Here is a 52,312-nt window from a genome sequence, read left to right as displayed (position 1 = left end):
ACCACTGCGTCTTGCTCGACAATCCAAAAACAATTGAGAGGCTAGGACTTTTGTCCCAGCCTCAGAATCATTTCACCTATTTTTTAACTAAAATAGGTGAAATGATTCTGCAGAAATATGATTTTTAAGTTTTACTCCGCAGACACCCTCTGTATCTTAATTTAGTCATGGAACTTCCTGGATTGCTGAAATCATCCACTGGATAATTTCACCTAACGTCCGTCCTCAAGGTCGTCAAGAATCTCTTGCCATTTTTCCTCATGCATGCCTTGGCAGATATGTTTGGATCGAGTCTCATGTATCTCTTGGTCCATTGGGGAAGTTGATCTTATAAAATTTTAGGAAAGGCTCTGTCAGGTGTTGACAGGCCTTTTTTTGAGTGCTATAGTAAAATCGTAAACGCCTACACGGAGAGGCGGAGCAGATAAAAAGCGGGCAGTCAGATGCCCTATAAAACGAGGAGGAAAGACAAATGGCAGGATCAGTGATACAGGGAGATAACTACCGAATCTCCGTATTAACGGAATCTTTGGTTCGCTTAGAATACTCAGAGGATGGTGTTTTTGAAGATGGTCAGACGCAAGTTGTGCAAAATCGTGATTTTGGACCTGTTGCTTATGAGGTCGTAGAGACAGAAGAGGTCCTCGATCTGCATACGGAGCATCTCCACCTTCATTTTGAAAAGGGACCTTTTACACCGGATCGGCTTTTTATCGAGCTCAAGGGTCAGTATGCAGTCTATGGTAGCCGGTGGCACTATGGAGATCAGCCTGAGACCTTGAAAGGGACCAGTCGGACGCTTGACGAGGTCGATGGAGCTATGGAGTTGGAAGATGGGATCTTGAGCAAGGCCGGTTATGCTCTTTTGGACGATTCCAGTTCCTACTTGTATGATGTCGAAAGCGGATATAGAGCACGGCCATGTCCAGAAGTGGATCTGTATTTCTTCGGTTATGGGCGCGATTATCTAGGGGCCTTGAAAGATTTTTACCATCTGACGGGACAACCACCCCTCTTGCCACGTTATGCTCTGGGAAACTGGTGGAGTCGGTATTGGCCTTATACCAGTCAGGAGTACACAGATTTAATGGATCGTTTCAAAGCTGAAGGGGTGCCTTTGGCTGTCAGTGTGATCGATATGGACTGGCATAAGACAGCGATTCCTGCTCGCTTTGGAAGTGGTTGGACGGGCTATAGTTGGAACCGGGACTTGATTCCTGATCCAGCTGCCTTCTTACATGGTCTTCATGAGCGTGGTTTAAAGGTGACCTTAAATGTCCATCCAGCAGATGGCATTCGCGCCTTCGAAGATGCTTACCCTATGGTCGCAAAACGCTTGGGATTAGATGCGGAAAAAGAAGAAGCGGCTAGCTTTGACTTTTACAGTCCAGCCTTTCGCGAAGCTTATTTCGAAGATGTCCACCATCCCTTGGAAAATCAAGGAGTCGACTTTTGGTGGATTGATTGGCAACAGGGAAGTCATGGCAAGATGGATCCCCTTTGGTTGTTAAATCACTATCATTATCTAGACAATTGCCGAAAAGGCCAAGCTGGTCTCATCTTATCGCGTTATGGGGGTCCTGGCAGCCACCGGTATCCGATCGGTTTTTCAGGGGATACCATTGTGACTTGGGAATCCCTAGCCTTTCAACCCTATTTTACCAGCACAGCTTCAAATATCGGTTATACGTGGTGGAGTCACGATATTGGTGGCCATATGCGGGGTTACTATGATGAAGATTTGGCTCTTCGCTGGTTGCAATTTGGGGTCTTTAGTCCGATCAATCGTCTCCATAGTTCTTGTAATGCCTTTAACAGCAAGGAACCGTGGTTTTACTCGCCTGAGACCTGTCGCTGGATGAAGCAGTATTTGCGCCTGCGTCACAGCTTACTGCCTTATCTTTACACCATGAATGTGGCGACGCATGAAGAAGGACTGCCTTTGGTTCAGCCTCTCTATTACCATTACCCAAACGAAGAAGAGGCTTATGAGGCTAAAAATCAATATTTCTTTGGTAGTGAACTCATGGTGGCCCCAATTACAGAGGCTCTGGATCCTGTCTATCATAGTGCTTCTGTGAGTGTTTGGTTCCCAGACGGAGTTTGGTATGATTTCTTCCATGATTGGAAGTACGAAGGAAAAGGCAAGCTTACAGTCTTTAGAGCTAGCCAGGATATTCCGGTCTTTGCGCGTGCAGGAGCCATCATCCCTATGGATGCACAACCGCAGACAGGGGTAGAGCTCCCAGAAATGCTGGACTGGCATCTTTTCCCAGGTGACAATCGTTCCTTCGTACTCGTTGAAGGAGAAGGAGATAACAGGGTTGAAACCCGCCTAACTGTCAATTGGGATGAAAGAAAGATTAGGCTGGATGTAACAGGTGATCGAACGCTGCTTCCTGAAAAGAGACAGCACCGGTTCTTCCTCCATACCTTTGAGACAGCCCCTATCTTAGTGGACAATCACAGTCAGGAGATTGCGATGGGTGAGCTGCAATCGCGTCCTACCGCAAAAGAAGATCGGATGTTTGAGCTCTTGAAATCTGCCAACATGGCCTACGATAGAAAGAATGAATTATTTGCGGCTTGTTCAACAGCCAAGGATTGGAAACAGTTGATGAAGATCATTACGCCTTTAGAGGAAGGTTTGCGTCAACGTCTCTTTGAAGTGATTTATTCCAGTGAAGAGAATGAAGACTTGTAAATTCTTGCAATTTCACCCCTATTATTGTAAGATGAAAGTGATTTCACAATCATAAAGGAGAAGAAAAAAATGGAACAAAAATGGTGGCATAATGCCGTAATTTACCAAGTTTATCCAAAGAGTTTCAAGGATAGTAATGGCGATGGCATCGGGGATCTCAAGGGGATCACGAGCAAGCTAGACTACTTGGAAAAATTAGGGATTACAGCGATCTGGCTCTCACCAGTCTACAAGAGTCCCATGGATGATAACGGCTATGACATCTCGGATTACGAGGATATTGCCTCCATCTTTGGGACTATGGAAGATATGGAAGAATTGATCGCAGAAGGCCATAAACGCAAGATCAAAATCATTATGGACTTGGTAGTCAACCATACCTCTGATGAGCATGCTTGGTTTATCGAGGCACGTGAAAACCCAGATAGTCCAAAGCGGGATTTCTATATTTGGCGCGATGAGCCAAATGGCATTATTTCTGCTTTTAGTGGCTCTGCTTGGGAATTTGATGAAGCATCAGGCCAATACTACCTGCATAACTTCAGTAAGAAGCAACCAGACCTCAACTGGGAAAACGAGGAGCTTCGTCATCAGATCTATGACATGATGAATTTCTGGATTGACAAGGGAATTGGTGGCTTCCGTATGGATGTCATCGATATGATCGGTAAGATCCCAGATCAGGAAATCATCAGCAATGGTCCTATGCTCCATCCTTATTTGAAGGAAATGAATCAAGCTACCTTTGGTGATAAGGATCTGCTCACCGTGGGAGAAACTTGGGGGGCGACTCCAGAGATTGCTAAGCAATATTCCAATCCAAAAAATCAAGAATTGTCCATGGTCTTCCAATTTGAACACATTGGTCTTCAATACCAACCGGGTCAACCAAAATGGCACTACGCTAAAGAATTAGATGTGCCAAAATTGAAAGAAATTTTCACCAAGTGGCAGACGGAATTAGGAAAAGATGAAGGCTGGAATTCCCTCTTTTGGAACAACCACGATCTCCCACGGATTGTGTCAACTTGGGGGGATGATGGCGACTATCGTGTCAAATCCGCCAAGGCTTTGGCTATTCTGCTTCACTTGATGAAGGGAACTCCGTATATCTATCAAGGGGAAGAAATCGGGATGACCAATTATCCATTTAAGACCCTCGAGGATGTAGAAGATATCGAGTCAATCAACTATGCCCATGAAGCCTTAGAAAAAGGAGTGCCACTCGAAGTGATCATGGATCAGATCCGCCATATTGGTCGGGACAATGCACGGACACCGATGCAGTGGAATGATGAAGCAGAAGCTGGCTTTACGACAGGTCAACCATGGCTTGCGGTCAACCCAAACTACAAAGAGATCAATGTTGAGGCTGCTCTAGCAGATCCAGACTCCATTTTCTATATCTACCAAGCTCTGGTGGCCTTGCGAAAAGAGCATCCTTGGCTTGTGACGGCTGATTATGAATTGGTGGACGCAGTAGACAAAGTTTTTGCCTACAAGCGGGTAGAAGGAGTGCAAGCCTACCTCGTCGTTGTCAATCTCTCAAGTCAAGAGCAAGACTTACCACTTGTCAATGGAGTTGAAGAGGTTCTCATTGCCAATACCAAGGTGGAGCAAGTCCTCGAATCGGGCAAGTTAGCCCCTTGGGATGCCTTCTGTGTCAAATTAGCCTAATGAAGCAAATGAAAAAATTAAGGAACGAACTTCCTTATAAAAGCAGGTCTTTCTCAATAGAGAAGGCCTGTCAGATTGGGAACGACGTCATCTAAAAAACTTTCCTTAGGTGAGTTACGGACGTCAGCGAACTTCTACGAAGTTCCAAGACTAATTATTGAGCCTTAGGTCTCAATAATTCCGAGTGCTAGAAACACTATTGTTTCTAGCACTTTTCTCACGGCGGAAAGTTTCAGTAGATGATAGAATAATTCTAACTAATAAATTTTTATAGAATTTATTAGATTTATTAGATTTGTAAACAAGAGCAGTTTGTTTATGCTCCCACGGGTCTTTCTTGGTAGAGGAGGCCTGTTTTGCTTTTTAGGGGCTGTTCTTCTAGCAGAATCTGCTCAAAAATGGTTCGGTGATACATGGGCTATAGGAAATATTTATAGGCAGTCCTAGTTTTTACTTTTGATCACTGGTCCCAAGGCCTATTAAATCTTTGTTATAGTTTTTGCCTATATCAAAATTCGTGTAAAAGCAATTATACAAGACGGCTATCTTCTGATATGATAGAGTCAATTAGAATTTTTGGAGGACACAACATGTCAACTACAATTATCGGTTTCCCACGTTTGGGTGAATTCCGTGAATTAAAATTTACAACTGAAAAATACTTTAGAAAAGAAATCTCAGCAGACGAGCTCTTGGCAGCTGCCAAAGACTTGCGTGCGAAACACTGGAACATTGTCAAAGAGCAAGGCATCTCAGAAATTCCTTCAAATGACTTCTCACATTACGACAATTTCCTTGATGCGGCCTTCCTTTTCAACGTCGTGCCTGCATCTGTTCAAAACTTGGATTTGACAGACCTTGAACAATACTTTGCTTTGGCGCGTGGTTACCAAGGTGAAAAAGGGGATGTGCGTGCCCTTCCGATGAAAAAATGGTTCAATACGAACTACCATTACATTGTTCCTAAATTTGAAAAAACAACAGAAGTGAAATTGGCTGGTCACAAGATTTTTGATGAGTACCAAGAAGCTAAAGACTTGGGCCTTAACACTCGTCCAGTAGTCGTTGGACCCTTCACATTCCTTCAATTATCTGACTTTGAAGATGGAGTGAAAGCAGAAGACTTCGTCGACAGCCTGGCTGCTGCTTACCAAGAAGTCTTTGCAAAATTGGCAGAGCTTGGTGCGACTCGTATCCAACTCGATGAGCCAGCTCTTGTCAAAGATTTGTCAGCTGAAGAAAAAGCCCTCTTCTTGAACCTCTACAACAAACTCTTGGCGGACAAGAAAGGCCTTGAGGTCTTGATTCAAACCTACTTTGGTGATGTTCGTGATGTCTACAATGACCTTGTAAACTTGCCAGTAGATGGTATTGGTCTTGACTTTGTTGAAGGAAAGAAAACACTTGAATTGGTGAAAGGTGGCTTCCCAGCTGATAAGACCCTTTATGCTGGTATTGTGAATGGGAAAAACATCTGGCGCAACAACTATGAAAAGAGCTTAGAAATCTTGGATCAAGTTCCAGCTGAAAAGGTTGTCTTGACTACTTCTTGCTCCCTTCTTCATGTGCCATTTACAACTGCTAATGAAGAATTTGAACCAGCTATTTTGGACCACTTCGCCTTTGCGGTTGAAAAATTGGGTGAATTGCGTGACTTGGATGCCATCCGCAATGGTCAAGGTGCAGAAGCTCTTGCTGCCAACAAAGAACTCTTCGCAACCGAACGTGTCGGAGCAAATGCTGAACTTCATGCTCGTATCGCAGCGTTGACAGAAGCAGACTACACTCGTTTGCCAGCTTTCGCAGAACGCGAAGAAATCCAAAAAGAATCCTTCAAACTTCCAGCTCTTCCAACAACTACCATTGGTTCATTCCCTCAAACGAAAGAAGTTCGTGCTAAACGTTTGGCCTTCCGTAAGGGTGAATTGACTCAAGAAGAATACGATGCCTTCCTTGCTGAAACAATTGATGAATGGATCAAATGGCAAGAAGAAGTTGGATTTGATGTGCTGGTACACGGTGAATTTGAACGGAACGACATGGTTGAGTACTTCGGTCAAAACTTGTCAGGTTACCTCTTCTCTAAAAACGGTTGGGTACAATCATACGGTATGCGTGGGGTGAAACCACCAATCATCTGGGGTGATGTCACTCGTCTCAACCCAATCACTGTGAAATGGTCTAGCTACGCACAAAGTCGTACGGATAAACCTGTTAAAGGGATGTTGACTGGACCTGTTACCATCCTTAACTGGTCATTCCCACGTGAAGATATCTCTATCAAGGATTCTACTCTTCAAATCGCTCTTGCGATTAAGGATGAAGTTCTTGACCTTGAAGCTGCAGGCGTGAAAATCATCCAAATCGACGAGGCTGCTCTTCGTGAAAAATTGCCACTCCGTCGCAGCGACTGGTATGAAGACTATCTTGATTGGGCGATTCCAGCCTTCCGCTTGGTACACTCAACTGTAGCGCCAGATACACAAATCCACACGCACATGTGTTACTCAGAATTTACAGATATCATCCCAGCTATCGACAACTTGGATGCGGACGTTATCTCATTTGAAGCTAGCCGTTCAAACCTTGAAATCTTGGATGAGTTGAAAGCCAAAAACTTCCAAACAGAAGTTGGACCTGGGGTATACGATATTCACTCACCACGTGTCCCACAAGACGGTGAAATTGATCACACTATCGAAGCGATCTTGGCGAAAGTACCAAGTGGCAAAGTTTGGATCAACCCTGACTGTGGTTTGAAGACTCGCGGAATTAAAGAAACAAAAGAAAGCTTGATCAAACTAGTTAATGCTGCTAAAGAAGCGCGTGAACACTTGTAAGAAAATGTTTCGAGGACCTTCTATCATCGTGTAGAGGGTTTTCGAATCATCCCTTATCCTAGAAACAGTGGCTCAGAGTTCTTGATCAACGAAACAAAAGAAAAGGATAGAATATGTCACAACACACACCGTCTCTGTCATTTGAAGTTTTTCCTCCAAATCCTGAAGTAGGCAATGCCAAACTCTTACGTGCTTTGGCAAATATGCAGGAGCTAGCCCCTCACTTTATCAGTGTGACCGCTAGCAATAACAAATACAATATCAAAGAGACGACGGTTGCTTTAGCCAATCATATTCAGAATGAATTGTCTATTCCGACCATTGCCCACTTACCGGCTATCTATCTCAGTAAGGAAAAGGTAGCAGATACCCTTCATGAGTTAGATCAAGTAGGAGTTCACCGGATCTTGGCCCTTCGTGGAGATATTATTCCTGGTGTGGAACCTTTAAAAGACTTTTGTTATGCAACGGACTTGATTGAATTTATTAAAACAGAAGCTCCTCACTTTGATGTGATTGGTGCTTGTTACCCAGAAGGTCACCCAGATTCTCCAAATCAAATTTCAGATATTCAAAATCTGAAAAAGAAAGTGGATGCTGGATGTTCGAGCCTAGTGACTCAACTTTTCTTTGACAATGAGCGTTTCTATGACTTTCAAGATAAGTGTACTTTAGCTGGGATCAATGTTCCTATTCATGCAGGAGTGATGCCGATTCTTAACAGAAACCAGGCCCTTCGTCTCCTCAAAACTTGTGAAAATGTTCATATCCCGCGGAAGTTTAAAGCCATTCTAGACAAGTATGAGCATGATCCAGAATCTCTTCGCGCAGCTGGCTTAGCTTATGCAGTCGATCAAATCGTTGATTTGGTTACTCAAGATGTGGCAGGTGTCCATCTTTACACCATGAACAATGAAGATGTCGCTTACCACGTCTACCAAGCAACAAAGGCTTTATTTGCTCATCAACCGAATTTTGAAGTGAATTAATCAACACTTTTAGTAGGAAGTGTAGAGATTGAGAAAGAATAGTTCTCAGTCTCTTTTTATTCGGGTCAATCACTTGCTAAAAACCAACTTTTTTTTTATAGTATTAATATGAAGTTTTTGGAGGCGCTTGCAATGAAAAAAGAGCTCAAGCTGAAATTATTTGGACCCCCTAAGGTTGTTTTTAATCAGAAAGATATTCGTTTTTCTTTTTCGAAGATGGAGGCCTTATTTTATTACTTAGCAGTTATGGGCCAGGTCAACCGTGATGAAATCGCCGGTATTCTTTGGGGAGATAAGGAAAACCAAGTAGCCCGCAAAAACTTACGGAATACGGTTTACCAAGCCAATAAAATCTTTGAGGGAGATATCATTGTCTCTCCAAGCCGGAGCAGTTTGGCTCTTAATCCTCATTTGAGTTTTTCTTTGGATGTCCAGCTCTTTGAAAGAGATCCACTAAGTGCCTTGGATCTTTATCGGGGAGACTTTTTAGAGGGCTTCTATGTCAAGGATGATGAAGACTTTGATCAGTGGGCTTCTCGCAAACGGGATGCTTTTAGGAAGCTCTACATCGAAAGCTGCTATCAAAAAATTAAAAAGGTTGGTTTCGGAGATCCTAGTATAGAACTCTTGCTCCATCATTTGGTAGAGCTGGATGAATTTGAAGAGAAAAACTACCAGCTCTTGATGGAGTATTATAGTTTCCATCACCAACTAGGAAAATTTTTCGAGACCTATTATAAACTTGTCGATTTATTGGATCGCGAGCTCAGTGTGCGTCCCAGTCGAGCGATTGAGGAACTTTATCACTCCGTTTTGGAAGCCAAACGAACTCATAAACTGACGAATCGCTTGAATATCCGTGAACTTTCCTTTTTTGGCCGGAAACAAGAACTCTCACAACTCGAGGAATACCTTTCCTTAGTCGAGACGGGTGAAGCAGTAGGTCCTTTTCTCGTGATAGGGCAATCTGGAACAGGTAAGAAACGTCTGTTACGACAGTTGGTCTTGATGTCCAATCGCAGTTTTAACTTTATCAAGGTTGAAGGAAAAGCTACTAGTCAACGCTACGAAGGAAGTATTTGGAATGATCTCAAACAAGCTCTAGAGAAACTGGGAGATGAGATGGGGATTCCATTTCTGGAAGGGGAGGATGATCTCATTTCAGTGTGGAATCAGCTTCAAGGCCTTAGCAAAGAAAAACCGCTCCTGATTCTTCTTGAAAATGCCCAGTGGATCGATGCAGTGTCTCTAGAAAAAGTGAAACAACTAGAAGAGCGAAGAAATCAGGAGAAATGGCAACTAATTTTCACAGCGGAAGAGCCCCTACCAGATTTCTTTGTCAACTTCTTGGGGGGCTTGAAGGTAGAGAAACGCTTGTCTCAACTAGAGTTGACCAATTTTGAACCAAGTGAAAGTCGTGCTCTCTTGAAAGGGGAACTGGGAGCAATAGAGCCGGCCGTGATGGAGCAGATGGTCGAATGGAGTGAGGGCAGTCCGTTCTTCCTGTCCAGCTATATCGAAGAGTGGAAAGAAAATGAAAATTTAGAGCCCTTGCCGGATATCATCCAAGCTTATCTTTCTCAGGAACTTGGGGATATGAGCAGTGAGGAAGAGGCCCTTCTTTACTACTTATCTTGTTTTCATAAGCCAATCTCTCTGTCCATCCTGGCGGAATTGACGGCTACAGAGCTTCCTGTTTTGATAGAATTAGTCGAGCCATTATCTGAAAGAGCGATCATCTCAATCGTAGAAGAAGGGGAGGATCTCTTGGTTCAATTTTGCAAGCAATTGGTAGCCATGTACTTTTACCATCTCCTCTCGCCAGCTAGACGACGCCTCTTCCACCAACAAATTGCGCAAAAATTGGAAGAAACCTTAGAAGATTCGACGGACCTTCTCTTTTATAAGGAAATTGCCTATCAATACAAACAATCGCAAAATCCCTTGCGCTCCTTATCGTTTGAGTTGACCTACTTAGAAGAAATCCTTCAGCTGGAGCATGAACTGTTTCCGATTTATTCCAAGGCAGATGAGGGGTTCCTATCAGATGGTACAAATAGCTATTTGGACATTTTGGAAGAGCTATCCCGCCTACGCCAAGAATTAGATAACCTATTTTCAAGGCACCAAAGAGATAGAGAATACAAGTATTTGCAACTGCGTTACTTGTACCTAGAAGGTCGCTATTTTATTCGAAGTGGGGAGTATCAAAAGGGGATTCATGATATCCAAAAAGTCATCTCCTATGCGCGGGAACTCAAACAGTCAGACTTCCTCTTAGAGGGTTATCGGCAAATCATTTATTATTGCATTCAAACTGAAAATATCTCTGAGATGGCCTATTATACAGATTTGGCTCTGGAAGATGCCATCCAAGCCAACAATCATGAGGTCATCGCGATCCAGTTGCGCTTGAAAGGCTTGTATCATCTGATGGTTGGGGATGAGGAGCAGGCGACCCGGCATCTGTATCGCTCCATTGATTGCTTTAGTTTGACCAATAGTATGCAGACCAAGTATGCCATTCAAATTGCGGCTTCTTTGGCCTACCTCGCTGAAATAGAGCAAATTAGGGGCCATTTCCAAGTAGCCGTCACCCACTTAGAAGAGGTCTTGCGTTTGGTGGGAGATCAAGCGGTTGATTCTGTCCGTGTCGTATTTGATATTGATTTGGGCATCGCCTATTATTGGAAGGGAGATTTGGTTCAAGCACGCCTCTGTTTTGACAGAGCCCAGAAGATTTTATCCAGTGTTCGTTTCCCTTGGAAGGAAGAATTGCTCGAATTTTATCAATCCTTAATCGCCTGCCAGCAAGGGGATCAAGAGAAACTTGCGGATTATTTGGCTCGAAAAGAAAGGACGATGAATCCATCTGCTAATTCACGGGATAAGGGGATGGTTCATTATCTATTAGCTTTCTTATCTAATCAAAAGGAGAAGGGAGAAGAGCTCGATCCTGCCCTGAGTACCTTCTTGAAAGAAGAGAAAAATTACTATAAAAAAGTGGCAGAGCAACACTTGAATCCCTACAGAGATCGTCAGTTTCTTAAGAAATTAAAAGACATGTAGGGTGCCTAAAAATAGGGAAAGGATAAGTGGTCAGGCCTCCTTTCGGATCTTTGTCGGAAAGGCTACTGCGTCTGATAATGAAGAAAAAGCATAGAAACACCCTAGCAATGAGTGTTTCTATGCTTTTTTCGTGACTCGAAATGTTCTTAGTTCAGTTTTTGTTGCGCCAATATTTGGGTTAAGTAAAAGATAAAGGTCGCAGCAAGATTTGAAGTGTGGTTATCAATGTCATGAGGAGGAGAAACTTCTACGACATCAAATCCGATTAGCTTACCACTAGCGGCAATGTGTTGGAGAAGCATGAGGGCTAGTTTGGGATCGACTCCAAGTGATTGGATGGCACTAACACCAGGGGCAGAACCGACCGCAAAGCAATCCATATCAATAGAAAGATAGACCGCGGTTTGGTTTTCTAAAAATTGATCGATTCGATCCAGAATGGCTTGGTGACTCATCTGGAAGAGATCTTGGCCAGTTAAGAAATCAATGCTTGGTGTTTTAGCGACATAATTAAAGAGGAAGAGGTTGTTATTGTGCTCTTGGATCCCAAGGATGAGGTAAGGGAAGTCCTGACCTTTTTCTTTAGCATGATCAGCCATTTGACGAAAACCCGTTCCAGAATTGGGCCCGGTTTGGTCGTAAGGACGCAGATCAAAGTGGGCATCCAGATTGATCACAGCCAGTTGTTCATCCTTTTTCAAGCTCGATTGGATCCCTAGGTAGTGGCCGTAAGCAGTTCCGTGACCGCCTCCTAGGACGATGGGTTGGATTCCTAATTGGTACATGCGCTGGATCGCTTGTGAGAGACTTTCTTGGAGTTCTTCTAGCGAATGGTTGGGCCCGTCGATATTTCCCACATCATACACTGTTACATTGGTTCCCCAGTGCCATGGAAGTTTGGCGATTTGAGAACGGATGGCTGTAGGACCCTCGACTGCTCCTACGCGCCCATTGTTGATATAGACTCCTTTGTCGCTCTTAAAGCCGATGATCCCAAAGGTCATCCCCTCAAATGGAGTGAGGGTCTCATCATTTAGGTCTAAAAATTTAGTAACCATTCCCCATTTGGCAGTGTAGGGATTGTCCTCGATGCTACCTTGGTAGTAGCTATAGGTCATTGGATAGTAGTTTGTGAGCAAGGTCGTTGCCTCCCTTATATTTTTTGAAAGCATGCAGAGGCTGAGAAAATCGCCAGCCTCTGTTTTTGTTATATCTTTACTGTATCAGTATTGAATGCTTAAGTCAACTACTTTTTCGATAGTTGCTAAGAATTCTTCACTTTCGACAACAGCAGATGCCTTATTGAGTTCTTCAAAGATTTCGATGTCTTTGTCAAATTCAATGAAGGAAACCTTGTTGCGGATCAGGTCATAGGCAGGTTTTGTACCTTTACCAAGTTCATGATTTTCTGGTTTGAGATCCAAGGCTTGGCAGGCTGCCATGATTTCAGTAGCAACGATGCGACGGGAGTTCTTAAGAATTTCAGCCGCTTTACGAGCTGCTGTTGTTCCCATGCTGACGAAGTCTTCTTGGTTTTCACAAGATGGGATAGAATCGACGCTAGCTGGGTGAGACAAGATTTTGTTTTCAGATGCAAGGGATGCACACGCATACTGGGTAATCATGAAGCCTGAGTTGAGTCCAGGGTGTTTAACCAAGAAGGATGGTAATTTACTAAGCTGGCTGTTGACCAAGCGTTCCACCCGACGTTCAGATACGTTTCCGATTTCAGAAAGGGCGATCCCTAGGAAGTCAAATGGTTGTGCCATTGGTTCTCCGTGGAAGTTCCCGCCGGAGATGACGTGGCCTTCTTTAGTAATAATTGGATTATCTGTCACAGAGTTGATTTCGATTTCAACTTTTTCTTTTACATAAGCAATAGAATCCTTGCTAGCTCCATGGATTTGAGGGATACAACGGAGTGTGTAAGGGTCTTGGACCCGTTGTTGGGTTGCTACCGTTGTGTTCTTGCTTCCTTCAAGGAGGTTGCGGATATTGCGAGCGGTTGCCAATTGTCCACTTTGAGGACGGATGGTATGAAGGTCTTCTTCAAATGGACTGGTAATCCCATTGTGGACTTCCATTGAGAGAGCACCGGCAATGTCAGACAGTTTAAGCAATTGAATACCGTCGTAGGTTGCAAGAGCTCCGATACCGGTTAGAACGGTTGTACCATTGATTAAGGCAAGCCCTTCTTTGGCAGCCAATTGGATCTTTTCAATACCAGCTTGGTCGAGAGCTTCTTGACCGCTTAAGAGTTGACCCTTGTAGTAGGCCTGTCCAAGTCCCAACATTGGTAAAACCATGTGAGATAGAGGGGCTAAGTCTCCAGAAGCTCCGAGAGAGCCTTTTTCTGGAATATAAGGAGTCACCCCTTTATTGAGCAATTCCAACAGTTTTTCAACAGTTGACAGACGAATGCCAGAATAGCCTTTCAAGAGCGAGTTGATACGGATCAGCATGATGGCACGAACGGCATCTTCAGGAAGTGGATCACCGAAACCAGATGAGTGTGTTCGGATCAAGTTTTCTTGCAGTTGAACAGTATCTTCTGGAGAGATGCTGACATTACAGAGGGAACCAAAGCCAGTGGTCACACCATAGACAACTCGTTTTTCACGGACGATATCATCGACAATTTTACGGGATGCGATGACAGCTTCTTTTGCTTGTTCGTCAAGCTCACATTGGGCACCATGGCGAGCTACAGCGATGACGTCTTCGAGTGTTAAGCTATTGCCGTCTAAATGAATCAATTGAGTCATATAAAACCTCCGATTATGAGTAGTTGTTCTGTAGAAGTAGGTTTTTGTACTTCAATTTGAATACCAAACATGGGCCCATTGTCTATTGATCTTAAGAAGTTTGAGAAGAGTCTTAGAGAAAAGGGCTCAGGTTTGATATTCGTGAAAGCATAGATGGGCTGGGGAATAGAACCTAAGTCTACTCCCGCCAGAGGTCCCATCTAGTGTATTAAGAAAATGAGTGAAGAATGCTTTATGATTTACCTAGTTTATCTCCGTGGAAAACGAAATAGAGTCCACTAGCGATCACTAGACCGATAGCTCCCCATACGAAGTTCATTAGATTGTCCCCTGCAATCATCAAGATACTGATCACAACAGCTAGAACAGGGATAACAGGACCAAATGGCACTCGGAAGGTAACCTTTTTGTCTGGGTACATTTTTCTGAGTTTGATGGCTGCCAAAGCAGTTGGAATGTATTGGAAGAAACGGAAGACTACGCTGAAGGTTGCTAATGATTCGAAAGAGCCAGATAACAAGAGTAAGAAAGCGAAGATAGCAGAAATGATAATGGCAATGACAGGAGCGTTCTTAGAGTTTGTTTTTCCAAGACCCTCTGGCAAGAGTTTTTCAGTTGCTAATGCGGCACCAAAACGAGGGACCATGATGGATTCACCAATGTTTAGACCGGCAATTGAAATGAGGGCTCCGTAAGAAACGAGTGGAGCTCCGATAGGGCCAATCATTTCGACAAATGCGTCTTGTACTGGTGCACCGGTTTGCATAATGCGACCACCAAGCATGGCGATTGTTCCAGCGATGATCAACATGTAGAGAACAGATACAATACTGATAGAACCTAGAATAGCGCGGGGAACGTTCTTTTCAGGGTTGCGCATTTCCCCTGCAACGATAGACATGGTTTCAAATCCGATGAAACCGTAGAAGATGTAGACGGCTGTACTAGAAATAGAACTGAAGAGACTTGTTCCACTTTCCAATTGAAGGAAAGGTGTGAAGTTGCCCTTGCTTACCCCGCCAGAAATGAAGAAGATGGCAAAGAGCGAGAAGAGGACAATTGGAATTAATTTTGCAACAGTAGCTGTCAGAGTGAACATCTTAGAGGTTTTCAGACCGGCGATGTTCATCAGACTCAAGAGAATCAGCATACCGATACTGATCGGAAGGTTGTAGCCTTCAAATGCTGGGAAGGTAATGATGAAGATCTTAGCAAAGCCGGCTAACATGGCAGCCCAGGCGATAACTGTAACGGCCCAACCGAGAATCCCAACGTTAAAGCCAACGAAGTCTCCGAAAGCGGCTTTTGAGTATTGCATGGCTCCACCGTTTTTATCGAAGTAGCCAGCCGTTTCAGCCAGACAGGCTGATAGTAGCATGACGAGAACGGCTACTCCGAACATGACAGCTAGAGAGGCTGGTCCGAGGCCAGAATATATTTTTTGAGGGAGGAGGAAGATACCAGATCCGATTACGGCGTTGATACCGTATAGAGTGGCACCACTAAAGCTGAATTTCGCTTTTTCTTGTTCCTCAATCGACTGTTTATGTGCTCCGTTCATAATGTTTCTCCTTTGTGAACATTATTGTAGTCCAGTCCAGATAGCAACCGGTTGCTCCCCAGACTGATGGGGTAAAAACGTGATTGTCATCTCTTGAAGAGGAGATGCTTGTTCGATCACCAGGAGCTCGTGAGTTTGGAGGATTTGAGAATGATTCGTTCCCCATTTTAGTGTTAGCGGACAGAGAGCATAGATCAATTGATAGCGACTCTGACTCGTGACACTTTCATTTGGGGATATAGCACTCATATGCCCCTGATAAGAAGGTTTGTAGATCAAATTAAAGTCTTGACAAGTCCCTTGGCTAGATACAGGATCTCCCCCATCAAAGAAGTAGCTTTGAAAGGGGTTCAAAACCACTTCTTTCTGTTGATGGTTGAGTCGAATGGAGGCATTCAAGGGCATCAAGATTCGGTGGTAGCCAGTGAGATCGGTAAAGTTACTTTTTTCAACCTCTACCGTTGCAGTGGAGAGGCGGAAGTCAAAAGTCCGATCTGGATAACTTCCTCCCTCTGGGGAGAGAAAGAGTTGGGTGGTTTGGCCACCGGACCAGGTAGAAATTTGATAATCTGCGGGGGTAAGATGAAGGATAGTCACCATAGGACGCCTTCTTTCTTAAAAGAGACCAGTGATATTGCCGTGGGCGTCGATATCAATCTTTTCACTGGCAGGTACTTTTGGTAGGCCAGGCATGGTCATGATGGTACCCGTGAGAGCTACAATGAAGCCAGCTCCGGCAGCTACCTTGAGATTGCTGATGTTAACAGTAAAATCTTTTGGTGCTCCCATTTTCTTGGCATCATCTGAGAAGGAGTATTGCGTTTTGGCCATACAGATTGGGTAGTTTGAGAAGCCAAGAGCTTCCAATTCTTTAAGTTCGCGTTTGGCAGCTGGTGTCAAGCTAATGCCTTTACCACCATAAACTTTTGTGACAATCTTAGTCAATTTCGTTTCAATGCTGTCTTCTTGGTCATAGACATAAGAGAAGTGGTTTTCTTCTTGAGCTAGTTGAATGACTTTTTCAGCCAAGTCACGGCCGCCAGCGCCACCATGTGCCCAGACATCCGAAATGACAACATCTACATTGCGTTTCTTACAAGATTCATAGACAGCTTCTAGCTCTGCCTCTGTATCCAGTGGGAATTTGTTGATGGCAACGACCACAGGTAGGCCATAGACTTCTTGGATGTTGGCCAAGTGTTTGTCTAGGTTTGGCAGACCATCGATAACAGCTTGGACATTTTCAGTAGCCAAGTCCGCTTTGGCAACTCCACCATGCATCTTGAGGGCTCGGATAGTTGCGACGAGGACTACGGCAGAAGGTTTAAGTCCTGCTATACGGCACTTGATGTCAATGAATTTTTCAGCACCTAAGTCTGCTCCGAAACCAGCTTCCGTCACAACATAGTCTGCATATTTGAGAGCTAGTTTAGTAGCCAGCACACTGTTACAGCCATGAGCAATATTGGCAAAAGGTCCGCCGTGGATAATAGCAGGAGTATGTTCCAAGGTTTGTACCAAGTTTGGATGGATGGCATCTTTGAGGACGGCTGCCATAGCACCTCCAGCCTTGAGGTCTTTAGCTGTGACTGGTTGTCCTTGGTAGTTGAACCCAATAATGATGCGATCGAGGCGTTCTTTGAGGTCAAGGATATTTTCTGAGAGACAGAGAATAGCCATGATTTCAGAAGCCACTGTGATGTCAAAGCCATCTTCACGAGGAACCCCGTTTGTTTTTCCTTGAAGGCCATCGACAATATGGCGGAGTTGACGGTCGTTCATGTCGACCACCCGTTTCCAGGTAATCCGACGAGAATCGATGCCCAACTCATTTCCATGGTGAATGTGGTTGTCAATCAAAGCTGCAAGCAGGTTATTGGCAATCCCAATGGCATGGAAGTCTCCGGTAAAGTGAAGGTTGATATCTTCCATTGGAACCACTTGGGCGTATCCACCACCGGCAGCTCCACCCTTGATCCCAAAGACAGGGCCAAGAGAAGGTTCGCGCAGAGCAATGACGGCTTTTTCACCAATAGCTGAGAGGGCATCGACTAAGCCGACAGAGGTGGTTGTCTTTCCTTCTCCAGCAGGTGTCGGAGAGATGGCTGTCACGAGGATCAGCTTTCCATCTTCCTTATCCTTGAGTTGTTCCAGTTGGTTGCTATCAATTTTGGCCTTGTATTTTCCGTAGAGCGAAATGTCATCTTCGGTCAATCCAAGTTCAGCAGCGATATCGGTAATGGGCTTCATTTGGACAGAATTGGCAATTTCAATATCCGATAAAACCATAGAATCCCTTCTTTCTTTTTGTTTGTTAGGTTTATGATAGACTTTCTAAAATGGTTTGGTAAATGTTGTCTGCAAGATCAGAGCCTGCTTGGAGGTGTTCGAGACCCTTGCCGTGGTATTCTTGGACAAAGTCTTGGTCCTTGATTCCTGAAATGTTGATCAGGACGTTGAGCCAAGCCCCTTGAAGGCCAGCTTTAAGGTTGAGAGCAGCCACCCCTAGGTCACTCGCCGCATTGGTGTTGGACTTGCCAACAGCTTCTTTGGTGGTTTCAAGCGCCTCAACGATGAGCTCCATCATAGAGAAAGGAGATACTGTCGCATGTTTCAAAGCTTTTTGCATGGCTTCACGACGAGCGGCTTTCTCTTCTTCCGTTTCTTTTGGAAGATCAAAGACAGCTGATACGACATTGAAAGCTTCTGTATCCTTGTCAATAGCTTCTAGTAACTGGTCTTGGAGGTGAGCGCTTTTTTCGTGAACCCCTTTGATGTGGTCTTCAAATTCTGCGTATTTTTTCTTTCCAATGGTCAGTTCACAGACCATTTTTGTAAGGGAAATCCCATTCGCAGCGGATAGGGCAGCAGCAGAACCACCACCTGGAGCTGGAGCATCTGAACCAAGGACCTTGGCAAACTCTGTAATACTTAAGTCAACTAGTTTCATAGATCCCCTTTCTAACCCAACAAGTGATTTTCCAAGACTTGTTTGCTGTAGTCAAAGTCTTCTAATTGCAAGTAGTATTCAGCTGAGTCGATCAAAGCCTTAGCAGGAGCAAGTCCGATGAGTTCTGTTCCGATGATTCGAACCCCGTAGCGTTGTGCTTCGAAACGAACGGTTTCAACGACACGATACAATGGGAATTGTTCCAAGTTGACCATGTTGATAGAGACTTGGGCGATGTTACGATCTTCTAGCATGACACCGATCGCTTTACAGTATTTGTATCCACCGCTTGATCCACGAATGATTTTAGAAATTTTATTGGCAATATCTAGGTCGTCTGTGTCAAGGTTAATATTGAAAGCAACGAGTGGCATACGGACACCAACGGCTGTAACCCCTGCAGTTGGGTGAATCTTGCGTTCGCCGTAGTCTGGCTTCCAGTCTTCTTCCAACAATTTTTCTGGCATTCCTTCAAATTGTCCTTTGCGCACTTTAGCCAAGTTTTTCCGTTCTGGACGAGTTGCGGCATCTTCGTAAAGGAATATTGGAATACCTAATTCGCGATTGATGCGTTCGGCCACTTTATTAGCGATTTCAACGCATTCAGCTGTAGTGATATCTTTGACCGGAACGAATGGACAAACGTCTGTTGCCCCCATACGAGGATGTTCGCCTTCGTGCTTGGTCATATCGATATTTTCAGATGCATATTTCACCAATTGGAAAGCCACTTCTTGAATGCTTTCTTCATCCCCAACGAGTGTAAAGACGCTGCGGTTGTGACTGGCGTCAGACGAGTAGTCTAATAATGTGACACCTGGGATACTTTTTGCTGTGGCTACCAATCCGTCGATCACAGCCTGATTGCGTCCTTCAGAAAAGTTTGGAATACACTCAACAATTTTTGCCATATAATTACCTCTTTTTATAGGAGAAGTGGGGAGGAGAAGTCTTTGCATTTTCCTCCCCTTTCTCAGATTTTTATTTTTTGATGTTAAAACAATTTTTGAACAGCTTCTTTGACCAAATCTTCGTCTGCAAGATAAGGAATAGTGATGTGGTCTGTTCCTGCATGGAGACGGTTGTATTCGATCGCTGTTTCAATAGCATGATCGTTCCGTGCCCAGTTCCGACGAGCAACCCCGCCCATGGTATCCCATGAAATAGCAGATTTGATAATTTCGTCGATCCGGTGGCTACCGTCTAGTACGAGACCAAATCCCCCGTTGATGGCTTTACCGATACCAGTACCACCACCATTGTGGAGAGCCACGAGACTCATACCGCGGGCAGCGTTACCAGCATAACATTGCACTGCCATATCACAAGTAACGTTTGATCCATCTTTGATGTTTGATGTTTCACGGAATGGAGCATCTGTACCAGATACGTCATGGTGGTCACGTCCGATCATGACCGGTCCAATCTTGCCTTGGCGAATGAGTTCATTGAATTTCAAAGCAATGTTGACACGACCCATACAATCTTGATAGAGGATACGAGCTTGTGTACCAACCACCAATTGGTTCTTCTCAGCATCGCGAATCCAGTTGTAGTTATCGCGGTCTTGGTAGCGACGAGTTGGATCGATTGCTTCCATCGCTGCGTGGTCAGTAGCGATCAAGTCTTCGTGTTTACCGCTGAGGCAGACCCAACGGAATGGACCATAACCATAGTCAAAGAGCATAGGTCCCATGATATCTTCTACATAAGATGGCCAAATGAAGCCGTCTTTGTCATCGAGACCATTCTTAGAAATTTCCTTGATGCCTGAGTCATAAACAGATTTCATGAAGGCATTACCATAGTCGAAGAAGTAGGTACCTTTAGCCGTCAAATCTTTAATCACTGCGAAGTGACGAGCCAAGGTTTCATCGACCAAACGATGGAAGGTTTCTTTGTCTTCTGCCAACAAGCGTGTCCGTTCTTCAAAGCTAATACCAGCTGGACAATAACCACCATCATAGACGTTGTGGCAAGAGGTTTGGTCAGACAAGAGATGAACATGGACTTGGTGTTCATTGACATATTCGAGCAAGTCTACGATATTACCATGGTAGGCAATCGAAGTTGATTCACCAGTTTCCAGTGCTGCTTGAGCCAATTTCACAGCTTCTTCCGCACTGTCGGTCACTTGGCTAATCCAACCTTGAGAGTGGCGCGTTTCGATCCGAGAGCGGTCCACTTCAGCGACAATGGCAACCGCTTTTGCAATTTCAGCTGCTTTCCCTTGAGCGCCGCTCATCCCACCGAGACCAGATGAAATAAAGAGTTTACCAGTTAAGTCGCCATCATCAGGCACACCGAGTTTAAGACGACCAGCATTAAGAAGGGTGTTAAAGGTACCGTGAACGATCCCTTGAGGTCCGATGTACATCCAGCCACCAGCCGTCATTTGACCGTAGTTGGTAACGCCCATTTCTTCAGCGATTTCCCAGTCGTGCATATTGTCATACTCACCAATCAAGAGACCGTTAGTAATGACGACGCGAGGAGCTTCTGGTTTCGATTTAAAGAGGCCAAGAGGGTGACCAGATTCAACGACCAAGGTTTGGTCTTCTGTCATCACTTCCAAGTATTTCTTGATCAAGTTGTATTGCATCCAGTTGGCACAGACAGATCCTGTTTCTCCATAAGTAACCAATTCATAAGGATAAAGGGCAATCTCAAAGCTCAAGTTGTTGTCGATCATGACCTGCATAGCTTTAGCAGCAGTGCATTTTCCTTTGTACTCATCAATTGGTTTTCCATAGATGCGATCTTTTGGACGGAAGCGATAGCCATAGATCCGACCGCGAGTTTTTAGTTCTTCTAGAAATTCTGGGATCAACTCTTGGTGGAATTTTTTAGGGATGTAACGCAGAGCGTTTTTAAGGGCAATTTCGGTCTGAGCCTGCGTTAAGCGGAAGCCTCTATCCGGTGCACGACGAATGCCTTCTTGAAAAGTCGCCTTTTCAGGTAGGACATCAAAGTCAAGTTTGACAGACATAGCAGCTGCAATTTCTTTCTCGTCTATAAATGACATAGCAGAACCCTCCTTATAGTTGGACTGTGAATTTGTATTTTCTTTATTGTATCCAAGAAACGTCAATAAAGAGTCAAAAAAAAATATAATTTTTAATAAAGCAAAAAAAAATGAGGGGAAAACTTTTTGACTTTTTTTTGACGCTTTTTCTGTAGAATTGTAAAATGAATAACGATGGAAATAGAAAGGAATGTTTCATATGTCAGCTGATATCCTATTAACCCACTTTAACCAATTGTTTTGTCCAAATGATCTGGGTCATCCTCTCTATGGTAAGGAGATGGCAGAGGCAAAAATTCTTTCAGATGCTTATATCGCCATTAAAGATGGAAAGATTCTTGCAGTTGGGACAGGGCAACCAGCCCCAGAACTGATCGATGACCATACGGAAGTGAAATCCTGTGAAGGAAAAGTTGCGACCCCTGGCCTGATTGATTGCCACACCCACTTAGTCTATGGAGGCAGTCGGGAGCATGAATTTGCTAAAAAATTAGCAGGTGTTTCTTACTTAGACATCCTCGCCCAAGGCGGAGGGATTCTAAGCACCGTTCGGGCGACACGGGAAGCTTCTTTTGACACCCTCTATGACAAGTCCAAACGACTGTTGGACTACATGTTGCGCCATGGGGTGACAACCGTTGAAGCGAAAAGCGGTTACGGTTTGGATTGGGAAACTGAAAAACGCCAGTTGGATGTTGTCGCTGCACTGGATCGGGATCATCAAATAGACTTGGTATCTACCTTTATGGCAGCCCATGCGATTCCTACAGAGTACAAAGGCCGTTCTCAAGAATATTTAGATCTCATTGTGGAACAAATGCTTCCGAAAGTGAAAGAAGGACAGTTAGCTGAGTTCTGTGATATCTTCTGTGAAAAAGGGGTCTTTACAGCAGATGAATCTCGCTATCTTCTTTCGAAAGCTAAGGAAATGGGCTTCAAGTTACGGATCCATGCGGATGAAATTGAGTCTATTGGAGGTGTTGACGTAGCGGCTGAATTGCAATCCACCAGTGCAGAACACCTGATGGTCATTACCGATGAGGGGATCGAAAAACTAGCCAAGGCAAAAGTTATCGGCAATCTGTTGCCGGCCACAACCTTTAGCCTCATGGAAGATACTTATGCACCGGCTCGTAAGATGTTGGACGCTGGCATGGCTATTACCCTAACAACAGACAGCAACCCAGGGTCTTGTCCGACAGCCAATCTTCAGTTTGCCATGCATCTTGGTTGCTTTATGATGCGCCTAACTCCAGTAGAAATTCTCAATGCAGTGACCATCAATGCAGCCTACTCAGTAGATCGTGCCAAAACGATCGGTTCTTTCGATGCTGGCAAGCAGGCTGACATTACCATCTTTGATGCGCCAAATCTAGACTATCTCTTCTATTTCTTTGCAACAAATCTAGTGACAGATGTCTACAAGAAAGGTCAAAAAGTCATTTAAACTACTCCATTTCAGTCGAGACTTTGCTGGTTTGTAAAAATCAGCAAAGTCTTTTTTCTATCAGATCTCCACAGTAAATGGGAATGCTTTATCGGAAAATAAAAATTTGATCATCAAAGAATATTTTTCTTACTTTGTGATGTACAAAAATGGAAATTCCTGATAGAATAGAAGTAATATTGAATATTTTCTTCAATATCATCTGTTTGATCTTGATAACAGAGTGTTTAAACTATTCATCAAACGAACAGGTTGATCAACAGACCTGTCTAGAAATTGCGAGGAGACAAGATGACTGTCGATTATAACAGCAAAGCATACTTGGATAAAGTAGATGCTTGGTGGCGTGCAGCCAACTACATTTCAGCTGCTCAAATGTACTTAAAAGATAACCCATTGTTGAAGCGTGAAGTCGTTGAAAATGACTTGAAGGCTCACCCAATCGGGCACTGGGGAACTGTACCAGGGCAAAACTTTATCTATGCTCACTTGAACCGTACCATCAACAAATACGACTTGGATATGTTCTACATTGAAGGACCAGGTCACGGTGGACAAGTAATGGTATCTAACTCTTACTTAGATGGTTCATATACTGAATTGAATCCAACTATCCCTCAAAACGAAGAAGGTTTCAAACACTTGTGTAAGATCTTCTCATTCCCAGGAGGGATCGCTTCTCACGCGGCGCCTGAAACACCAGGATCTATCCATGAAGGGGGAGAACTTGGCTATGCCCTTTCTCACGCTGCAGGTGCTGTATTGGATAATCCAGATGTGATTGCTGCAACAGTGATCGGTGACGGTGAAGGAGAAACAGGTCCATTGATGGCAGGATGGTTGTCAAATACCTTCTTGAACCCAGTCAACGATGGTGCTGTTCTTCCAATCTTCTACCTCAACGGAGGGAAAATCCACAACCCAACGATCTTCGAACGCAAAACAGACGAAGAATTGGCCCTCTTCTTTGAAGGTCTTGGTTGGAAACCAATCTTTGCAAACGTAACCGCTATTTCTGATGACCACGAAGCTGCTCACGCTTTGTTCGCTGAAAAATTGGACGAAGCAATTGAAGAAATCAAGAAAGTCCAAGCAGAAGCTCGTAAAGGTTCTGCTGAAGAAGCAACTCAACCAGTATACCCTGTCTTGATTGCTCGTATTCCTAAAGGTTGGACTGGTCCAAAAGCATGGGAAGGAACACCTATCGAGGGTGGATTCCGTGCGCACCAAGTTCCAATCCCAGTAGATGCTCACCACATGGAGCATGTCGATGCTCTTCTTTCATGGTTGGAATCTTACCGTCCAGCTGAATTGTTCGACGAAACTGGTAAACTAGTTCCTGAAGTTGCTGAAATTGCACCAAAAGGTGACCGTCGCATGGCGATGAACCCAATCACAAATGCTGGTGTGATCAAACCAATGAACACAGCTGATTGGAAGAAACATGCCCTTCAATTTAACACACCAGGTGAAATCATGGCTCAAGACATGATCGAATTTGGTAAGTATGCGGCAGATTTGGTAGATGCGAACCCAGATAACTTCCGTATCTTTGGACCAGATGAAACCAAATCAAACCGTCTTCAAGAAGTTTTCACACGTACAAGCCGTCAATGGTTAGGACGTATGAAGCCAGACTACGATGAAGCTTTGAGCCCTGCTGGACGTGTGATTGACTCTCAATTGTCAGAACACCAAGCAGAAGGAATGCTCGAAGGATATGTCTTGACAGGTCGTCATGGATTCTTCGCATCTTACGAATCATTCCTTCGTGTTGTAGACTCTATGATTACTCAACACTTCAAATGGTTGCGTAAATCTAAGACTCACACGACATGGCGTAAAAACTACCCAGCCTTGAACTTGATTGCGACTTCAACTGTTTTCCAACAAGACCACAATGGCTACACTCACCAAGATCCAGGTATCTTGACTCACTTGGCTGAGAAAACTCCTGAATACATCCGTGAGTACTTGCCAGCAGATACCAATACGTTGCTTGCAGTGATGGACCAAGCCTTCAAGGCAGAAGATGTGATCAACTTGATCGTTTCTTCTAAACACCCGCGTCCTCAATTCTACTCAGCTGATGAAGCAGAAGAATTGGTTCGTGAAGGATACAAGGTGATCGATTGGGCATCAACTGTTTCAGCAGATGAAGAACCAGATCTAGTCATTGCAGCAGCAGGTACAGAGCCAAACTTAGAGGCACTTGCAGCTGTAACGATTCTTCACAAAGCCTTCCCAGAATTGAAGATCCGCTTTGTTAACGTTGTAGACATCTTGAAATTGCGTCACCCATCAGTCGACGCGCGTGGACTTTCAGATGAAGAGTTCGACAAGGTCTTCACAACTGACAAACCTGTGATCTTTGCCTTCCATGGTTACGAAGGCATGATCCGTGACATCTTCTTCAACCGTCACAACCACAACTTGCGTGTGCATGGTTACCGTGAAAACGGAGATATCACAACACCATTTGATATGCGTGTCATGTCTGAGTTGGATCGCTTCCACTTGGCACAAGATGCTGCTAATGCAGCTCTTGGAGCAGAAGCAGCTGAATTTGCAGCTCAAATGGATGAAACAGTAGCCTTCCACAACGCCTATATCCGTGAAAATGGAGATGACATTCCAGAAGTTCAAAACTGGAAATGGGAAAACGTGAATAAATAATAGAAAGAGCCGGAGCAATCCGGCTTTTTTGTGATTTTAATTCAGTAAAGAATAAAAGATAAGGGAGGAGATGTTCGGGAATCAAGCGTTTTCTAATAAAGTTGTAAGAGTTTCTAGGAAAATATTGAAGTAAAACCGAAAAAATAGTAAAATGGAAGAGCTGATTGCAGCAAATCAACTTTTCTGCATTCTCCTCTTTGGAGAAGTGTCCGACATTAGAAAATGGAGTATTCAATGAAGAAAAAAGTTATCTTGAAAAGCAGTATCCTAGCGGTTGCTGCCGGTCTCAGTGTTTTTGCGATCAATAGCGTTTTCGCAGATGAATTGCCCGTGCAGTTCATGGGCGTCAATGACTTCCACGGTGCCTTGGAACAAACGGGGACAGCTCGTTTAGAAGGCGAAACTGTGAAAAACGCAGGAACAGCCCCACTTTTGGCAACCTATTTGAACGATTCGCAAAAAGACTTTGAAACGGAGAATGCCGGAACGCCAAATGCCAGCATCCGTGTGCAAGCTGGAGATATGGTCGGAGCTAGTCCAGCCAATTCTGCCCTCCTTCAAGATGAACCAACTGTAAAAGTCTTCAATGAAATGAACTTTGAATACGGAACCCTTGGTAATCACGAGTTTGACGAAGGACTTGGTGAATTCAACCGGATCATGAAGGGAGAAGCCCCGACACCTGGTCAATTCAATAAGATCGTCGATGAGTATCCTCATGAAGCTTCCAAACAAGAAGTTGTAATTGCCAACTTGGTTGACAAAGATACCAACAAAATCCCATTTGACTGGAAACCTTATACCATAAAAGAAATCCCAGTCAACGATAAGACCGTTAAGGTCGGATTTATCGGGGTTGTTACGACAGAATTTCCAAATCTTGTTTTGCGTAAAAATCATGAACAATACCGCGTTTTGGATGAAGCAGAATCGATTGCCAAATATGCGCGTGAATTAAATGACCAAGGGGTTCATGCCATCGCTGTCTTGGCTCACGTTGCTGCCACTAGTAAGAATGGTGTAGCAGAAGGTCCTGCTGCAGACATGATCAAAAAATTAAACCAAATCTATCCTGAAAACTCTGTGGACCTTGTCTTTGCAGGTCACAACCACCAATATACAAATGGGATGGTCGGAAATACCTTGATCGTTCAAGGTACCTCTCAAGGGAAAGCCTACTCTGATGTCCGCGGGGTCCTAGATACAGATACAGCTGACTTTGTCAAAGCTCCAACTGCTAAAATTATTGCGGTAGATCCATCGAAAGGCAAAGCAAAAGATGCCAAGGTTCAAGCGATCATCAATGAAGCCAACGAGACTGTTAAAAAGGTAACAGAAGCGAAAATTGGTTCAGCAGAAAAAGCAGAAAATATCACCCGTGAATTAAATGCGCAACAAGAAAGTGCTGTTGGGGATCTGGTCACAGCTGCCCAATTGGATATTGCTAAAAAATCAGGTTATCCAGATGTAGACTTTGCCTTCACCAATAATGGAGGAATTCGTGCAGACCTCGTGGTGAAACCAGACGGAACAGTCACTTGGGGTGCAGCTCAAGCAGTGCAACCATTTGGAAATATCCTTCAAGTAGTCGAAATTACCGGAGACCAAATTTATAAAGCTTTGGACCAACAGTATGATGAGAAAGAACTCTACTTCTTGCAAATGGCAGGGATCAAGTACACCTATACAAAACCAGCCGATGCAACAGAAGAAAATCCATATAAGGTTGTGAAAGCTTACAAGGCAGATGGAACCGAAATTGATCGTAACAAGACCTACAAAGCGATTATCAACGATTTCTTGTATGGTGGTGGTGATGGCTTCTCAGTCTTCCGCGATACAAAATTGATCGGGGCGATTAATCCAGATACTGAAGTCTTTATCCAATACATCGAAGATGTGAATAAGGCAGGGAAGAAGTTATCTGCTTCAATCTTGGGTAACAAGACATTTGTGGAAAAAGTGGAAGAAGAAACACCAACTCCAGAACCACAACCACAACCGGAACCACAGCCATCGCCAGTTGATCCAGTCAGTCCTGTAAATCCAGTCCATCCTGTATCACTAGTGACTCCTACTACCCCAACACCTCAACCTGCAACTCCAGTAACTCCAGCTCAACCAGCTGCAAGCGAAACAAAAGAAGTGGCAACCAACAAACCAGTCGCTGTCACTTATCATACAGGTGGCCAAGCAGAAGTAGCTGCTACACCAGCAACGGGTCTTCCAAAAACAGGTCAAGAAGAATTGGCTTCGACAGTCCTTAGCCTCTTTGGCATGACCTCACTAGCTTTAGCAGGCTTTGTAGTCAGCAAAAAACGTGAAGGTTAAGCCGTTCATACGTTAACTTACCCTAAAAAACGTCCGTTCTTTTAAGAAACGGACGTTTTTCATGTCTTAGGCTGTTTTCTCTATCCAGACACTGCGAACAAAGAAGAGGCTGATCAGAGCCAGTGCTAGAAAGGCAACTCCAAGGTAATAATAGAGTTGATCCATTGTAGTAGATCGACCAGAGAGGTTGACAATCCCTCGGTAGAGGGCTCCGGTTGTGAGCGTAGCCACTCCAGAATTCCAAAGATTGAGACTCAGGCGAGAGAAGCCTTTCACCATCAACTGTAGAAGCACTAGTAGGGCGCCACCGATCAAAGGAATCAAGAAGAGGTAGTGCATGAAGGCAGAGGTCTCGCCAAAACTAAAGTGTTCATAGATGCGACTTCCAACGAAGAAGAAAGCTGAAATAAGAGGATACCAGAGAATCGTTTTTTTCAATCGTTTTTTGATAGGATTAGTAACCGATGTAGACAATGTCGCTCACCGCCCTTTCTGAAATAGTACCATTTGTAGTTGGTTTGTTAATAACTTGGCCATTGAAATAAAGGGTAGAAGATCCACCACCATCCAAGTTGTAGGCTGTTTTAACGCCATAAGACTTCATCACTTCCGCTAATTGGTAGAGAGACAGTCCTTCACTTTCTGAAGTCCGTCCATCTGATACGACGATAATGTAGTGGTTTTCATCGATGATCCCAATCGCTGTACGTGGGTTGGATGCCATGGATTGTCCAACTTCTGAGTTGGTGTCTACCGTAATCTCACCATTTTCAACCAAGGAAGGTCCGAAGGCAAGGAGATTGACGACCCCGTCTTTGACCAATTGATCCGCAGAGATCTCATCTTCATAGATAATTTTGAAGGAACCATCCCTGTAAATGGCTAAGTCGCCATTGCTAGAGTCTTCTCGAACGGTATCGCGGTAGACCACTCCATTTCGGATGACGTATCCTGTACTGTTAGCCCCGTAATAGTCACCATTCACTGCTAGAATAGCATTGTTGTTGGCGGCTGTGACGGAGGTCTTAGCCGTTACATTTGTCCCGTAGGTGTTTTGTGCAAAGGCCGTCTTGAGATAATCTGCCGAGCTGACTGTGATATCTGCGATGTAAACCTGGGTATTTTCAACTGTTTTTTCTGTTAAAGTCACCTGGATATTGTCATCTGAATAGCTAGTATCGGTCGTTATTGCCGAAGCAGCTGCTTTTTTGGCAGCCTTAGTGTCCGTAGTGGTAGCTTTTACGGTTTGGATGGCATCGGATAAGACAAAGGTCTTGAGCATCGAGTAGCTAAAACTGCTGGTCAAAAGAAGGCCAAAGCAGGCAGCATAGGTATAGGATTTTTTAAAGAATTTCATGGTGGGGAGCTGTCCTTTCTTTGAAGATTACTTTTTTCTGGATCACCCATGAGACCAGAAAGAGGAGGAAGCCAACGACAATTTTACTGATCAGGAGATTGAGCCCGAAAGCAGTATAGAAGAGTCGAATCAAGAGCGTATCGAGAATAAAGAGGCCGAGCGCTAGACCAAAGTAGCCACTTCCTGTTTTAGCGACGCTGTCTTTATTCTTAAAGACCAGGTGCTTGTTAGTCGAGTAGTTAAAAATGGAACTCGTCACACGAGCGATCCCGTTCGCTAGGAGAATGCGAAGACTAATGGGCACAGCCATCATTACAAAAAGGAAGAAAGCGTAGACCAGATAGTCAACGATAAAACTACTCAGAGAGGAGAGGGCAAACTTAAACATGTCCTTGTAGATCATGAGACCATCTCGGATAGGACGGAAGTGGGAACCTTCATTGTCATTGATGTAGACTGTTTCAATCGGAACTTCTAGGATGGGGAAGGACTTGCTTGCTGCAAGGAGAACATTCATCTCATATTCATAACGCTGTCCGTCAACCTCAAGCATGAAAGGCAATAGATTCGTAGTAAAAGCCCGTAAACCTGTTTGGGTATCGCTGATTGCCACTCCGGTTTGTTGTTTGAAGAGGAAACGGGTCAATTTGTTTCCGAAAGCAGAACGCAAAGGAACTTTGCCAGAAAAGGCGCGTGCTCCTAAAATAAGTGCTCCAGGATGCTCTTGAGATTGGTTAACAACCCTGAAAATATCCCAAATTTTGTGCTGACCGTCTGCATCAGCTGTAACAACGCTTCCATAGGTACCTCTTTCTAGGATGTATGCATAAGCAGTCTTGAGAGATTGCCCTTTTCCTTGGTTGTGCTCGTGGGTCAGGACTGTCGCAAGACCGTCCAATTTGTCAAAAATCACTTTCTTGTCGTCGTCACTTCCATCGTCGACGACGATGATGTGGAGATCACTCTTAGCGTGAACCAGGCGAACCAATTTGACAAGATTCAGATCCGGTTGATAGGCGGGGATGATAAGATAATTCATAATCGTTCCTCGTTTCTTGAGATTTGTTGTAGCTAGTATAAAGACTCAAGCTTAAAGCTAACTGATATCAGTTTTCTTTAAGGAAAAGGGACAGGAAAGGAGTATCTTTCCTTCTATTAATTGCCATTTTTAAGGGGAAGTTTCCCTTTAATATCGTAGGGTGTGTAAAAAATGATGTATCAAATCCTAAAGATAATCCTTGCCTTTGTTCGAAAAGTCTGGTATAATAGTTTCTTGTGAGTAAACCTCACTTACCCCTTGCAAAGACTTGGGGTCATTAGTCCAAAAGGAGGAACATTATCAATGGCTAAATACGAAATTCTTTATATTATTCGTCCAAACATTGAAGAAGAAGCTAAAAACGCTTTGGTAGCACGTTTCGATTCTATCTTGACTGACAACGGTGCAACTGTTGTTGAATCAAAAGATTGGGAAAAACGTCGTCTTGCATACGAAATCCAAGATTTCCGTGAAGGACTTTACCATATCGTAAACGTTGAAGCAAACGACGCTGTAGCTCTTAACGAGTTCGACCGTCTTTCAAAAATCAACGGTGACATTCTTCGTCACATGATCGTAAAAGTTGACGCGTAAGAAATCATCAGAGGTGACTTATGATTAACAATGTTGTACTTGTCGGTCGTATGACCCGTGATGCTGAACTTCGTTACACTCCAAGCAATCAAGCAGTTGCCACTTTCAGCCTAGCTGTCAACCGCAACTTCAAGAGTCAGAATGGAGAGCGCGAAGCCGATTTCATCAACTGTGTGATCTGGCGTCAGCAAGCAGAAAACTTAGCCAACTGGGCTAAGAAAGGTGCTTTGATTGGGATTACCGGTCGCATTCAAACACGTAATTACGAAAACCAGCAAGGTCAACGTGTTTATGTCACTGAAGTCGTAGCAGACAGCTTCCAATTATTGGAAAGCCGTGCAGCACGCGAAGGGCATGCAGCTGGTGGCTATTCATCAGGTAACGGTGGTTTTGCTGGAAATGCAGCCCCAAGCTTTGGTGGATCTGAACCAAGCAATGCAGCGCCAAACTTTGGTCGTGAAGAAAATCCATTTGGTGCTAATCCAATGGACATCTCAGACGACGATCTTCCATTCTAAGAATGGGTTTAACGAATTAAAACTATAAAGGAGAATTAAACATGGCTCAACAACGTCGTGGCGGATTCAAACGCCGTAAAAAAGTTGATTACATCGCAGCAAACAAAATTGAATATGTTGATTACAAAGATACTGAGCTTCTTAGCCGTTTCGTTTCAGAACGTGGGAAAATCCTTCCTCGTCGTGTAACTGGAACTTCAGCGAAGAACCAACGTAAAGTAACAACAGCTATCAAACGCGCTCGCGTAATGGCTTTGATGCCTTTCGTAAACGAAGATTAAAAAAAAGACCCTTACGGGTCTTTTTTTCACGAGTTTGAAAACAAGAAAGCGAATTAAGACCCATAAGGGTCTTTTTTTCAGGTCCGGTGGACCTCTTTGACCTTTCCCTAGCTCTAATCGTGTTATAATGTGGGAAGAAATGTATCAAGGAGGGAATTATGAAGGAAGGTGTAATCATCAGGAGGATGATAAAGGCAGATATTGAGCACATATCTCAAGCCTTTACCCACCAAGGGTGGCCGGGTAGAGAGGATATCTTGACTAGCTATTTTCAGGAGCAGGAGAATAGAGAGAGGGACGTATTAGTAGCTGAGTCGGATGGATTTGTGGCAGGCTATATCACTATATTGCCTGCTGCCAAGCACGGACCTTTCGTGGGAGTCTATCCTGAACTATCTGATTTTAATGTTTTTGAACCATTTAGAAATCGAGGAATTGGGAATCAACTTCTAGAGGAGGCGGAAAAAAGAGTCCGGCTACTATCAGAGATTGTTACTTTAGGGGTTGGTTTACACTCGGGTTATGGCCCAGCTCAAAGACTGTATGTTAAACGAGGCTATATCCCAGATGGATCTGGAATTTGGTTTAGGGATCAGCCCTTGGACCCTTACAGTTCTTGTGAAAACAATGATGACTTAGTCCTCTATTTTTCAAAAAGGTTGAACAGGGAAATACAGTAAAACAAAAACGGATGAAAACTTCATCCGTTTCTTTTTAGCGTCGAGTTGCAGGTGCTGTGCTCGAACTTTTAATATTAAAGCGTTTCTTGAGGTAGAAGCGAAGGACAAGCGCTAGAGCTCCTAAAACGATGGCAAAAACATCTGGAATAGTTGGGTTGAGGACTTGTGGAAGTAAGGAAGTAAAGGACAAGACGATGACCCAAAGGAACATGACTCCGACAAGAATCGGCATGGATTTCCAAAGAGAGGGACGCTCACTGCGATCTTTTGTGCCATCCATATACTGATAGAAGAAGTAGTACATGAGATACAAGAGCAGAGCCCCTGTCAAACTTCCAAGGATCAAGGTGATCAACCCATAGCCAGTACGACGCGGTGCGACCAAGTTCATAAAGGCGCTAATCGCAGCAAAGACACCAAAGATAAAGAGGAAGGAATCCAAAATCATAAGAGAGGGAGCATCGTTTAATTTCGGATGCTCTTTTTCATAGCGTTCTTTCTCGCTGAAAGAATTCGCCCAAACAGTTGGAGCTCCAAAAAGAGTCCGTGCCGGAATCCCTTTTCCTTGGTTTTCATGGATAGCTGGAAGAATTTCTTGGATGAGGCTTTCTGCTTCTTCCTCTGATTTCCCGTTTTCAAGCAATTGGTGTTTGGCGATGCGGATAAATTCTTGGTTTTTCTTGCTGAGTTGATTCAAATCAAATTGAGACATAAATACTCCTTAGTATTATTAGTAGGTGTTAGAACCATTTTTTATGGATGAGGTAGACGACGAGAGACCCGGTCAGGGCAAAGGCGATGAAAATGATCAGCCAGAAGGCGTTTGGTTCTCCATTGAGCGGTAATTCATTGTCTTTGAAGTTCATCCCGTAGGCCGAGAAAATCATGGTTGGGATGGACATGACGATGGTCACCATGGCCAAGGTCTTCATGATGTTGTTCTGGTTGTTGGAGATGATTGATGCGAAGGTATCGGTCATGGAGTGGAGGATGTTTCCATAAATATCCGCCATCTCAATGGCTTGCTGGGTTTCGATCAAGGTATCTTCCAGTAGATCTTCGTCTTCTAGGTATTTCTTGATGTTGCTAGTGGCACTGGTCAATTTCTTGATCACGCGCTCATTGGTTTTCAGAGAGGCCTTAAAGTAGACGATGGTTTTTTCTAACTCCATCAACTCAATCAGCTCTTCATTACGCGTTGATTTGTGCAATTGGCTTTCAATCTGTTCACTCTTTCGATCCAGGGTACGAAGCGCTGACAAGTAGAGTTCAGCGTTGCGATAGAGGATCTGAAAGATAAAGCGTGACCGCATAAAGGTATAGAAATTCCGCAAGCGTCGGTTGATAAAGATATCTAGAAGCGGCAATTTCTCCAAGCAGGTCGTGATGATAGCTTCTTCTGTCAGGATAATCCCTAGCGGAATCGTCACGTAGTAGGTCTGATTGTTCCGCTCTTCCTTGATGGGAACGTCGACGATGATCAAGGTATACTCATCTTCGATAGTCATACGGGACATTTCTTCCGCATCGAGTGGTGCCCGTAAGTCTGCAATATCGATATTAAAAGCAGAGGCGATTTCCATCGATTCACTTTGAGAAGGGTTCACAAGGTTGATCCAGCTACCGGGTTCCAGCGTCTCTATTTCTTTAAATTCAGTCGTTGTCGATAAAAAGACCTGTTTCATGGTGCCTCCCCTTGTTTTTTTACACCTTAACATTATATCAGAAAAAGGACGGTTTTGGATAAAAGAATACTAAAAAATTTGTTATAATGGAGGTTAACAAAAAGGTGATTAGAGTAAGAACATGCAAGATAAAATTGTCATTCATGGGGCACGCGCCCATAATTTAAAAAATATAGATGTGGAAATTCCACGGGACAAATTAGTCGTGGTGACGGGTTTGTCTGGTTCTGGAAAGTCCAGTCTGGCCTTTGATACCCTCTATGCAGAAGGTCAGCGCCGCTACGTGGAGAGCTTATCGGCCTATGCCCGGCAATTCTTGGGAAATATGGAAAAACCAGATGTCGACTCCATTGACGGCTTGAGTCCAGCCATTTCCATCGACCAAAAAACGACCAGTAAAAACCCACGTTCTACAGTGGGGACGGCAACAGAGATCAATGACTACCTGCGCCTGCTCTATGCACGTGTAGGGACGCCTTATTGTATCAATGGACATGGCGCTATTACCGCTTCTTCGGTTGAGCAAATTGTCGATCAAGTCTTGGAATTACCAGAGCGCCAACGCCTGCAAATTCTAGCTCCTATTATCCGCAAGAAAAAAGGCCAGCACAAGAATATCATTGAAAAAGTCCAAAAAGACGGCTATGTTCGGGTCCGAGTTGACGGTGAGATCTATGATGTGACAGAGGTCCCAGAACTTTCTAAAAGCAAACAGCACACGATTGAAGTGGTGGTGGACCGGATCGTGATCAAAGAGGGCATCCGCTCGCGTCTCTTTGATTCGATTGAGGCAGCTCTTCGGATAGCGGACGGTTATGTGGTGATTGATACCATGGATGGAAAGGAACTGCTCTTTTCGGAGCATTATGCTTGTCCAGTCTGTGGCTTTACCGTTCCTGAATTAGAGCCCCGTCTCTTTTCTTTCAATGCGCCTTTCGGCTCCTGTCCAGACTGTGATGGGCTGGGCATTAAGCTAGAGGTGGACTTAGATTTGGTGGTGCCAGATGATCGCTTAACTCTTCGCGAAGGAGCTCTTGCTCCTTGGAATCCGATCTCTTCCAACTACTATCCTCAGATGTTGGAGCAGGCCATGATCCATTTTGGTATTGACATGGATCAGCCTTTCTCAGATCTTTCTCAAGAAGAAAAGGACTTGGTTTTCTATGGCTCAAACGGGAAAGAATTCCATTTCCACTATGAAAATGAGTTTGGTGGGGTTCGAGATATCGACATTCCCTTTGAAGGAGTCGTAACCAATATTCACCGCCGTTTCCGTGAGACCAATAGTGATTTTACCCGCAACCAAATGCGCTCTTATATGAACGAATTGACCTGTGCGACCTGCCATGGCTACCGTCTCAATGACCAGGCTCTTTCTGTTCGTGTCGGTGGGGAGAAAGGTATGCATATCGGGGAGGTGTCAGATCTATCGATTGCGGATCACTTAAAAGCTGTGGATCAGTTGGTCTTAACAGACAATGAAGCCACGATTGCAAGACCGATCCTAAAAGAGATCAAAGATCGTTTGACCTTCTTAAACAATGTAGGCCTTAATTACTTGACCTTGTCACGCTCAGCAGGAACACTATCAGGTGGAGAGAGTCAGCGCATTCGCTTGGCAACCCAGATCGGTTCCAACCTCTCTGGAGTCCTTTATATCTTGGATGAGCCGTCAATCGGCCTCCATCAAAGGGACAATGACCGCCTGATTGCCAGTCTCAAAAAGATGCGTGATTTAGGCAATACCTTGATCGTCGTCGAACACGACGAAGATACCATGAGAGAAGCAGACTACCTGATCGACGTCGGCCCAGGTGCCGGTGTCTTTGGTGGAGAGATCGTTGCTGCGGGAACTCCAAAGCAGGTGGCTCGTAATAGTAAATCCATTACCGGCCAATATTTGTCCGGCAAGCGCAAGATTCCGGTTCCAACAGAGCGCCGTTCAGGAAATGGTCGTTCTATTGAAATTACAGGGGCCAGTGAGAACAACTTACAAGATATCACAGCGCGTTTTCCTTTGGGCAAATTTATCGCAGTCACTGGAGTTTCCGGTTCTGGGAAATCGACCTTGATCAATGGCATCTTGAAAAAAGCCATCGCTCAAAAGCTCAACCGCAATTCGGAAAAACCAGGGAAATACAAGACCATTCAGGGGATTGAGCATATCGATCGCTTGATCGACATTGATCAAAGCCCGATCGGTCGGACCCCTCGTTCCAATCCAGCAACTTATACAGGCGTCTTCGATGACATTCGAGATCTCTTTGCTCAGACCAATGAAGCCAAAATTCGGGGCTATAAGAAAGGTCGCTTTAGTTTCAATGTCAAGGGTGGGCGTTGTGAAGCCTGCTCAGGAGATGGCATCATAAAAATTGAAATGCACTTCTTGCCAGATGTTTTTGTTCCTTGTGAGGTCTGCCATGGACGTCGCTACAATAGTGAGACCCTCGAAGTCCACTACAAGGAAAAAAATATCGCAGAAGTGCTAGATATGACGGTCAATAAGGCAGTCGAATTCTTCAAGCACATTCCGAAAATTGAACGCAAACTCAAGACCATCCAAGATGTGGGCTTGGGCTATGTAACACTGGGGCAACCAGCGACCACCCTTTCAGGTGGGGAAGCGCAGCGGATGAAGTTGGCTTCTGAATTGCACAAGCGCTCTACAGGAAAATCCTTCTATATCTTGGATGAACCAACGACCGGACTTCATACCGAAGACATTTCTCGCTTGATCAAAGTCTTAGAGCGATTTGTGGATGATGGCAATACGGTCCTTGTGATTGAGCACAATTTGGATGTCATTAAGACAGCAGACCATATCATCGATTTAGGACCAGAAGGCGGTGTCGGTGGTGGAACCATTATTGCGATCGGAACACCAGAAGAAGTAGCAGCAAATCCTGCTAGCTACACAGGACAATATTTGAAAGGAAAATTACAATGAACCAACGGATCAGCAACTTAAGAAACAAAATGAAAGCCCAAAACCTCAAAGCAGTATTGGTTAACAATTTGAAAAATGTTTATTATTTGACCAATTTCTGGGGTTCAAATGGGACAACTTTGGTGACAGAAGAACGCGTGGTCCTCTTTACGGATTCGCGCTACACCATTCATGCCCATGCGACTTGTTTCCCCTTTGTAGAGATTGTGGAAACCCGCGATGAGTTGACTGCAGCTGCAGAGATCGTTAAGGACCTTGGAATCAAAGAACTTGGTTTTGAAGACGAAGTGACGGTGGCCTACCATGCCCGTATGGCTTCTGTTTTCAGTGGCATTACCCTTCAATCCCTAGCGAACTTTGTGATGGAATTGCGCTTGATTAAAGATGAAACGGAGATTGCGGCCATTAAAAAAGCTTGTAGCATCTCTGACCAAGCCTTCCATGATATTTTGGATTATATCAAGGTAGGGAAAACGACAGAGTTGGAAGCAGCGACTTTCCTCGATTTTCGAATGCGGGAGTTGGGAGCTTCTGGTGTATCTTTTGATATCATCTCCGCAGCTGGTGAACGCTCTGCGATGCCTCACGCAACTCCAAGTGATCGGGTGATTTCAGCAGGAGATGCCTTGACCCTTGATTTTGGTTGCTTGTATGACCACTATGTCAGCGATATGACACGGACGATCTATGCAGGACATGTCAGCGACAAGGAAAGAGAAATTTACGAAACAGTTTTGAAAGCCAATCAAGCCTTGATTGCTGCTGCCAAAGATGGACTTGGCTTCCGTGATTTTGATAAAATCCCACGCGATGTGATCGAAGCAGCCGGCTATGGTCAATACTTTACTCATGGAATCGGTCATGGAATTGGGCTAGATATCCACGAAGAACCATACTTCAGCCAAACGTCTAAAGAAGCTATTCAAGCAGGGATGGTCTTAACAGATGAGCCAGGTATTTATATCGAAGGTCTCTCTGGTGTGCGCATCGAAGATGACCTCTTGATCACAGAAACTGGCTGTGAAGTCTTGACGCTTGCTCCTAAAGAATTGATTGTCCTATAAAATAGACAGTATTTTCTTAACCCCTGTGTAACAAACAAAGATAAGAAAAGAGGCCTATGAAAAAACGAAATGTAATAGTTGGAATTCTTCTAGTAGTTTTGCTATTTGTATTTGCTCCTTCTGCCCATGCTGGTGTCGGTAATACAGATAGTGGTGGCAGTAGCTTGATTGATTCAGGTGGTGGTAGCAGCTGGTCTGGTGGCGGTAGCAGTTGGTCCGATGGCGGAAGTAGTTGGTCTGGTGGCAGCAGCTGGTCTGGTGGATCCAGTAGCTACAGTTCTGGTTCTGGAACAGACTCTGGTGGTGTAGTAGCAATTTTTGCTATCGTTGGATTGATTGGCTTTGTCTATAATATTGCAAAAGAGGCTAATGAGAGTGATGATTCGTCCTCTTCAAATAGTGGTCCAAAACGGACAACCGAAGAACGGGCTGGCCGACCAATTGAAAACAACTATGAAGCCATTCGCCGCATCCGAAAACTGGATCCAATGTTTGATGAAGACCGCTTCTTGTCGCAAGTCAAGCTGGTTTATCTTCAATTGCAGTCTGCCTGGACAGAAAAAGATTGGAATTCCGTACGGAACTTAGAAAGTACGAGTCTTTATGAGCAACACTTGACGCAGTTGCAAGAGCATATTCGTGCCAAAACAACCAATGTTCTAGAGCGCGTGCGTGTGGAAGATTCCAAGATCAAAGACTTTATCGAAAATCCAGAAGGCAATGACCGCATTGAAGTCATTCTGTCTTCGACGATGAGAGATTACATCCGAGACGATGAATCGGGTCGTGTGATCGAAGGGGATCCAACCAAAGATCTCTTTACAGTATACCGCATGGTCTTTCTCCGTGAACACGGGGCTCAGACAGAGATCATTAAGAATTCTGAAGTCTTAAGTGATCACTGTCCGAACTGTGGTGCGCCGCTGACGATCGATTCAATCGACAAGTGTGAATATTGCCAAGCGTCCTTGAAACACAATCCAAAAGATTGGGTCTTGGATGTTTATGAAGTTGTGGATGAAATTGAATTCTACAGATAGGAGAATATATGGGATTTATTAAAGCAGCCCTTTCAGCGGGCATTTCAAGTTTTCAAGATAGTAAATTTAAGGAAGCTATTACCTTGCCAGAAGCTGTTCCGGCAACAGCTTTGGCCATTAAGGGACAGCTCTTGACCAAAGATCCAGATGGACGCTCTCGTCAGAGCAACCAAAATACGGGGCTATTGACAGATGGATCTGTCGTCATTGTTCCTCAAGGCTATGTTGCTCTTTTGGTCAATAATGGAACTTTTCTAGGAGACCTTCTAGAAGCAGGTAGCCACGAATGGCAAGCTGGTGAAAATGCCTGGTTGTTTGAAAAGGGGGGCGTTAAAGGGACTTGGGACCAGTTCAAGAATCGCTTCTCATTTGGTGGCCAAGTGGTCACCCAGCAAGAAATTATTTTTGTGCGGATGCAACCTTTTACAGGAAATAAATTTGGCACCCAAAATCCAGTCGAGTATTTTAGCGACCGTTACCAACAACTTCTGAGCATTCGTTTTTATGGTCTCTATGATGTTAAAGTAGCAGATCCTGTACTCTTTTACGTTAGTGTAGTCAGCCGCCAAATTACTGCTGACAAACCGTTTACCTTGGAAGATGTGGCTCAGGGAACCTTGCGCCAAAACTTAGCGCCAAAAATTGCAGTGGCCATTTCAAAATATACGGCAGAAAATAAGGCAGATATCTACAATATCAATGCGGACCAAGACGTCTTCAATGAAGTCGCAAAACGTGAAGTGAACAAAACTTGGGCAGAATTATATGGTATTGAATTAACCAATGTCCTCATCGAAGATTTGAGCTACGATGCAGACAGTATGGCCAAGGTTAATAAACTAGACAGTGAATTGGCAGCGATGAAGTACAATACCATCGAAATTGAAGAGCGTCGTGCCCGTAATGAAGCCCTGGTGGCAGCTGCCAAAAATGAAGGTGGCAATGGCATGAACATGATCATGGGGATGAACCTAGGCCAAGCCCTTGGCAATGACCTTCAAAAACAAGCCTCTCCAGCTCCAGACAAGCCGCATACCTTCTACATTGAAGTAGATGGAAAATATGTCCATGTCACCAAAGATGCGGATGGCAATATTGTGCCTGTGGACCAATAAGGATTAGGGAAGCGATAATGAGAGGTCTAGAGATTTCATGGACTCGTCCCTGTCCTCTCTTCCTGCTTTCAGTCCTTCCTAAAAAGAGGAAATTGCTGTTTGAGAAAAATCAAATAGTGTGTTACAATAAAGAGTAATCTATTTTTAAAAAAGAGGTAATAAAACATGATCGAAGCAAGTAAATTGAAAGCTGGTATGACTTTTGAAACAGCTGATGGAAAATTGATCCGCGTTTTGGAAGCAAGCCACCACAAACCAGGTAAAGGAAACACTATTATGCGTATGAAGTTGCGTGATGTCCGTACTGGTTCAACTTTTGATACAAGCTACCGTCCAGAAGAAAAATTTGAACAAGCGATTATCGAAACTGTTCCAGCTCAATACTTGTACAAAATGGATGATACAGCCTACTTCATGAACACTGAAACATATGACCAATATGAAATTCCAGTGGTGAACGTAGAACAAGAATTGCTTTACATCCTTGAAAACTCAGAAGTAAAAATTCAATTCTACGGAAGCGAAGTGATCGGTGTAACGGTTCCTACAACTGTTGAATTGACTGTTGCAGAAACTCAACCATCTATCAAAGGTGCTACAGTGACTGGTTCTGGTAAACCTGCTACAATGGAAACAGGTTTGGTCGTAAACGTTCCTGACTTCATCGAAGCTGGACAAAAATTGGTCATTAACACTACTGAAGGAACTTACGTTTCTCGTGCATAAGAGACATCTCAGGGTGTCAAATAGAAAGGAACTTCTATGGCAACTGAACAATTTGGTGACATCGTTATTGCACCACGTGTATTAGAAAAAATTATTGCGATTGCGACAGCAAAAGTAGAGGGTGTCTATTCGCTTGAAAATAAAAGTGTTTCAGATAGCTTATCAAAACGCTCACTTGGACGTGGCGTCTACCTTCATACAGAAGAAGATGGTCAAGTTTCAGTAGACATCTATCTCTATTTGGAGTATGGAGTTGCTGTGCCATCTGTAGCAGTAGCGATTCAAAAAGCGGTTAAGTCTGCGGTTTATGATATGGCAGATGTAACCTTGGATGCTGTTAACATTCACGTTGTCGGTATCGCGACGGAAAAATCTCCAAAACCAGACTTGAAAGACTTGTTTAACGAGGACTTCCTCAATGACTGATGAAATTTTATTAGAATCACGTCGAGAGCTGCGCGAGCGTGCCTTCCAAGCCTTGATGGCCTTGGAATACGATGGAGACATTGTGGAAGCTTGTCGCTTTGCTTATTTACATGACAAGGACCTAGCAGAAGACAAAGAAGTCGATCTTCCTGCCTTTCTCATGAACCTCGTGACGGGTGTTTATCAGTCTAAAGACCAATTGGATCAACAAATCGGTCAACATTTGAAAACTGGTTGGACAGTAGAGCGCTTGACCTTGGTGGAGAAAAACATCCTTCGTCTTGGAATTTATGAAATAACAGAGTTTGATACACCACAGATCGTTGCAGTCAATGAAGCGGTGGAATTGGCCAAAGCCTTTTCAGATGAAACTTCTTCACGATTTGTCAATGGTGTCCTCAGTCAATTTGTGACAGAAGAATAAGTAAAAAGGGAGTGGGAAAGAACTCCAACTAGTTAAAAGAGTTCGTTTTCCCGCCCCCGCACAGTTGATTAGGTCATCTTTGGAGCTTAAAAGGCTAACAAAGATGCCAATCAACCACTGCGTCATACAGTTATTTCTATTAAATATAAAATAAATATAAAAGGCTAGACAATTTTTGCCCAGCCTTTTTTTGACGAATAACAACCCCTACAGTATAGAACTGTAGGGGTTGTTTTAGACACTTTTTCCAGAGTGGAGACTAACGGGCAAGAAATAACCGGTAGTCGCTACTTTTTTTCCTTCGATCTTTTGGAGTAAAAGATCCACCATGAGGATAGCAATGTCTTTGAGAGGTTGTTGGATGGTTGTCAGTTCAGGGGTATAGGTCTCGATGAACTGGGTTCCATCATAACCAATCACCTTCAAATCCTGAGGAATCTGAATATCTAATTCTCTAGCGACTTTCATGATCAAGATCGCCGTCAAATCATCGGAGGCAAAGATAGCATCTGGTTTTTGCTGGGTTAAGATCTGTTTGATTTCCATTTCTTTGCGAATAGGGGAGAAATCACTGGAAACATTGATGATCATAGACTCAGGTAGAACCGATGCAAATCCCGCATGACGCAGCCCTGTTGGGGAGTTAGAGTTGTCATTACCTGTGATCATGATAATATTTCGAGCTCCGGTTTTTACTAAAGTTTCTGCTGCTAGCACTCCACCAGCATAGTTGTCTGAAGAAACAACCGGAATTTCTGGGGAGAGGTTGCGGTCAAAAGCAATGATAGGAGCAGTTACCCGGTTGTAATCTTCAATGCCCAAATTATGACTTCCTGAAATGATGCCATCTACCTGGTTAGCCTCCAACATCTCAATATATTCGCGCTCTTTCTCGGAGTCGTGCTCACTATTGCAGATGATGGTTTTATAGCCATGTTTGAAGAGTTGGTGTTCTAGTTTGTCGATTAATTCAGCATAGAAAACATTACTGATGTTGGGAAAGATCAAGCCGACTAACTTGGCTGATTTTCCTTGGAGGCTTCGAGCAACATTGTTAGGTTTATAGCCTAATTCTCGCATGGCTTCTTGGACTTTTTGAATCGTTTTCTCAGACAGGTATCCTTTTTTATTGATAACCCGTGAGACAGTAGTAGGGCTGACACCGGCGAGTTTGGCGACATCAGTTAGCTTTGCGACCATAATCAAGTTCGTAGTAAGTTCCAGTAGGGGTTCCAGACTTGATCAAGATTCCATTTTGATCTGCATGTGGGTAGACCCGACCAGAAAATACTTTTTCTCCTTTATTAATAAAGATTTCAAAAATCGAATTGTCAATGAAAATATTAGCGGTTGTCGCTTGGTTAGCGATTGTGCAGCTACGGCTCGTACCGAAATCTTGGGCATATTGCTCACCAGCCTGGCTACGATCGACTGTGACCAATCCTTTAGCCAGATCAAATGTGAGAACTAAGCCCTTTCCTTCTGCATCGGCAAAGAGGACGATTTCGTTCTGGCTATCCTTTTCAAACTGCAATTCCAATTCATAGCAGTTCTTGGTTTGTGCCTTGTTGGCAAATTCCTCACTCTCAGCGCGCAAGTCTTTGATGGCTTCAACTGGGTATTGGTAGAGCTTGCCATCTTTGATGGTTAATTCTTTGACCAGTGAGAGAGCTCCTTGGTAGTCATAGGAATCCGTTGGATAAGAAACGTCTGGAAGACCTAGCCAGCTAACAGTATAGGCACGTCCATCGGGAGCATTAAATCCTTGAGTCGCATAGGCTTCAAAACCATAGTCGAGATTATGCAATTCAGATACATCAACCATTTTGGCCTTTTCTGGGTCAAAGCTTGCCCCAATCTTGTACATATTTGGATAGATATTGTCATAATCGAGAACGGCTTTATCTAAGCCTTGAGGGCAGTATAGGAGAACGGGTTGGTCTCCTACAAAGACTAGGTTGGGACATTCCATCATATAAGCTGTCCGATCGTTTGCAAAATTCAAGTCACCGACTGTAACCCAGTTGGAATAGTCATTATCTACAGCCTTATAGAGACGGATGAATCCTTTCTTCTCAAGGTCTTGACCACCAACGATAGCGTAGAATTGACCTTTGAAATTAAAAATCTGTGGGTCACGAAAGTGATCCGTAGAGTCAGCCGGTTGATCAATCAAGATTTTGTCAATTTTTTCAATCTTGCCGTCTTTATCCATCAAAGCACCGACTTGGTAAGGATGACGAACCCATTCTGCATCACGAACATTTCCGGTGTAGAATAAGAATAGTTTGTCACCAAACTGCATGGCTGATCCGGAATAAGCTCCATGGCTATCCAGATCTGTGTCTGGAAGAAGTGTTACACCAGTTTCTTTGAAATGAACCAAGTCTTGGCTTTCTGTTTGTACCCATGATTTTAACCCATGGGCTGCACCAAATGGGAAATTTTGGTAAAACAAGATCCATTTTCCATCAAAGTAGGAAAAACCGTTAGGATCATTTAAGAGACCAGCTTTTGGCTCAACATGATAGTGTGTATGCCAAGGAGATTTGGCCATATGATCTTGGATGGCTTGCTTTTCCTCTTTTGTCCAGTCTTCGTAACGTCTGTAACGACGTTCAGTTGTCCATTCCATTTTATTCCTCCGAATTTTTTCTTACTTCCATAGTACCGATTTCCTATTAAAAATGCAAGCGATAAATGAAAAAAATGGCAAAAAATGTCAAACGATTGACAGCTATTTTGCAGCCTGAAGAAAAGAGGAGAAGTTGAAAATTTATGAAAATATGAAAGAAAATGAAAATAAAAGTCTGATTTAAAGTGCTAAAAAGCGTAGTACAGGGCTGTTTTAAAATGAAAATAGTTTCATACTGTCAAAAGGTGTCAAAAAGTCCAAAAAAGTTTCAAAAAAATCCTGCAAAACGCTTGACATATTTTCAATACGTGGTACAATTAAAAACGTAGAAACGATTTAACCGTTTACATTACAAAAAATAAGGAGATTTTTGCAAAATGTCAAATACAGAAATTGCAAAGCAGGTCATCGATGCAATCGGTGGGGTTGAGAACGTTAGCAGTGTTGCTCACTGTGCGACTCGTCTTCGCGTGATGGTAAAAGATGAATCAAAAATCAACAAAGATGTTGTTGAGAACATTGAAAAAGTACAAGGTGCTTTCTTTAACTCAGGTCAATACCAAATCATCTTTGGTACTGGTACTGTAAACAAGATCTATGATGAAGTAGTAGCTCTTGGCTTACCAACATCATCAAAAGATGAAATGAAAGCAGAAGCCGCTAAACAAGGAAACTGGTTCCAACGCGCGATCCGTACCTTTGGAGACGTTTTTGTTCCAATTTTACCAGCAATTGTTGCGACTGGATTGTTTATGGGGATTCGTGGTGCCATTGCTCAAGACCAGGTTTTGGCTTTGTTTGGCACAACAGCAGATGCATTTAAATCTACTGATTTTTATACCTATTCAACAATTTTAACTGATACCGCGTTTGCCTTCTTCCCAGCCTTGATTTCATGGTCTGCATTCCGAGTATTCGGAGGAAATCCTGTTCTTGGGATTGTAATTGGTTTGATGATGGTCAGTCCGACACTTCCAAATGCGTGGGTTGTAGCGGAAGATCCTTCTAAAGCAGCAACATACTTTGGTATCTTCCATCATGTGGTTGGATTCCAGAACTCAGTTCTTCCCGCTTTCTTCGTTGGTCTAATTGGTGCGAAACTTGAAAAGTGGCTCCATAAGAAAATTCCAGATGTCTTAGATTTGTTATTGGTTCCATTATTCACATTGACAATCATGTCATTCCTCGCTTTGTTTATTATTGGTCCATTCTTCCACAGTATCGAAGAATATGTACTAAATGTAACTAAGTTTATTTTGAATTTACCATTTGGTCTTGCAGGTCTTCTTATTGGTGGCGTTCATCAGTTGATTGTCGTTACCGGCGTCCATCATATCTTTAATCTTCTTGAATCACAATTAATTACTGCAGATAAAAAAGATCCATTTAATGCAATTATTACAGCGGCTATGACTGCACAAGCTGGAGCTACTTTAGCAGTGGCAGTGAAATCTAAATCTCAAAAAGTGAAAGCTCTAGCATTTCCTGCAACTATCTCTGCCTTGTTAGGTATTACTGAGCCTGCAATCTTTGGTGTAAACTTGCGTTATGTGAAACCATTCGTTATTGCTTTGGGAGCAGGTGCAGTAGGTGGTTGGATTGCATCTATGTTAAATCTTGCTGGTACAGGATTTGGTATTACAATTATTCCAGGAACGCTTCTCTATCTAAACGGTCAATTATTGAAATATGTATTTATGGTTGTATTTACAACTGCCCTAAGTTTCGGTTTGACTTATATGTTTGGTTATGAAGATGAAGCTTCATCAGTTCCTGCAGAGGACAAAGAAGCAGAAGCTATTATTGAAGAAGAAACAACTGGAGCTCTTCCAGCATCTCTTCAAGACGAAACCATTATCTCTCCGATCGTTGGTCAAGCTGTTGCTTTGTCTGATGTGAATGATCCTGTCTTCTCAAGTGGAGCGATGGGACAAGGAATTGCCATCAAACCAACTGAAGGCGTTGTCTATGCACCAGCTGATGCTGAAGTAACCATTGCTTTTGCAACTGGTCACGCTTACGGTTTGAAGACCGCTAATGGTGCTGAAATCTTGATCCACGTTGGTATTGATACAGTATCAATGAATGGTGAAGGATTTGATCAAAAAGTAGCTCAAGGTGATAAAGTGAAAGCTGGTGATGTCCTTGGTACATTTGATGCAGCGAAAATTGCCGCAGCTGGTCTTGAAGACACAACTATGGTGATCGTCACTAACACAGCTGACTATGCTTCTGTCACACCTGTTGCAACTGGATCTGTTGCGAAGGGTGATGCGATCATCGAAGTCAAAGCTTAATCGAAACAATAAGTTTTCAAGGACTGGTCTATCATCTCCAGTCCTTGAATTTTATTTCTCAAAAAAAGTGTGTTCTTTCTTTAGAGAAGAGAAAAAGATTGACTACAAAATATGCTATAATAAATACAGGATATTTTTCATAATAAAAAAGGAGCCAACATGACAAAATTATATGGAAGTTTGGAAGCTGGCGGTACAAAATTTGTTTGTGCGGTTGGTGATGAAAACTATAATGTTGTGGAAAAAGTACAATTTCCAACAACCAAGCCAATTGAGACGATTGATAAGTGTATTGAATTTTTCTCAAAATTTGAGGATCTAGTTGGGCTTGCGATTGGTTCATTTGGACCAATTGATATCGATCCAAATTCAAACACTTATGGTTTCATCACAACGACTCCAAAACCAAATTGGGCCAATGTAGATATCGTTGGGGCTTTCCGTCGTGCCTTGAATGTACCAATCTATTTCACGACAGATGTGAATAGCTCTGCCTATGGAGAAGTGGTCGCACGCAATAACGCGGGTGGCCATATCGAAAACTTGGTTTACTATACAATCGGAACAGGAATCGGAGCTGGTGTCATCCAACGTGGTGAGTTTATAGGGGGAGCTGGACACCCAGAAATGGGACACTACTATGTGGCTCAACACCCAATGGATGTGGAAAAAGAATTCAAGGGTGTTTGTCCTTTCCACAACGGCTGTTTGGAAGGTTTTGCGGCTGGTCCAAGTCTTGAAGCTCGTACAGGTATTCGTGGGGAAAACATTGAACTGAACAGCAATGTGTGGGATATTCAAGCCTACTACATCGCACAAGCAGCAGTGAATGCGACGGTTACCTTCCGCCCAGACGTCATTGTCTTTGGAGGAGGAGTCATGGCGCAACAACATATGTTGGATCGTGTTCGGACGAAATTTACTGCCCTCTTGAACGGTTATCTCCCTGTACCAGATGTGAGAGATTATATTGTGACACCTGCAGTTGCTGGCAATGGTTCAGCGACTTTGGGGAACTTTGTTCTTGCAAAACAAGTGAGCGAAAAATTAAAGAAATAAAAGACCGTTGTCCAATAGAGTAGATGACAATTGGAGCCGAGACTGATCTGTCTCGGTTCTTTTCATAAAATCAACGAAGAAATGAGGAAGATATGAAAAAAAGCATCGTAAAGGATATCCTATTTTTAGGTCAAAAATCGCAAGAAGCAAAGCCTGAGGATCGCACTTTGGCTTTGGATTTGCAGGATACCTTAAACGCTCATCTCCTTGAGTGTGTTGGTTTAGCGGCTAATATGATCGGGGTGAAAAAACGGGCGATTGTCATCCGAATGGGAAGTGAGAATCTGGTCCTGTTTAATCCGGTTCTCCTTGAAAAGAAAAAGCCTTACCAAACAGAGGAAGGATGCTTATCTTTAGTGGGGAGTCGGGCGACCACGCGTTATGAGGAGATTTCAGTGGCCTATCGAGATGTGAATTGGAAAGCAAAAACGATTCATTTGTCAGGTTTTCCAGCCCAGATCTGTCAGCACGAAATGGATCATCTAGAAGGCGTTATCATATAGAAGTGATGGATGGAGTCAATCTGGCTCCATTTTTTACTAGGAAAAAGTGATAGAAAAGTCGATTCTTGGAGACATAAAATTGATAAAAGCAAAAAAAGGAATAGCGGTTGTATAGAAAAAGAAGAAATAGACTTTAAAAAAAGAAGCCTTGCTTGACAGGTTTTCTTAGGATCGCGTATACTAGTAGTATAAAATAAGATGAAAGACAGGAGTGCCGACATGAAGCCCAATCTTCAAGATTATCCGAAATTTTATCGTTGGCTAACCCTGCCTTTTACGAGAAAACCACATCGTGTGCAGGTCCTTCAAAGGACGAATCGAATCTTGACGTTCGCCATGCCAGGCATCTACGGCCTGGTCTTTTGTTGGCTGTTTTTAAAGAAAACTTCAATGGGAGGAATCTGGCCTTTTATCTGGATCCCTGCTTCGGGTTTTGTCTTGTTTAGCCTCTTTCGTCATTGGGTCAATGTTCCAAGACCTTATGAAAAATGGGAGATTCAACCCTTATTAGAAAAAAATTCATCCGGTCATTCCTTTCCTAGTCGACATGTTTTTTCGGCGACCATTATCTCGATGTGTGTCTGTCAGTTGTCGCTTCCGTTTGGAATGTGCTCGATGCTCCTATCTCTTCTATTAGCCCTTGTCCGAGTTCTTGGAGGGGTTCATTATCCCAAGGACGTTCTCGTCGCTTGGGGATTGGGACTCGTCTGGGGAGGACTCTTTTTGCTGGTTTGAATGAACAAATTGCTGAAAATTGACCTTTGTCTAAGAGCGAGGGATAGTGTATACTGGAAAGTGGACTTAGAATAGGAGAGAAGATGAAGTACAGAAAAGCAGAAAAAGCAGATCTGGATCAGGTGGTTCGAGTAGCCAGTACAGCCTTTGAGGACTATCTATTTTTAAAAGTCATCAAGGATTTGGTTCGGGATCCCAAGCAATATCCTGCCTTTGTTGAGGCAATGATGCGCATCCTGGTAAAGGTTTTTCTCAAGCACCATATTTGCCTTGTGGCAGAAAAAAACGATGAAATTTATGCGGTAGCCTTGTTGCAAAAGGGACCGATTCCTTTTCGGGCCTATCTCTTAAATGGGGGATTCGGTTTGCTCAAGTTTATTTCCTTGAAGAATATGTTGTCCTACTTTAAATTTATTGAGGACACGGATAAGGAATTGGAGCAAAATGTAGACTTTGATTGGTATTTGATGCTTCTCGCAGTCGCCCCTAAACACCAACGGCAGGGCTATGGCAGTCGCTTTATGACAGAAGGAATTGAGCCTTTCTTGGAAGAGATCAAAGGTGAAAAACTAGCCTTTTATACCAATACCAAAGGAAATGTCTATTTTTACACGAAAAATGGTTACAAGGAAGTCTATTCAAGTGAGATTAGCTTTAACCAAGTAGAGATGGGTAGTTGGTATTTCTTGAAGGAACTAAAAAAACACTAAGGATACAACCTTAGTGTTTTTTCATTGTAGCTGTGAATCTGCTTGAATGCCGAATTTTTCAAAGAAAGCAGTTCGTTCTTCTATGATAGCATCGGTCGGATGTTTGATATTCCGTAAGAGCTCAACAAGGTCCGGCGTGACTTCACGGAGCAGTTGCCCTAAAGACCAGATAGCCGTTGCAATATGGATCTGATTTTGTGAAGTTTCGATGATGTTCAGGAGTTTAGGGATGGCCGAACGGTCATTGGCATTGGCTAGTGCAATGATGGCATTGCGCTGGAGGATGTTCTTGCCTCGCCAACTTCCAGCAACATGTCCGAATTTTTCCTTAAATTGTCCGTTGGACAGCTCGATAAAAGGAATCAACTCTGGATGAGCCAGATCAGGATCGATTTCCGTTGCTAAGGGATTATCTAGCCCTTTGTTATAAGGGCAACTAATCTGACAAATATCACATCCATAGATGACCGTTTTAATTTTCTTGCGAAATTCTAGGTCCATCATGCCCTTGTCTTGGGTTTGGAAGGACAAACAGCGTTTGGCATTCATAGAGCCATCCCCGATTAAACAGGAGGTTGGGCAAGCATCTAAACAACGCCGACAGTCTCCACAACCATAGTCGACTGGCTGATCCGGTTCGATTTCGAGGTTGGTAATCAATTCGCCCAGAAACATGTAAGAACCGTATTCTTTTGAAATGACCAAGCCATTTTTTCCGATAAAGCCAATACCAGCTCGTTGGGCGACAGCTGTATCAACCAGTGCTCCAGTATCGACCATGCCCTTGTATTCAAAATCTTGCGTCATTTCTTCAATCCCAGCAGCTAAGCGGTTGAGCTTGTCTTGAAGGACATAATGGTAGTCTAACCCCCAGCTGTTGGGAGTGAATTTTCCTCTTTTATAGGCTGTTTTTTGAGGGTGTTGCTTGAGTTTGTGGGGGTAGGCGACAGCGATTGAGATGATGGTCTTAGCGGAGGAGAGACTTAATTTGGGTTGGATGCGCTCTTCAATATTCTTATGCTCGAATCCAGAATTCCGTCCTTCCTCAACGGCCAAGCGGAGCGATTTTTCCAAATAAGCGAAGTCATCAGCAGTTGTAAATCCAATTTTTGAAATCCCAATAGAATGCGCCAGTTGGATAATGTTTTCTTTTAGTGTCATCCCTTTCATTATACACAAAAATAAAGTTTCTGGCGAGAGAGGAAAATGATGGAAAGGGCTTTCAAAAGCTTTCTTTTTTTTGTATAATAGAAACATGAAATGCGAGGAGGATATTATGGGACAACCATTATTTTTACATTCAGTCATGCAGGAAAAAATTTGGGGAGGAACTCGTCTGAAAGAAGAATTTGGTTACGAAATTCCGAGCGACCATGTCGGTGAATTTTGGGCGATTTCAGCCCATCCACATGGGGTTTCTAAAGTAGCCAATGGTCCATACGAAGGAATGGGATTGGATCAGCTCTATCAAGAGCATCGGGAATTATTCGGTAATCGTAAAGAGCCTGTCTTTCCTTTATTAACAAAGATTTTGGATGCCAACGATTGGCTCAGTGTACAGGTGCACCCAGATGATACCTATGCAATGGAGCATGAAGGAGAACTTGGAAAAACTGAGTGTTGGTATGTGATTGCGGCTGATGAAGGATCTGAGATTATCTATGGGCACAATGCCAAGTCAAAAGAAGAACTCCGCCAGCAAATTGAGGACAAGAACTGGGATGCCTTGCTGACAAAAGTTCCTGTCAAGGCTGGAGATTTCTTCTATGTGCCAAGCGGGACCATGCACGCCATTGGTTCTGGAATTTTGATTCTTGAAACCCAACAGTCGAGTGACACCACCTACCGGGTTTATGATTTTGACCGTAAGGATGCTCAAGGAAACTTGCGGGAACTTCACTTGGAAAAATCAATTGATGTGTTAAACATCGGTGAGCCTGCCAATAGCCATCCAGATACAGTTGTGATCGATGATCTTCGAATGACCACCTTGGTTGCAAGTTATTTCTTCACCGTTTATAAGTGGGAACTGACTGGAAAAGCTGATTTTGAAAAGACCGCTGATTACAGCTTATTGAGCGTCTTAGCCGGAGAAGGTAAATTGACGGTAGATGGAAAGGATTATCCTATTCAAAAAGGAAGCCACTTTATCTTGCCGAGCGATGTTGAATCCTGGACTTTGGAAGGGCAAGGTTTAGAATTGATCGTAAGTCATCCGTAAAAAAGAAGGGGTTTGAGTTAAAAGCTATGAAACAACTCAAGCCTTTTTATCTGAAAACTTTTTTTATGTTAAGCCTTGACTCTGACCTAAGGGGAGGGATTATACTATCCATGTAATACTCTTCGAAAATCAAATTCAAACCACGTCAGCATCGCCTTACCGTATATATGTTACTGACTTCGTCAGTTCTATCTACAACCTCAAAGCAGTGCTTTGAGCAAC

41 protein-coding genes and 1 pseudogene are annotated in these 52,312 nt (G+C 43.6%); 26 read left to right on the top strand and 16 right to left on the bottom strand.

Annotation, left to right across the window (positions count from 1 at the left end; translation table 11 throughout):
- Positions 1 to 230: 230 nt before the first annotated feature.
- The 6 genes and pseudogenes from ADI76_RS11740 to ADI76_RS09090 form a co-directional block, all read left to right on the top strand.
- Positions 231 to 326, top strand: a pseudogene (locus ADI76_RS11740) (CPBP family intramembrane glutamate endopeptidase); the annotation flags it as partial.
- Between the two features lie 146 nt (positions 327 to 472).
- Positions 473 to 2,704 carry a glycoside hydrolase family 31 protein gene (locus ADI76_RS09110; protein ID WP_049515983.1) on the top strand — a complete coding sequence of 744 codons (2,232 nt, stop codon included), beginning with the start codon at positions 473 to 475 and terminating at the stop codon, positions 2,702 to 2,704.
- Between the two features lie 69 nt (positions 2,705 to 2,773).
- Positions 2,774 to 4,381: an alpha-glucosidase gene (locus tag ADI76_RS09105; protein ID WP_049515980.1), complete on the top strand. Its 1,608-nt coding sequence runs from the start codon at positions 2,774 to 2,776 to the stop codon at positions 4,379 to 4,381.
- Between the two features lie 590 nt (positions 4,382 to 4,971).
- Positions 4,972 to 7,221, top strand: coding sequence for a 5-methyltetrahydropteroyltriglutamate--homocysteine S-methyltransferase (gene metE, locus ADI76_RS09100; RefSeq protein ID WP_049515978.1), 2,250 nt, complete (start codon positions 4,972 to 4,974; stop codon positions 7,219 to 7,221).
- A gap of 113 nt (positions 7,222 to 7,334) precedes the next feature.
- On the top strand, positions 7,335 to 8,210 hold the full coding sequence (gene metF / locus ADI76_RS09095; protein WP_049515976.1) for a methylenetetrahydrofolate reductase [NAD(P)H]: 876 nt from the start codon (positions 7,335 to 7,337) through the stop codon (positions 8,208 to 8,210).
- 132 nt (positions 8,211 to 8,342) lie between these two features.
- The gene (locus tag ADI76_RS09090; protein ID WP_049515974.1) at positions 8,343 to 11,279 is read left to right on the top strand and encodes an AAA family ATPase; all 2,937 of its coding nucleotides are present in this window, start codon (positions 8,343 to 8,345) and stop codon (positions 11,277 to 11,279) included.
- Between the two features lie 146 nt (positions 11,280 to 11,425).
- On the opposite strand, the gene hutG is transcribed toward ADI76_RS09090, so the two are convergent.
- The 8 genes from hutG to ADI76_RS09050 all read right to left on the bottom strand — a co-directional run bounded on the left by hutG (position 11,426) and on the right by ADI76_RS09050 (position 21,580).
- Complete coding sequence (hutG, locus tag ADI76_RS09085) at positions 11,426 to 12,418, bottom strand: formimidoylglutamase (protein WP_003005508.1); 993 nt, start codon at positions 12,416 to 12,418, stop codon at positions 11,426 to 11,428.
- A gap of 84 nt (positions 12,419 to 12,502) precedes the next feature.
- Entirely contained in the window at positions 12,503 to 14,044 is a 1,542-nt protein-coding gene (gene hutH, locus ADI76_RS09080; RefSeq protein WP_049515971.1) for a histidine ammonia-lyase, read from the bottom strand.
- Between the two features lie 232 nt (positions 14,045 to 14,276).
- Positions 14,277 to 15,605, bottom strand: coding sequence for an APC family permease (locus ADI76_RS09075; protein WP_049515968.1), 1,329 nt, complete (start codon positions 15,603 to 15,605; stop codon positions 14,277 to 14,279).
- A 21-nt stretch (positions 15,606 to 15,626) separates the two neighbouring features.
- A complete protein-coding gene (locus ADI76_RS09070) occupies positions 15,627 to 16,205 on the bottom strand; it encodes a HutD family protein (protein ID WP_049515966.1) in 579 nt (192 codons plus the stop codon).
- A gap of 15 nt (positions 16,206 to 16,220) precedes the next feature.
- Positions 16,221 to 17,894 carry a formate--tetrahydrofolate ligase gene (locus ADI76_RS09065; protein ID WP_049515964.1) on the bottom strand — a complete coding sequence of 558 codons (1,674 nt, stop codon included), beginning with the start codon at positions 17,892 to 17,894 and terminating at the stop codon, positions 16,221 to 16,223.
- 31 nt (positions 17,895 to 17,925) lie between these two features.
- Positions 17,926 to 18,555, bottom strand: coding sequence for a cyclodeaminase/cyclohydrolase family protein (locus tag ADI76_RS09060; protein WP_049515961.1), 630 nt, complete (start codon positions 18,553 to 18,555; stop codon positions 17,926 to 17,928).
- An 11-nt stretch (positions 18,556 to 18,566) separates the two neighbouring features.
- Entirely contained in the window at positions 18,567 to 19,466 is a 900-nt protein-coding gene (gene ftcD / locus ADI76_RS09055; RefSeq protein ID WP_049515960.1) for a glutamate formimidoyltransferase, read from the bottom strand.
- Between the two features lie 83 nt (positions 19,467 to 19,549).
- Positions 19,550 to 21,580 (bottom strand): urocanate hydratase, encoded by a 2,031-nt coding sequence (locus ADI76_RS09050; RefSeq protein ID WP_049515958.1) that lies wholly within the window; start codon positions 21,578 to 21,580, stop codon positions 19,550 to 19,552.
- Positions 21,581 to 21,779: 199 nt separating this feature from the next.
- Between ADI76_RS09050 and hutI the strand changes: the two genes are divergently transcribed.
- The 3 genes from hutI to ADI76_RS09035 all read left to right on the top strand — a co-directional run bounded on the left by hutI (position 21,780) and on the right by ADI76_RS09035 (position 28,034).
- Complete coding sequence (gene hutI, locus ADI76_RS09045) at positions 21,780 to 23,027, top strand: imidazolonepropionase (RefSeq protein WP_049515956.1); 1,248 nt, start codon at positions 21,780 to 21,782, stop codon at positions 23,025 to 23,027.
- A gap of 291 nt (positions 23,028 to 23,318) precedes the next feature.
- On the top strand, positions 23,319 to 25,703 hold the full coding sequence (locus tag ADI76_RS09040) for a phosphoketolase family protein (RefSeq protein ID WP_049515954.1): 2,385 nt from the start codon (positions 23,319 to 23,321) through the stop codon (positions 25,701 to 25,703).
- A gap of 234 nt (positions 25,704 to 25,937) precedes the next feature.
- The gene (locus ADI76_RS09035) at positions 25,938 to 28,034 is read left to right on the top strand and encodes a surface-anchored 5'-nucleotidase (protein ID WP_049515951.1); all 2,097 of its coding nucleotides are present in this window, start codon (positions 25,938 to 25,940) and stop codon (positions 28,032 to 28,034) included.
- 66 nt (positions 28,035 to 28,100) lie between these two features.
- On the opposite strand, the gene ADI76_RS09030 is transcribed toward ADI76_RS09035, so the two are convergent.
- From ADI76_RS09030 to ADI76_RS09020, 3 genes are read right to left on the bottom strand one after another with little or no spacing between them, the layout of a single operon-like run.
- Positions 28,101 to 28,508: a hypothetical protein gene (locus ADI76_RS09030; RefSeq protein WP_049515950.1), complete on the bottom strand. Its 408-nt coding sequence runs from the start codon at positions 28,506 to 28,508 to the stop codon at positions 28,101 to 28,103.
- Positions 28,489 to 29,391, bottom strand: coding sequence for a phosphodiester glycosidase family protein (locus ADI76_RS09025; protein WP_049515949.1), 903 nt, complete (start codon positions 29,389 to 29,391; stop codon positions 28,489 to 28,491). Before ADI76_RS09025 ends, ADI76_RS09030 begins: the two co-directional genes overlap by 20 nt.
- Positions 29,378 to 30,430 (bottom strand): bifunctional glycosyltransferase family 2/GtrA family protein, encoded by a 1,053-nt coding sequence (locus ADI76_RS09020; RefSeq protein WP_049515948.1) that lies wholly within the window; start codon positions 30,428 to 30,430, stop codon positions 29,378 to 29,380. The genes ADI76_RS09025 and ADI76_RS09020 overlap by 14 nt, the downstream gene beginning before the upstream one ends.
- Before the next feature lie 303 nt (positions 30,431 to 30,733).
- Here ADI76_RS09020 and rpsF point away from each other — a divergent pair, with 303 nt between their 5' ends.
- The 4 genes from rpsF to ADI76_RS09000 all read left to right on the top strand — a co-directional run bounded on the left by rpsF (position 30,734) and on the right by ADI76_RS09000 (position 32,503).
- A complete protein-coding gene (rpsF, locus tag ADI76_RS09015; protein WP_003005040.1) occupies positions 30,734 to 31,024 on the top strand; it encodes a 30S ribosomal protein S6 in 291 nt (96 codons plus the stop codon).
- A 20-nt stretch (positions 31,025 to 31,044) separates the two neighbouring features.
- The gene (locus tag ADI76_RS09010; RefSeq protein ID WP_049515946.1) at positions 31,045 to 31,542 is read left to right on the top strand and encodes a single-stranded DNA-binding protein; all 498 of its coding nucleotides are present in this window, start codon (positions 31,045 to 31,047) and stop codon (positions 31,540 to 31,542) included.
- A gap of 41 nt (positions 31,543 to 31,583) precedes the next feature.
- Positions 31,584 to 31,823: a 30S ribosomal protein S18 gene (gene rpsR / locus ADI76_RS09005; protein ID WP_000068664.1), complete on the top strand. Its 240-nt coding sequence runs from the start codon at positions 31,584 to 31,586 to the stop codon at positions 31,821 to 31,823.
- Between the two features lie 158 nt (positions 31,824 to 31,981).
- The gene (locus ADI76_RS09000) at positions 31,982 to 32,503 is read left to right on the top strand and encodes a GNAT family N-acetyltransferase (protein ID WP_049515943.1); all 522 of its coding nucleotides are present in this window, start codon (positions 31,982 to 31,984) and stop codon (positions 32,501 to 32,503) included.
- A 34-nt stretch (positions 32,504 to 32,537) separates the two neighbouring features.
- Here the strand turns inward: ADI76_RS09000 and ADI76_RS08995 are convergent, their stop codons facing one another.
- Positions 32,538 to 33,215: a DUF1129 domain-containing protein gene (locus ADI76_RS08995; protein ID WP_031576885.1), complete on the bottom strand. Its 678-nt coding sequence runs from the start codon at positions 33,213 to 33,215 to the stop codon at positions 32,538 to 32,540.
- Positions 33,216 to 33,243: 28 nt separating this feature from the next.
- The gene (locus ADI76_RS08990) at positions 33,244 to 34,188 is read right to left on the bottom strand and encodes a magnesium transporter CorA family protein (protein ID WP_031576884.1); all 945 of its coding nucleotides are present in this window, start codon (positions 34,186 to 34,188) and stop codon (positions 33,244 to 33,246) included.
- Positions 34,189 to 34,309: 121 nt separating this feature from the next.
- On the opposite strand from ADI76_RS08990, the gene uvrA reads away from it, so the two are divergent.
- From uvrA to nusB, 7 genes are all read left to right on the top strand, one after another.
- Positions 34,310 to 37,135, top strand: a complete 2,826-nt coding sequence (gene uvrA / locus ADI76_RS08985; protein WP_049515941.1) for an excinuclease ABC subunit UvrA — start codon at positions 34,310 to 34,312, stop codon at positions 37,133 to 37,135.
- Complete coding sequence (locus tag ADI76_RS08980; protein ID WP_049515938.1) at positions 37,132 to 38,199, top strand: M24 family metallopeptidase; 1,068 nt, start codon at positions 37,132 to 37,134, stop codon at positions 38,197 to 38,199. The genes uvrA and ADI76_RS08980 overlap by 4 nt, the downstream gene beginning before the upstream one ends.
- A gap of 56 nt (positions 38,200 to 38,255) precedes the next feature.
- The gene (locus tag ADI76_RS08975; RefSeq protein ID WP_049515936.1) at positions 38,256 to 39,239 is read left to right on the top strand and encodes a TIM44-like domain-containing protein; all 984 of its coding nucleotides are present in this window, start codon (positions 38,256 to 38,258) and stop codon (positions 39,237 to 39,239) included.
- Between the two features lie 8 nt (positions 39,240 to 39,247).
- Positions 39,248 to 40,354: an SPFH domain-containing protein gene (locus ADI76_RS08970; protein WP_049515934.1), complete on the top strand. Its 1,107-nt coding sequence runs from the start codon at positions 39,248 to 39,250 to the stop codon at positions 40,352 to 40,354.
- A gap of 165 nt (positions 40,355 to 40,519) precedes the next feature.
- Positions 40,520 to 41,080 (top strand): elongation factor P, encoded by a 561-nt coding sequence (gene efp, locus ADI76_RS08965; protein WP_003005479.1) that lies wholly within the window; start codon positions 40,520 to 40,522, stop codon positions 41,078 to 41,080.
- A 36-nt stretch (positions 41,081 to 41,116) separates the two neighbouring features.
- Complete coding sequence (locus tag ADI76_RS08960) at positions 41,117 to 41,506, top strand: Asp23/Gls24 family envelope stress response protein (protein ID WP_003005404.1); 390 nt, start codon at positions 41,117 to 41,119, stop codon at positions 41,504 to 41,506.
- Entirely contained in the window at positions 41,499 to 41,930 is a 432-nt protein-coding gene (gene nusB / locus ADI76_RS08955; RefSeq protein WP_049515932.1) for a transcription antitermination factor NusB, read from the top strand. The genes ADI76_RS08960 and nusB overlap by 8 nt, the downstream gene beginning before the upstream one ends.
- A gap of 234 nt (positions 41,931 to 42,164) precedes the next feature.
- On the opposite strand, the gene ADI76_RS08950 is transcribed toward nusB, so the two are convergent.
- A complete protein-coding gene (locus tag ADI76_RS08950) occupies positions 42,165 to 43,130 on the bottom strand; it encodes a LacI family DNA-binding transcriptional regulator (RefSeq protein ID WP_049515930.1) in 966 nt (321 codons plus the stop codon).
- Entirely contained in the window at positions 43,111 to 44,565 is a 1,455-nt protein-coding gene (locus ADI76_RS08945) for a sucrose-6-phosphate hydrolase (RefSeq protein WP_049515927.1), read from the bottom strand. The genes ADI76_RS08950 and ADI76_RS08945 overlap by 20 nt, the downstream gene beginning before the upstream one ends.
- Before the next feature lie 377 nt (positions 44,566 to 44,942).
- Between ADI76_RS08945 and ADI76_RS08940 the strand changes: the two genes are divergently transcribed.
- The 5 genes from ADI76_RS08940 (at position 44,943) to ADI76_RS08920 (ending at position 49,869) form a co-directional block, all read left to right on the top strand.
- Complete coding sequence (locus tag ADI76_RS08940; protein ID WP_003008594.1) at positions 44,943 to 46,862, top strand: sucrose-specific PTS transporter subunit IIBC; 1,920 nt, start codon at positions 44,943 to 44,945, stop codon at positions 46,860 to 46,862.
- A 159-nt stretch (positions 46,863 to 47,021) separates the two neighbouring features.
- Positions 47,022 to 47,921 carry a fructokinase ScrK gene (gene scrK / locus ADI76_RS08935; protein ID WP_049474068.1) on the top strand — a complete coding sequence of 300 codons (900 nt, stop codon included), beginning with the start codon at positions 47,022 to 47,024 and terminating at the stop codon, positions 47,919 to 47,921.
- A 92-nt stretch (positions 47,922 to 48,013) separates the two neighbouring features.
- Positions 48,014 to 48,424 (top strand): peptide deformylase, encoded by a 411-nt coding sequence (locus tag ADI76_RS08930; RefSeq protein WP_049515924.1) that lies wholly within the window; start codon positions 48,014 to 48,016, stop codon positions 48,422 to 48,424.
- 219 nt (positions 48,425 to 48,643) lie between these two features.
- Positions 48,644 to 49,159 (top strand): phosphatase PAP2 family protein, encoded by a 516-nt coding sequence (locus ADI76_RS08925; protein ID WP_049515922.1) that lies wholly within the window; start codon positions 48,644 to 48,646, stop codon positions 49,157 to 49,159.
- A gap of 83 nt (positions 49,160 to 49,242) precedes the next feature.
- Entirely contained in the window at positions 49,243 to 49,869 is a 627-nt protein-coding gene (locus tag ADI76_RS08920) for a GNAT family N-acetyltransferase (protein WP_049515919.1), read from the top strand.
- 21 nt (positions 49,870 to 49,890) lie between these two features.
- Here ADI76_RS08920 and queG read toward each other — a convergent pair whose 3' ends face one another.
- Entirely contained in the window at positions 49,891 to 51,030 is a 1,140-nt protein-coding gene (queG, locus tag ADI76_RS08915) for a tRNA epoxyqueuosine(34) reductase QueG (protein ID WP_049515916.1), read from the bottom strand.
- 115 nt (positions 51,031 to 51,145) lie between these two features.
- On the opposite strand from queG, the gene manA reads away from it, so the two are divergent.
- On the top strand, positions 51,146 to 52,090 hold the full coding sequence (gene manA, locus ADI76_RS08910; protein ID WP_049506488.1) for a mannose-6-phosphate isomerase, class I: 945 nt from the start codon (positions 51,146 to 51,148) through the stop codon (positions 52,088 to 52,090).
- Positions 52,091 to 52,312: the final 222 nt, after the last annotated feature.

The sequence above is a fragment of the Streptococcus parasanguinis genome (genome assembly GCF_001074805.1).
Classification (GTDB): domain Bacteria; phylum Bacillota; class Bacilli; order Lactobacillales; family Streptococcaceae; genus Streptococcus; species Streptococcus parasanguinis_A.
This window is presented reverse-complemented; position numbering and strand designations above follow the sequence as displayed.

Bases quoted from the DNA above. Each gene is read 5' to 3' on its own strand.
- ADI76_RS09110 (WP_049515983.1), top strand. From the start codon at position 473: ATGGCAGGATCAGTGATACAGGGAGATAACTACCGAATCTCCGTATTA.
- ADI76_RS09105 (WP_049515980.1), top strand. From the start codon at position 2,774: ATGGAACAAAAATGGTGGCATAATGCCGTAATTTACCAAGTTTATCCA.
- metE (WP_049515978.1), top strand. From the start codon at position 4,972: ATGTCAACTACAATTATCGGTTTCCCACGTTTGGGTGAATTCCGTGAA.
- metF (WP_049515976.1), top strand. From the start codon at position 7,335: ATGTCACAACACACACCGTCTCTGTCATTTGAAGTTTTTCCTCCAAAT.
- ADI76_RS09090 (WP_049515974.1), top strand. From the start codon at position 8,343: ATGAAAAAAGAGCTCAAGCTGAAATTATTTGGACCCCCTAAGGTTGTT.
- hutH (WP_049515971.1), bottom strand. From the start codon at position 14,044: ATGACTCAATTGATTCATTTAGACGGCAATAGCTTAACACTCGAAGAC.
- ADI76_RS09075 (WP_049515968.1), bottom strand. From the start codon at position 15,605: ATGAACGGAGCACATAAACAGTCGATTGAGGAACAAGAAAAAGCGAAA.
- ADI76_RS09070 (WP_049515966.1), bottom strand. From the start codon at position 16,205: ATGGTGACTATCCTTCATCTTACCCCCGCAGATTATCAAATTTCTACC.
- ADI76_RS09065 (WP_049515964.1), bottom strand. From the start codon at position 17,894: ATGGTTTTATCGGATATTGAAATTGCCAATTCTGTCCAAATGAAGCCC.
- ADI76_RS09060 (WP_049515961.1), bottom strand. From the start codon at position 18,555: ATGAAACTAGTTGACTTAAGTATTACAGAGTTTGCCAAGGTCCTTGGT.
- ftcD (WP_049515960.1), bottom strand. From the start codon at position 19,466: ATGGCAAAAATTGTTGAGTGTATTCCAAACTTTTCTGAAGGACGCAAT.
- ADI76_RS09050 (WP_049515958.1), bottom strand. From the start codon at position 21,580: ATGTCATTTATAGACGAGAAAGAAATTGCAGCTGCTATGTCTGTCAAA.
- hutI (WP_049515956.1), top strand. From the start codon at position 21,780: ATGTCAGCTGATATCCTATTAACCCACTTTAACCAATTGTTTTGTCCA.
- ADI76_RS09040 (WP_049515954.1), top strand. From the start codon at position 23,319: ATGACTGTCGATTATAACAGCAAAGCATACTTGGATAAAGTAGATGCT.
- ADI76_RS09035 (WP_049515951.1), top strand. From the start codon at position 25,938: ATGAAGAAAAAAGTTATCTTGAAAAGCAGTATCCTAGCGGTTGCTGCC.
- ADI76_RS09025 (WP_049515949.1), bottom strand. From the start codon at position 29,391: ATGAAATTCTTTAAAAAATCCTATACCTATGCTGCCTGCTTTGGCCTT.
- ADI76_RS09020 (WP_049515948.1), bottom strand. From the start codon at position 30,430: ATGAATTATCTTATCATCCCCGCCTATCAACCGGATCTGAATCTTGTC.
- rpsF (WP_003005040.1), top strand. From the start codon at position 30,734: ATGGCTAAATACGAAATTCTTTATATTATTCGTCCAAACATTGAAGAA.
- ADI76_RS09010 (WP_049515946.1), top strand. From the start codon at position 31,045: ATGATTAACAATGTTGTACTTGTCGGTCGTATGACCCGTGATGCTGAA.
- rpsR (WP_000068664.1), top strand. From the start codon at position 31,584: ATGGCTCAACAACGTCGTGGCGGATTCAAACGCCGTAAAAAAGTTGAT.
- ADI76_RS09000 (WP_049515943.1), top strand. From the start codon at position 31,982: ATGAAGGAAGGTGTAATCATCAGGAGGATGATAAAGGCAGATATTGAG.
- ADI76_RS08995 (WP_031576885.1), bottom strand. From the start codon at position 33,215: ATGTCTCAATTTGATTTGAATCAACTCAGCAAGAAAAACCAAGAATTT.
- ADI76_RS08990 (WP_031576884.1), bottom strand. From the start codon at position 34,188: ATGAAACAGGTCTTTTTATCGACAACGACTGAATTTAAAGAAATAGAG.
- uvrA (WP_049515941.1), top strand. From the start codon at position 34,310: ATGCAAGATAAAATTGTCATTCATGGGGCACGCGCCCATAATTTAAAA.
- ADI76_RS08980 (WP_049515938.1), top strand. From the start codon at position 37,132: ATGAACCAACGGATCAGCAACTTAAGAAACAAAATGAAAGCCCAAAAC.
- ADI76_RS08975 (WP_049515936.1), top strand. From the start codon at position 38,256: ATGAAAAAACGAAATGTAATAGTTGGAATTCTTCTAGTAGTTTTGCTA.
- ADI76_RS08970 (WP_049515934.1), top strand. From the start codon at position 39,248: ATGGGATTTATTAAAGCAGCCCTTTCAGCGGGCATTTCAAGTTTTCAA.
- efp (WP_003005479.1), top strand. From the start codon at position 40,520: ATGATCGAAGCAAGTAAATTGAAAGCTGGTATGACTTTTGAAACAGCT.
- ADI76_RS08960 (WP_003005404.1), top strand. From the start codon at position 41,117: ATGGCAACTGAACAATTTGGTGACATCGTTATTGCACCACGTGTATTA.
- nusB (WP_049515932.1), top strand. From the start codon at position 41,499: ATGACTGATGAAATTTTATTAGAATCACGTCGAGAGCTGCGCGAGCGT.
- ADI76_RS08950 (WP_049515930.1), bottom strand. From the start codon at position 43,130: ATGGTCGCAAAGCTAACTGATGTCGCCAAACTCGCCGGTGTCAGCCCT.
- ADI76_RS08945 (WP_049515927.1), bottom strand. From the start codon at position 44,565: ATGGAATGGACAACTGAACGTCGTTACAGACGTTACGAAGACTGGACA.
- ADI76_RS08940 (WP_003008594.1), top strand. From the start codon at position 44,943: ATGTCAAATACAGAAATTGCAAAGCAGGTCATCGATGCAATCGGTGGG.
- scrK (WP_049474068.1), top strand. From the start codon at position 47,022: ATGACAAAATTATATGGAAGTTTGGAAGCTGGCGGTACAAAATTTGTT.
- ADI76_RS08930 (WP_049515924.1), top strand. From the start codon at position 48,014: ATGAAAAAAAGCATCGTAAAGGATATCCTATTTTTAGGTCAAAAATCG.
- ADI76_RS08925 (WP_049515922.1), top strand. From the start codon at position 48,644: ATGAAGCCCAATCTTCAAGATTATCCGAAATTTTATCGTTGGCTAACC.
- ADI76_RS08920 (WP_049515919.1), top strand. From the start codon at position 49,243: ATGAAGTACAGAAAAGCAGAAAAAGCAGATCTGGATCAGGTGGTTCGA.
- queG (WP_049515916.1), bottom strand. From the start codon at position 51,030: ATGACACTAAAAGAAAACATTATCCAACTGGCGCATTCTATTGGGATT.
- manA (WP_049506488.1), top strand. From the start codon at position 51,146: ATGGGACAACCATTATTTTTACATTCAGTCATGCAGGAAAAAATTTGG.